General features: G+C 72.0%; 49 protein-coding genes, 1 tRNA gene, 1 other RNA gene and 3 pseudogenes (1 of these 54 running past the window's edge). 22 read left to right on the top strand and 32 right to left on the bottom strand.

What is annotated here, in order from left to right; translation table 11 throughout:
* The 10 genes and pseudogenes from ABTY62_RS25975 to ffs form a co-directional block, all read right to left on the bottom strand.
* Positions 1-447 (bottom strand): annotated as a pseudogene (locus ABTY62_RS25975) (SURF1 family protein); its annotated part reaches 180 nt to the left of the window's first position; the annotation flags it as partial.
* 125 nt (positions 448-572) lie between these two features.
* The gene (locus tag ABTY62_RS25970) at positions 573-1,793 is read right to left on the bottom strand and encodes a hypothetical protein (protein WP_352131837.1); all 1,221 of its coding nucleotides are present in this window, start codon (positions 1,791-1,793) and stop codon (positions 573-575) included.
* The gene (locus ABTY62_RS25965; RefSeq protein ID WP_352131836.1) at positions 1,790-2,365 is read right to left on the bottom strand and encodes a SigE family RNA polymerase sigma factor; all 576 of its coding nucleotides are present in this window, start codon (positions 2,363-2,365) and stop codon (positions 1,790-1,792) included. Before ABTY62_RS25965 ends, ABTY62_RS25970 begins: the two co-directional genes overlap by 4 nt.
* 426 nt (positions 2,366-2,791) lie before the next feature.
* Entirely contained in the window at positions 2,792-3,865 is a 1,074-nt protein-coding gene (locus ABTY62_RS25960; RefSeq protein ID WP_352131835.1) for an aspartate-semialdehyde dehydrogenase, read from the bottom strand.
* Entirely contained in the window at positions 3,862-5,133 is a 1,272-nt protein-coding gene (locus ABTY62_RS25955) for an aspartate kinase (protein ID WP_352131834.1), read from the bottom strand. The genes ABTY62_RS25960 and ABTY62_RS25955 overlap by 4 nt, the downstream gene beginning before the upstream one ends.
* A 203-nt stretch (positions 5,134-5,336) precedes the next feature.
* Entirely contained in the window at positions 5,337-6,002 is a 666-nt protein-coding gene (locus ABTY62_RS25950) for a DUF5063 domain-containing protein (protein ID WP_352131833.1), read from the bottom strand.
* A complete protein-coding gene (gene recR, locus ABTY62_RS25945; protein ID WP_352131832.1) occupies positions 5,995-6,594 on the bottom strand; it encodes a recombination mediator RecR in 600 nt (199 codons plus the stop codon). The genes ABTY62_RS25950 and recR overlap by 8 nt, the downstream gene beginning before the upstream one ends.
* Positions 6,595-6,712: 118 nt before the next feature.
* Positions 6,713-7,048: a YbaB/EbfC family nucleoid-associated protein gene (locus ABTY62_RS25940; protein WP_014177713.1), complete on the bottom strand. Its 336-nt coding sequence runs from the start codon at positions 7,046-7,048 to the stop codon at positions 6,713-6,715.
* 246 nt (positions 7,049-7,294) lie between these two features.
* Entirely contained in the window at positions 7,295-9,751 is a 2,457-nt protein-coding gene (locus ABTY62_RS25935; protein ID WP_352131831.1) for a DNA polymerase III subunit gamma and tau, read from the bottom strand.
* A 48-nt stretch (positions 9,752-9,799) separates the two neighbouring features.
* Positions 9,800-9,894: signal recognition particle sRNA small type (gene ffs / locus ABTY62_RS25930), an RNA gene on the bottom strand.
* A 74-nt stretch (positions 9,895-9,968) separates the two neighbouring features.
* On the opposite strand from ffs, the gene ABTY62_RS25925 reads away from it, so the two are divergent.
* Positions 9,969-10,053: transfer RNA gene (locus ABTY62_RS25925), tRNA-Ser, on the top strand.
* Between the two features lie 105 nt (positions 10,054-10,158).
* Here the strand turns inward: ABTY62_RS25925 and ABTY62_RS25920 are convergent.
* Positions 10,159-11,175, bottom strand: coding sequence for a DNA-directed RNA polymerase subunit alpha (locus ABTY62_RS25920; RefSeq protein WP_311727028.1), 1,017 nt, complete (start codon positions 11,173-11,175; stop codon positions 10,159-10,161).
* Between the two features lie 163 nt (positions 11,176-11,338).
* Here ABTY62_RS25920 and ABTY62_RS25915 point away from each other — a divergent pair, with 163 nt between their 5' ends.
* Positions 11,339-11,560, top strand: a complete 222-nt coding sequence (locus ABTY62_RS25915; protein WP_311727027.1) for a hypothetical protein — start codon at positions 11,339-11,341, stop codon at positions 11,558-11,560.
* Between the two features lie 384 nt (positions 11,561-11,944).
* On the opposite strand, the gene ABTY62_RS25910 is transcribed toward ABTY62_RS25915, so the two are convergent.
* Together ABTY62_RS25910 and ABTY62_RS25905 are read right to left on the bottom strand one after the other, a co-directional pair.
* On the bottom strand, positions 11,945-12,376 hold the full coding sequence (locus tag ABTY62_RS25910) for a VOC family protein (RefSeq protein ID WP_352131830.1): 432 nt from the start codon (positions 12,374-12,376) through the stop codon (positions 11,945-11,947).
* Between the two features lie 110 nt (positions 12,377-12,486).
* On the bottom strand, positions 12,487-13,146 hold the full coding sequence (locus ABTY62_RS25905) for a DNA-binding response regulator (RefSeq protein WP_352131829.1): 660 nt from the start codon (positions 13,144-13,146) through the stop codon (positions 12,487-12,489).
* A gap of 74 nt (positions 13,147-13,220) precedes the next feature.
* Here ABTY62_RS25905 and ABTY62_RS25900 point away from each other — a divergent pair, with 74 nt between their 5' ends.
* The gene (locus ABTY62_RS25900) at positions 13,221-14,078 is read left to right on the top strand and encodes an oxidoreductase (protein ID WP_352131828.1); all 858 of its coding nucleotides are present in this window, start codon (positions 13,221-13,223) and stop codon (positions 14,076-14,078) included.
* 75 nt (positions 14,079-14,153) lie between these two features.
* On the opposite strand, the pseudogene ABTY62_RS25895 reads toward ABTY62_RS25900, so the two are convergent.
* The 5 genes and pseudogenes from ABTY62_RS25895 to ABTY62_RS25875 form a co-directional block, all read right to left on the bottom strand.
* A pseudogene (locus ABTY62_RS25895) lies at positions 14,154-14,400 on the bottom strand (GNAT family N-acetyltransferase); the annotation flags it as partial.
* Between the two features lie 39 nt (positions 14,401-14,439).
* Positions 14,440-15,468, bottom strand: a complete 1,029-nt coding sequence (locus tag ABTY62_RS25890) for a DMT family transporter (RefSeq protein WP_352131827.1) — start codon at positions 15,466-15,468, stop codon at positions 14,440-14,442.
* 8 nt (positions 15,469-15,476) lie between these two features.
* Positions 15,477-16,085 (bottom strand): TetR/AcrR family transcriptional regulator, encoded by a 609-nt coding sequence (locus tag ABTY62_RS25885; protein ID WP_352131826.1) that lies wholly within the window; start codon positions 16,083-16,085, stop codon positions 15,477-15,479.
* A 182-nt stretch (positions 16,086-16,267) separates the two neighbouring features.
* Positions 16,268-16,708, bottom strand: a complete 441-nt coding sequence (locus ABTY62_RS25880; RefSeq protein ID WP_352131825.1) for a PaaI family thioesterase — start codon at positions 16,706-16,708, stop codon at positions 16,268-16,270.
* A gap of 61 nt (positions 16,709-16,769) precedes the next feature.
* Complete coding sequence (locus ABTY62_RS25875; RefSeq protein WP_352131824.1) at positions 16,770-17,726, bottom strand: SMP-30/gluconolactonase/LRE family protein; 957 nt, start codon at positions 17,724-17,726, stop codon at positions 16,770-16,772.
* Between the two features lie 458 nt (positions 17,727-18,184).
* Here ABTY62_RS25875 and ABTY62_RS25870 point away from each other — a divergent pair, with 458 nt between their 5' ends.
* Positions 18,185-19,708: an FAD-binding oxidoreductase gene (locus ABTY62_RS25870; protein WP_352131823.1), complete on the top strand. Its 1,524-nt coding sequence runs from the start codon at positions 18,185-18,187 to the stop codon at positions 19,706-19,708.
* A 63-nt stretch (positions 19,709-19,771) separates the two neighbouring features.
* Here ABTY62_RS25870 and ABTY62_RS25865 read toward each other — a convergent pair whose 3' ends face one another.
* Complete coding sequence (locus ABTY62_RS25865) at positions 19,772-20,554, bottom strand: GntR family transcriptional regulator (RefSeq protein WP_352131822.1); 783 nt, start codon at positions 20,552-20,554, stop codon at positions 19,772-19,774.
* 278 nt (positions 20,555-20,832) lie between these two features.
* Between ABTY62_RS25865 and ABTY62_RS25860 the strand changes: the two genes are divergently transcribed.
* The 10 genes and pseudogenes from ABTY62_RS25860 to ABTY62_RS25815 all read left to right on the top strand — a co-directional run bounded on the left by ABTY62_RS25860 (position 20,833) and on the right by ABTY62_RS25815 (position 28,774).
* Positions 20,833-22,017: a helix-turn-helix domain-containing protein gene (locus ABTY62_RS25860; RefSeq protein WP_352131821.1), complete on the top strand. Its 1,185-nt coding sequence runs from the start codon at positions 20,833-20,835 to the stop codon at positions 22,015-22,017.
* Positions 22,018-22,163: 146 nt separating this feature from the next.
* Positions 22,164-22,541, top strand: a complete 378-nt coding sequence (locus ABTY62_RS25855) for a hypothetical protein (RefSeq protein ID WP_352131820.1) — start codon at positions 22,164-22,166, stop codon at positions 22,539-22,541.
* Between the two features lie 167 nt (positions 22,542-22,708).
* Entirely contained in the window at positions 22,709-22,960 is a 252-nt protein-coding gene (locus ABTY62_RS25850) for a hypothetical protein (RefSeq protein ID WP_352131819.1), read from the top strand.
* A 128-nt stretch (positions 22,961-23,088) separates the two neighbouring features.
* Positions 23,089-23,379: a hypothetical protein gene (locus ABTY62_RS25845; protein ID WP_352131818.1), complete on the top strand. Its 291-nt coding sequence runs from the start codon at positions 23,089-23,091 to the stop codon at positions 23,377-23,379.
* Positions 23,380-23,867: 488 nt separating this feature from the next.
* The gene (locus tag ABTY62_RS25840; RefSeq protein ID WP_352131817.1) at positions 23,868-24,254 is read left to right on the top strand and encodes an SPASM domain-containing protein; all 387 of its coding nucleotides are present in this window, start codon (positions 23,868-23,870) and stop codon (positions 24,252-24,254) included.
* Positions 24,255-24,268: 14 nt separating this feature from the next.
* Entirely contained in the window at positions 24,269-25,444 is a 1,176-nt protein-coding gene (locus tag ABTY62_RS25835) for a methyltransferase domain-containing protein (protein ID WP_352131816.1), read from the top strand.
* A 25-nt stretch (positions 25,445-25,469) separates the two neighbouring features.
* Positions 25,470-25,817: pseudogene (locus ABTY62_RS25830) on the top strand (Tn3 family transposase); the annotation flags it as partial.
* 135 nt (positions 25,818-25,952) lie between these two features.
* On the top strand, positions 25,953-26,831 hold the full coding sequence (locus tag ABTY62_RS25825) for a CPBP family intramembrane glutamic endopeptidase (protein ID WP_352131815.1): 879 nt from the start codon (positions 25,953-25,955) through the stop codon (positions 26,829-26,831).
* Positions 26,832-26,859: 28 nt separating this feature from the next.
* Positions 26,860-28,077, top strand: coding sequence for a sensor histidine kinase (locus ABTY62_RS25820; protein ID WP_352131814.1), 1,218 nt, complete (start codon positions 26,860-26,862; stop codon positions 28,075-28,077).
* A gap of 4 nt (positions 28,078-28,081) precedes the next feature.
* Positions 28,082-28,774, top strand: a complete 693-nt coding sequence (locus ABTY62_RS25815; RefSeq protein ID WP_352131813.1) for a response regulator — start codon at positions 28,082-28,084, stop codon at positions 28,772-28,774.
* A 532-nt stretch (positions 28,775-29,306) separates the two neighbouring features.
* Here the strand turns inward: ABTY62_RS25815 and ABTY62_RS25810 are convergent.
* The 4 genes from ABTY62_RS25810 to ABTY62_RS25795 are packed head-to-tail and all read right to left on the bottom strand — an operon-like array spanning position 29,307 to position 33,740.
* Positions 29,307-30,719, bottom strand: a complete 1,413-nt coding sequence (locus tag ABTY62_RS25810) for a cysteine hydrolase family protein (protein ID WP_352131812.1) — start codon at positions 30,717-30,719, stop codon at positions 29,307-29,309.
* 15 nt (positions 30,720-30,734) lie between these two features.
* Positions 30,735-32,282 (bottom strand): hypothetical protein, encoded by a 1,548-nt coding sequence (locus tag ABTY62_RS25805; RefSeq protein ID WP_352131811.1) that lies wholly within the window; start codon positions 32,280-32,282, stop codon positions 30,735-30,737.
* On the bottom strand, positions 32,260-33,057 hold the full coding sequence (locus ABTY62_RS25800) for a hypothetical protein (protein WP_352131810.1): 798 nt from the start codon (positions 33,055-33,057) through the stop codon (positions 32,260-32,262). Before ABTY62_RS25800 ends, ABTY62_RS25805 begins: the two co-directional genes overlap by 23 nt.
* Positions 33,054-33,740: a hypothetical protein gene (locus tag ABTY62_RS25795; RefSeq protein WP_352131809.1), complete on the bottom strand. Its 687-nt coding sequence runs from the start codon at positions 33,738-33,740 to the stop codon at positions 33,054-33,056. The genes ABTY62_RS25800 and ABTY62_RS25795 overlap by 4 nt, the downstream gene beginning before the upstream one ends.
* A gap of 342 nt (positions 33,741-34,082) precedes the next feature.
* Between ABTY62_RS25795 and ABTY62_RS25790 the strand changes: the two genes are divergently transcribed.
* On the top strand, positions 34,083-34,799 hold the full coding sequence (locus ABTY62_RS25790) for a 4Fe-4S single cluster domain-containing protein (protein WP_352131808.1): 717 nt from the start codon (positions 34,083-34,085) through the stop codon (positions 34,797-34,799).
* Positions 34,800-34,824: 25 nt separating this feature from the next.
* On the opposite strand, the gene ABTY62_RS25785 is transcribed toward ABTY62_RS25790, so the two are convergent.
* Positions 34,825-35,991 carry a macro domain-containing protein gene (locus tag ABTY62_RS25785; RefSeq protein WP_352131807.1) on the bottom strand — a complete coding sequence of 389 codons (1,167 nt, stop codon included), beginning with the start codon at positions 35,989-35,991 and terminating at the stop codon, positions 34,825-34,827.
* A gap of 237 nt (positions 35,992-36,228) precedes the next feature.
* Between ABTY62_RS25785 and ABTY62_RS25780 the strand changes: the two genes are divergently transcribed.
* The 4 genes from ABTY62_RS25780 to ABTY62_RS25765 are packed head-to-tail and all read left to right on the top strand — an operon-like array spanning position 36,229 to position 43,080.
* Entirely contained in the window at positions 36,229-38,721 is a 2,493-nt protein-coding gene (locus tag ABTY62_RS25780; RefSeq protein ID WP_352131806.1) for a protein kinase domain-containing protein, read from the top strand.
* Entirely contained in the window at positions 38,718-40,355 is a 1,638-nt protein-coding gene (locus tag ABTY62_RS25775) for a hypothetical protein (protein WP_352131805.1), read from the top strand. The genes ABTY62_RS25780 and ABTY62_RS25775 overlap by 4 nt, the downstream gene beginning before the upstream one ends.
* Positions 40,355-42,484 (top strand): AAA family ATPase, encoded by a 2,130-nt coding sequence (locus ABTY62_RS25770; protein ID WP_352131804.1) that lies wholly within the window; start codon positions 40,355-40,357, stop codon positions 42,482-42,484. The genes ABTY62_RS25775 and ABTY62_RS25770 overlap by 1 nt, the downstream gene beginning before the upstream one ends.
* Positions 42,481-43,080 carry an FHA domain-containing protein gene (locus ABTY62_RS25765; protein ID WP_352131803.1) on the top strand — a complete coding sequence of 200 codons (600 nt, stop codon included), beginning with the start codon at positions 42,481-42,483 and terminating at the stop codon, positions 43,078-43,080. The genes ABTY62_RS25770 and ABTY62_RS25765 overlap by 4 nt, the downstream gene beginning before the upstream one ends.
* Positions 43,081-43,126: 46 nt before the next feature.
* Here ABTY62_RS25765 and ABTY62_RS25760 read toward each other — a convergent pair whose 3' ends face one another.
* The 4 genes from ABTY62_RS25760 to ABTY62_RS25745 form a co-directional block, all read right to left on the bottom strand.
* A complete protein-coding gene (locus ABTY62_RS25760; protein WP_352131802.1) occupies positions 43,127-43,759 on the bottom strand; it encodes an RES family NAD+ phosphorylase in 633 nt (210 codons plus the stop codon).
* Between the two features lie 26 nt (positions 43,760-43,785).
* The gene (locus ABTY62_RS25755; RefSeq protein ID WP_352131801.1) at positions 43,786-44,472 is read right to left on the bottom strand and encodes a hypothetical protein; all 687 of its coding nucleotides are present in this window, start codon (positions 44,470-44,472) and stop codon (positions 43,786-43,788) included.
* On the bottom strand, positions 44,469-48,068 hold the full coding sequence (locus tag ABTY62_RS25750; RefSeq protein WP_352131800.1) for a CHAT domain-containing protein: 3,600 nt from the start codon (positions 48,066-48,068) through the stop codon (positions 44,469-44,471). The genes ABTY62_RS25755 and ABTY62_RS25750 overlap by 4 nt, the downstream gene beginning before the upstream one ends.
* A gap of 111 nt (positions 48,069-48,179) precedes the next feature.
* Complete coding sequence (locus ABTY62_RS25745; protein ID WP_352131799.1) at positions 48,180-48,347, bottom strand: hypothetical protein; 168 nt, start codon at positions 48,345-48,347, stop codon at positions 48,180-48,182.
* A 172-nt stretch (positions 48,348-48,519) separates the two neighbouring features.
* Between ABTY62_RS25745 and ABTY62_RS25740 the strand changes: the two genes are divergently transcribed.
* Genes ABTY62_RS25740 through ABTY62_RS25730 form a run of 3 tightly spaced genes read left to right on the top strand, consistent with a single transcriptional unit; the run spans position 48,520 to position 50,777 of the window.
* Positions 48,520-49,716, top strand: a complete 1,197-nt coding sequence (locus ABTY62_RS25740; protein ID WP_352131798.1) for a sensor histidine kinase — start codon at positions 48,520-48,522, stop codon at positions 49,714-49,716.
* On the top strand, positions 49,704-50,348 hold the full coding sequence (locus ABTY62_RS25735; RefSeq protein WP_352131797.1) for a response regulator: 645 nt from the start codon (positions 49,704-49,706) through the stop codon (positions 50,346-50,348). The genes ABTY62_RS25740 and ABTY62_RS25735 overlap by 13 nt, the downstream gene beginning before the upstream one ends.
* Before the next feature lie 27 nt (positions 50,349-50,375).
* Complete coding sequence (locus tag ABTY62_RS25730; protein ID WP_352131796.1) at positions 50,376-50,777, top strand: hypothetical protein; 402 nt, start codon at positions 50,376-50,378, stop codon at positions 50,775-50,777.
* A gap of 73 nt (positions 50,778-50,850) precedes the next feature.
* On the opposite strand, the gene ABTY62_RS25725 is transcribed toward ABTY62_RS25730, so the two are convergent.
* The 4 genes from ABTY62_RS25725 to ABTY62_RS25710 form a co-directional block, all read right to left on the bottom strand.
* Positions 50,851-53,418 (bottom strand): FtsX-like permease family protein, encoded by a 2,568-nt coding sequence (locus ABTY62_RS25725; protein ID WP_352131795.1) that lies wholly within the window; start codon positions 53,416-53,418, stop codon positions 50,851-50,853.
* Positions 53,415-54,239 (bottom strand): ABC transporter ATP-binding protein, encoded by an 825-nt coding sequence (locus ABTY62_RS25720; RefSeq protein WP_352131794.1) that lies wholly within the window; start codon positions 54,237-54,239, stop codon positions 53,415-53,417. The genes ABTY62_RS25725 and ABTY62_RS25720 overlap by 4 nt, the downstream gene beginning before the upstream one ends.
* Before the next feature lie 145 nt (positions 54,240-54,384).
* Entirely contained in the window at positions 54,385-54,756 is a 372-nt protein-coding gene (locus ABTY62_RS25715) for a hypothetical protein (RefSeq protein ID WP_352131793.1), read from the bottom strand.
* On the bottom strand, positions 54,753-57,056 hold a 2,304-nt coding region (locus ABTY62_RS25710; RefSeq protein WP_352131792.1), incomplete at its 5' end, for an RHS repeat-associated core domain-containing protein. The genes ABTY62_RS25710 and ABTY62_RS25715, both read right to left, overlap by 4 nt.

Here is a 57,056-nt window from a genome sequence, read left to right as displayed (position 1 = left end):
GCGCGGCAGCCCGCCGCTCGCCACCACCCCGTCGCTGCCCGAGTGCTCGGACGCCTGGAGCGCCCCGGTCACGGTCACCTCGCCCGCCGGGGGCGCGGGCACCTTGGCGACGTCCGCCTTGTCGTCGGCGTCGCCGGGCAGCCAGCCCCGCACGACCGGGACCGCCTTGCCCCCGTCGGTGCGCAGCAGCGTGAGCACGTAAAAGCCGTCGTGGTCGCCCAGCCGCCGGTCCGGGACGAGCAGTTGATGCTCGGTGTCATAGCGCCCGGTCGCGGTGGCCGACCGCCCCGAGGTCCGGTCGGTGACCGGCAGCAGCGCCGTCAGCGGCTCGGCGCCCTCCTTGGCCTCGGAGGACTTGTCCTGCTGCTTGTTGTGGTTCTCGACGCGTGCCTCGAAGCGGCTCAGCTGCCAGCTGCCCATGAACAGACAGACCGGAATGGCCAGCACGGTGAAGACGTTGATCACCCACCAGCGGGGTGTCAGCAGAAACCGATACACACCACCACCGTACGGGCCCGCGACCGCCGGCCCGCCCTTGGGGTGGGCTCTCTTCGGGCTCGGCTCGCCCCGGCCTACGCGCCCGCCAGCACCCCGGTGCGGTAGATCGTCCCCGCGCACGCGCCGCCGAGCGTCACGCTCGCCGCGGGCGGGTCACCGGCCTCGGGCGTGTAGCTGAGCGAGACGCTCCCCGCCGGCTGCTCGCCGCCGCCACCGCCGCCACCGCTTCCGCTGCCGGAGCCGTCGCCCGGAGTGTCCGAGGGCTCGCCGTCCGCGGCGGCCGCGTCCGGCGAGGGGTCGGGGCTCGGCGTGGAGCTGGTGTTGGAGCAGCCTGAGGTACCGCCGCCGGACTGCGGGATCCAGGCGAACCTCACCTCGTACGCCTGGCCGGGCTTCAGGATGAGCTGGCCCGGCGCGGTGGCCGGGTCGGGCAGGCCGCTCGCCGCGTCGCCGGAGGTGTGGTCCACGACGAAGACCCGGGAGGCGTCCGCGCCGCCCAGCGCGCTCGGGCTGATGCTGCCGCCGCCCACGACCGTGCACGGCGTGCCGGAGATGTTCAGCACCTGGAACGAGCCGTAGACCCGGCCCTCGGCGTCCGCCGTCCCGGCCGTCCCGGTGGCGTTGCCGAGCTGGGAGCGGGCGCAGGTGGGCGAGGTGGCGTTCAGCGTGCTGGAGGGGTCGGGGGCCACGCCGCCCGAGTCGCCCTCCGGCTTCTTGGACGGGTCCTTCTCCTTGTCGTCCTTGCCCTTGTCCTCTTTGTCCTCGCTGCCCTGGTCGGCGGGCCGGCCGGTCTCCTTCCCGCCGCTGTCCTCGCCGCGCTTCTCCTCGTCGGTGCCGGGCGTGTTGTGGCTGCTGCCGGCGATGGCCGGGCGGTCGTCCGAGCCGCCGGTGGTGGCGACGTGGACCAGCGCGGGCAGCGCGGCCCCGCCGAGCACCACCGCCGCGGCGGCGCCGACCAGGGCCTGGCGGCGGCGCGTACGGCGGGCGGGCACGGCGCGGCGCAGGTGCTCCAGGGAGTCGGGTGACGGCTCCAGCTCGCCGACGGCGCCGTGCAGGAGACGGCGCAGCGAGTCCTCGTCCATGCCGTCGTCCATGCCGTCCGGGCTGGTCCTGTCGTCCCCGCCGTCCGGGCCGTTCATGTCGCCGCTGCCGTTCCTGCTGCTGTTCCTGCTGTCCGTACGATCCCCGCCGTCCGTGCCCGCGGCCTTGCCGAGCCGCGCCGTGCCGTCCGGCTCGTGAACGTCCCGCCGGTCGGGATCGTCCCCCGGCGCCGGCTTGAGTGTGTCGTCGTTCATGCCGGAGCCTCCATTGCGACGCGAAGCGCCGCGATGCCACGCGATCCGTACGCCTTGACCGAGCCGAGCGATATGCCGAGCGTCTCGGCGACCTGGGCCTCGGTCATGTCCGCGAAGTAGCGCAGCACGAGAACCTCGCGCTGGCGGCGCTGGAGCCCTCTCATTGCCTTGATCAACTGGTCCCGCTCGAGTTGCTCGTACGCGCCCTCCTCCGCGCTCGCCATGTCGGGCATCGGCTTGGAGAGCAGCTTCAGCCCGAGGATGCGGCGGCGCAGCGCCGAGCGCGAGAGGTTGACGACCGTCTGCCGCAGGTAGGCGAGCGTCTTCTCCGGGTCACGGACCCGGCGCCGCGCGGAGTGCACGCGGATGAACGCCTCCTGCACGACGTCCTCGCAGGAGGCGGTGTCGTCCAGGAGCAGCGCGGCAAGACCGAGCAGCGACCGGTAGTGGGCGCGGTAGGTCTCGGTGAGGTGATCGACTGTGGTGCCGACTGCCATCGCTTCGTCAGTGTCCTCGCGCCCCGCCGAGATCTGCGCGGGACGAGCGGTGGACCACGGCGCGATCACCGGCATGCCGCCAGGAGCGCGGGGACGCGGGGGCCGCACTGCCGTGCCGCCGCGCCCTGGGATCGTTGCGATGCCGAATACCTCTGCTGCCACGCCAGTTGGACACGCTGCCCCCTGTCAGGGTTGTACGCGTGAGGCATCGCGTTTGACGATGCGACGAATGCCCCCATGCAGACCAACCCATCCCCAATGCCCCGGTTTGCTCAACGCCCACTACAGGGCGGCTGGAAAGACGCTCCCCGCCTGCTGCCGGTTGCAGCGGGCGGGGAGGGAATCTTCTTCACAGATCTTTGCCCTGGTTTGCTCCCAGTTCAAGTGGTCCAGGCCATTGTCCAGGTCACAGAAACTTCACAGTCGGCTCTGGGCCCACGCCGGCGAGCCATCACCTTACGCGAGGACAACAGGCCTTCAGGCGGTCAGGGCTTCAGGCCTTCAGGCCGTGAACTCCGCCGCGACGAGTTCCGCGATCTGCGCGGTGTTGAGCGCCGCGCCCTTGCGGAGGTTGTCGCCGCACACGAACAGCTCGAGCGCCTTGGGGTCGTCCAGCGAGCGCCGCACCCGGCCCACCCAGGTCGGGTCGGTGCCCACGGCATCGGCCGGGGTGGGGAACTCGCCCTCCGCCGGGTTGTCGCAGAGCACCACCCCGGGCGCGGCCGCCAGGATCTCGTGCACCTGGGCCACCGTCACCTCGTTCTCGAACCGCGCGTGCACGGCCAGCGAGTGGGTGGTGATCACGGGCACGCGGACACAGGTCGCGGTGACCCGCAGCTCCGGCAGCCCCAGGATCTTGCGGGACTCGTTGCGCACCTTGAGCTCCTCCGAGGACCAGCCGTCCTCCTTGAGCGAGCCCGCGAACGGCACCACGTTGAGCGCCATCGGCCCGGGGAACGGCCCGGTGTCGCCGACCGCCCGCCGTACGTCGCCGGGCTGCGTGCCCAGCTCCGTGCCGGCGACGAGGGCGAGCTGTGCGCGGAGGGTGTCGATGCCCTCCTTGCCCGCCCCGGAGACCGCCTGGTACGAGGAGACGATCAGCTCCTGGAGCCCGAACTCGGCATGCAGCGCGCCGATCGCGACGATCATCGAGAGCGTGGTGCAGTTGGGGTTGGCGATGATGCCGCGCGGGCGGACCCGGGCCGCGTGCGCGTTCACCTCGGGGACGACCAGCGGCACATACGGGTCCATCCGGAAGGCTCCGGAGTTGTCGACCACGACCGCGCCCTTGCTCACCGCGATCGGCGCCCACTGCGCGGAGACCTCGTCCGGCACGTCGAACATCGCGATGTCGACGCCGTCGAAGGCCTCCTCGGCCAGCGCCACCACCTCGACCTGCTCGCCCCGGACGGTCAGCTTCCGCCCCGCCGAGCGCGGCGAGGCGATCAGCCGGATCTCGCCCCAGACGTCGGCGCGCTCGGAGAGGAGGGAGAGCATGACGGTGCCGACGGCTCCGGTCGCGCCGACGACGGCGAGCGTCGGCTTCCGGCCACCGGCACCGCCACGGCCGGTCATCGGCCGGTCCCTCCGTAGACGACGGCTTCCACGTTGTCGCTGTCCAGCCCGAAGGCGGTGTGCACGGCCCGGACCGCTTCCTTGACGTCGTCGGCGCGGGTGACGACCGAGATACGGATCTCGGAGGTCGAGATCAGCTCAATGTTGACCCCGGCGTTGGACAGCGCCTCGAAGAAGGACGCGGTGACGCCCGGGTTCGTCCGCATACCGGCGCCGACCAGCGAGATCTTGGCGATCTGGTCGTCGTAGCGCAGCGAGTCGAAGCCGATCGTCGGCTGCGCCTTGGTCAGCGCCTCCATGGCCTTGTGGCCGTCGGTCTTCGGGAGGGTGAAGGAGATGTCGGTCAGGCCGGTCGACGCGGCGGAGACGTTCTGCACCACCATGTCGATGTTGAGCTCGGCGTCCGAGATCGTGCGGAAGATGGCCGCGGCCTCACCCGGCTTGTCCGGCACGCCGACGACCGTGATCTTGGCCTCGGAGGTGTCGTGGGCAACACCCGAGATGATCGCCTGCTCCATCGGCTGGTCCCCTTGCGGCTCGTTGCTGACCCACGTGCCCTTGAGCCCGGAGAAGGACGAGCGGACGTGGATCGGGATGTTGTAACGGCGTGCGTACTCCACACAGCGGTGGAGCAGCACCTTGGAGCCGGAACTGGCCAGTTCCAGCATGTCCTCGAACGAGATCCAGTCGATCTTCTGGGCCTTCTTCACGACCCGCGGGTCGGCGGTGAACACACCGTCGACATCCGTGTAGATCTCACAGACCTCGCCATCGAGGGCGGCCGCGAGAGCGACGGCGGTGGTGTCGGAGCCGCCGCGGCCCAGGGTGGTGATGTCCTTCTTGTCCTGGGACACGCCCTGGAAGCCCGCGACGATCGCGATGTTGCCCGCGTCGATGGACTCCCGGATACGGCCGGGCGTGACGTCGATGATCCGCGCTTTGTTGTGGACCGAGTCGGTGATCACCCCGGCCTGGCTGCCGGTGAACGACTGCGCTTCGTGCCCGAGGTTTTTGATCGCCATCGCCAGCAGGGCCATGGAGATCCGCTCTCCGGCGGTCAGCAGCATGTCGAACTCACGCCCCGACGGAATCGGGGACACCTGCTCGGCGAGGTCGATCAGCTCGTCCGTCGTGTCGCCCATCGCCGAAACCACGACGACCACCTGGTGGCCGTTCTTCTTGGCTTCGACGATTCGCTTGGCGACCCGCTTGATGCCCTCGGCATCGGCAACGGAAGAGCCTCCGTACTTCTGCACGACAAGGCCCACGTGCGCTCCCTACGGCTCTCAGTATTGCGGTCGGCTCAGTCTAACGAGTGGCCGGAAATTACCCCGCCTATATCACATTGCGAGACACATGACTCACTTTGTGATCAGACGTCCACTTTCCCGTGCCACCCGCTCAGCGACCAACCCTGCCCGCTCGCGCCCGAAGCATACGAAAACGTAACCCAGGTCACATCCCGGAACTCTCAGGTCTGGACGGACCGGATCCCGAGCGGGGCCGCGATCTCCGCCGCCATGACGCGTCCCGCCTCTTCCGCGAGCTGGTCGTCCCCACCCGCGTTGCTGTCCGTGTCCAGGCCGTCCAGCTCGTCCAGGGGGCTGTCCAGGCGCACGTGGGCGACCAGCGACTGGAGCGCGCGCAGGGCGGCGGAGGCGGTCGTACCCCAGTTGGACAGGTACGAGAACTGCCACCACCACAGCGCCTCGCTGATCCGGCCGTCGCGGTAGTGGGCCATGCCGTGCCGCAGGTCGGTGATGATGTCGGCCAGGTCGTCGGAGATCCGGCAGGCCACGGGCCGGCTGCGCGGCACATACGGGTCGAAGACCTCGGAGTAGACGTCCACCGGGTCGAGCAGCCGGGCGAAGCGCTCACGCAGCTCGTCCACGTCCGGCTCGGGGCCGACGTCCGGCTCGTACCGCTCGTCGGGCACGAAGTCCTCATGGGCGCCCAGCCGGCCGCCCGCGAGGAGCAGCTGGGAGAGCTCGAGCAGCAGAAACGGCACGGCGCTGTCCGGCTCGTCGCCCTTCGCCACTTCTGTGACGGCGACGATGAAACTCTCGATCTGATCGGAGATCTGGACCGCGAAGTCGTCCGGATCCGGATGGGCGGCGTGCAGCGTTGCGTCAGACATCGAGAAGTCTTCTCCCTTCGAAGGCACGCCCCAGCGTGACCTCGTCGGCGTACTCCAGGTCTCCCCCGACCGGGAGACCGCTAGCCAGCCGGGTCACCTTCAAACCCATGGGCTTGACCATGCGCGCCAGGTAGGTGGCGGTGGCCTCGCCCTCCAGGTTCGGATCAGTGGCCAGGATCAGCTCCGTGACCGTACCGTCCGCGAGCCGTGTCAGCAGCTCCCTGATTCGAAGATCGTCCGGGCCCACACCCTCGATCGGGCTGATCGCGCCGCCGAGCACGTGGTAGCGGCCACGGAACTCGCGGGTGCGCTCGATCGCCACGACGTCCTTGGGCTCCTCGACCACACAGAGGATGGCCGGGTCGCGGCGCGGGTCCTGGCACACCCGGCACTGCTCGGCCTCGGCGACATTGCCGCACACCGCGCAGAACCGCACCTTCTCCTTGACCTCGGTCAGCGCGTGCGCGAGGCGGCGGACGTCGGTGGGCTCGGCCTGGAGGATGTGGAAGGCGATGCGCTGCGCGCTCTTGGGACCGACGCCGGGCAGCCTGCCCAATTCGTCGATGAGGTCCTGGACCACGCCCTCGTACACGCCCGCATCCAATCTCGCGCTGACACGCGGTGGCTTCTCTTCTTACAGACTTCGGTATAAGGCCCGGGTCAGGGCTTGGGCCAGACCGCGGAGAGCCGTTTCCGAACGGAAAGCCCGTTCAGAACGGAAGGCCCGGCATGCCGCCGAGACCCTGGGCGAGCGGACCGAGCTTCTGCTGCTGAAGCTGCTGAGCGGCGTTGTTCGCGTCGCGGACGGCGGCGACGACGAGGTCCGCGAGGGTCTCGGTGTCCTCCGGGTCCACCGCCTTCGGGTCGATCACCAGGCCCTGAAGCTCACCGGCGCCGGTCACGGTGGCCTTCACCAGGCCGCCGCCCGCCGAGCCTTCGACAGGGGTCCTGGCCAGTTCCTCCTGCGCCGCGGCGAGGTCCTGCTGCATCTTCTGGGCCTGCTGAAGCAGCTGCTGCATGTTGGGCTGGCCACCACCGGGGATCACGAGCTCACTCCTGCGCTGTCGACAGAGTTCTTCTTACCGATAGCCCGAGCCTACGTGCTCACGGGGCGCCTCGCTCTACGCCGTAGGGAGGAGCGAGGAGTGGCGCTGGAGGTCACAACTCAGGGGCCGCGCAGGGCGGTACTGGTCCGGACCGCGCGCCCCCTCTTCGCCCACACCCCTGTCTGTTCACGGCCCCTTCCCGTTCACGACCTCTGCTCGTTCGCGACCTCTACTCGTTCGCGATCTCTACTCGTTCGCGATCTCTTCGACGACCGTGGCGCCGAGCTCGCGCACGATCAGGTCATGACCGCTGAGCGCGGTGTCGTCGAGATCCGGGTCGTCCTCGGCCGGCATGTCGTCCTCGGGCGCGACGGGCGGGGGCTCCGGCTCCCGGTACGCCGACGGCTGCGCGGGCGGGCCCGCGGACGCGGCGGGAGGGCCGGCGGGGGACGCGCCGGGGGCAGCGGGCCCGGCGGCGGCCGCCTGGGCCTGGGGCCGGGGGGCGGGCGGGCGCGGCGGAGCCGCCGGGGCCGCACCGCCCCCGAAGCCGCCGGAGCCGCCGGAACCGCTGAAGCCGCCGGAACCGCCGGAACCACCGGCACCGCCGAAGCCACCGCCGCCCGCACCGCCGGGCCCGCCCTGCTGGGCGGCGCCGCCCGAGGGGTCGACGACCGCCTCGATCCGCCACTGCACACCGATCGCGTCGCTGAGCGCCTGGCGCAGCACGTCCTCGCTGCCGCCGCTGACGAAGCTGTCACGCGCGCCGGGGTTGGAGAAGCCGACCTGAAGGGTGGTGCCGTCGAAGCCGGTGACCCCCGCGTTCTGGCTCAGCAGGATCCAGGTGAAGCGGCGGCGGTTCTTGACCGCCTCCAGGATGTCCGGCCACATCTGCCGCACCTGCATGGCGCCCTGCGCCATGCCCGGCGCGGACGCGGCGGGGGCGGCGGGCGCTCCGGCGGGACCGGAGGGGCTGGAAGGGCCAGAAGGGCCGGAGCCGGTGGAAGTACTCGAAGCACCGGAGGAGCCGGCAGGCCCTGTGGAACCGCCCGCCGCCCCGCCGCCCTGCCCAGGCGCGGCGGCAGACGGCCAGCTGCCGGGCTGCCGCCCCGAGCCCTGGGCGGAACCGGGAGCCGTGGCGGTCGGCCAGGCCCCGGGCCGCGACGCGGACGCGGCAGGCGCCCCGCCACCTTCCGCACCGCCGGTCGAGTCGGCACCGCCCGCACCGGGGCGCTGGCCGCCGCCACCGCCGTGCCCCGCAGGCTGGGCGCCCCCGGGCCACGCTCCGGGCTGCGGTCCCCCGGCCCCGGCCTCGGCCTCGGCCGGGCCCGAGGGCGCACCGCCGACGGCCGGTGCCGCGCCCTGGCCGGCCCCGCCGCGGCCCGTCACGGCCGCGCGCGCGGCCGCCGGGCCGGACGGGCCCGCGGCCGGGGCATGCGCGTCGGGCCCCGGTACGTACCCCATGGCGGGCCCATGGCCCTCCAACCCCCCGACGATGCCTCCGGGGCCTCCAGGCCCTCCTGGGCCTCCGCCCAGACCGCCCGCCAGAGCCCCCCGCTCCAGCTTCTCCAGCCGCGCCTGCACCGACCGCTCGTCCCCGAACGCCGCGGGCAGCAGCACCCGCGCGCAGATCAGCTCCAGCTGGAGCCGCGGCGACGTGGCGCCGCGCATCTCGGTCAGGCCCTCGTTGACCAGGTCGGCGGCGCGGCTCAGCTCGGCGGCGCCGAAGACGGACGCCTGGGCCTGCATCCGCTCGATGACATCGACCGGGGCGTCGATGAGCCCCTTCTCCGCCGCATCCGGCACAGCCGCGAGAATCACCAGGTCACGCAGCCGCTCCAGCAGGTCGGCGACAAAGCGCCGGGGGTCGTTGCCCCCCTCGATCACACGGTTGACCACCTCGAACGCGGCAGCGCCGTCGCTCGCCGCGAAGGCGTCCACGATCGCGTCGAGCAGCGAGCCGTCCGTATAGCCGAGCAGCGACGTCGCCATGGCGTACGTCACACCGTCCGCGCCCGCGCCCGCGAGCAGCTGGTCCATGACCGACATCGAGTCCCGCACCGACCCGGCCCCGGCCCGCACCACCAGCGGCAGCACCCCGTCCTCGACGGGGATCGCCTCGCGCTCGCAGACCTCCGCCAGATAGTCGCGCAGCGTCCCCGGGGGCACCAGCCGGAACGGGTAGTGGTGCGTACGCGACCGGATGGTGCCGATGACCTTCTCGGGCTCCGTGGTCGCGAAGATGAACTTCAGATGCTCCGGAGGCTCCTCGACCACCTTCAGCAGGGCGTTGAACCCCGCCGAGGTGACCATGTGCGCCTCGTCGATGATGTAGATCTTGTACCGGCTCGACGCGGGCCCGAAGAACGCCTTCTCCCGCAGCTCACGGGCGTCGTCCACGCCTCCGTGAGAAGCGGCGTCGATCTCGATGACATCGATCGAACCCGGTCCGTTCCGCGCGAGGTCCAGACAGGACTGGCACTCCCCGCACGGCTCCGGGGTCGGCCCCTTCTCGCAGTTCAGACAGCGGGCCAGGATGCGCGCGCTCGTCGTCTTGCCGCAGCCGCGCGGACCGCTGAAGAGGTACGCGTGGTTGACCCGGTTGTTGCGCAGCGCCTGCTGCAACGGGCCGGTGACATGCTCCTGGCCGATGACCTCGGCGTAGGTCTCGGGGCGGTAGCGGCGGTACAGCGCGAGGGACGACACGCTTACGACGATATCGGTGCCCACGGACATCCGGAGCCGCCCCACAACGCAAGGGCCCCCCACGTACCCGCCAGAGCCCACTTACCCTTGCTGCCTTCCGGCCCTGGGGGAGTTCGGTGAGATAGCGCCACGTGAGGGGCTGGCCCCCACCCTAGCGGATGGACGGGGGTGGGAACGAGTTCGCATCTACTGCTTCCGGTCTTGTATTGTTCCTCGCGGAGGATTCGCCTAGAGGCCTAGGGCGCACGCTTGGAAAGCGTGTTGGGGGCAACCCCTCACGAGTTCGAATCTCGTATCCTCCGCACCCGCCCAGCAGGGCAGACGAGGGCCCCGACCGGTTCACCGGTCGGGGCCCTCGTCGTGTACCGGCCCGGAACGGCTTCGCCGTCCGCGACCCGGCACAGGGTTCAGTACTGGTCGGTCTCCATGAAACCCGTGCTCCCGTTGTCGTCCGCGTCGAAGGCGGCGGCGGTCGGGTCGAATCCGGGCGGGCTGTCCTTGAGGGCCAGACCCAGGCCGGCCAGCTTCGCCTTGACCTCGTCGATCGACTTGGCGCCGAAGTTACGGATGTCGAGCAGGTCCGCCTCGGACCGCGCCAGGAGCTCACCCACCGAGTGGACGCCCTCGCGCTTGAGGCAGTTGTACGAGCGGACGGTGAGTTCCAGCTCCTCGATCGGCAGCGCCAGGTCGGCGGCCAGGGCGGCGTCCGTCGGGGACGGACCCATGTCGATGCCCTCGGCGTCCACGTTCAGCTCACGCGCCAGGCCGAACAGCTCGACCAGGGTCTTGCCGGCCGACGCCATGGCGTCACGCGGACGCATGGCCTGCTTGGTCTCGACGTCGACGATCAGCTTGTCGAAGTCGGTGCGCTGCTCGACACGGGTCGCCTCGACCTTGTACGTGACCTTGAGCACCGGCGAGTAGATCGAGTCGACCGGGATCCGGCCGATCTCCTGGCCGACCTGCTTGTTCTGGACGGCGGAGACATAGCCGCGACCGCGCTCGACGGTCAGCTCCATCTCCAGCTTGCCCTTGCCGTTGAGCGCGGCCAGGACCAGGTCGGGGTTGTGCACCTCGACACCGGCCGGCGGCGCGATGTCGGCGGCGGTGACCAGACCCGGGCCCTGCTTGCGCAGGTACATCACGACCGGCTCGTCGTGCTCCGAGGAGACGACCAGCTGCTTGATGTTGAGGATGAGGTCGGTGATGTCCTCCTTGACGCCCGGCACGGTGGTGAACTCGTGCAGGACCCCGTCGATCCGGATGCTGGTGACAGCAGCGCCGGGGATCGACGACAGGAGGGTGCGACGGAGGGAGTTGCCGAGGGTGTAGCCGAAGCCCGGCTCCAGCGGCTCGATCAGGAATCGGGAACGGAACTCGTCGACGACCTCTTCGGTCAGTGACGGACGCTGAGCAATCAGCACGAGGTATTGCCTCCAGTGTTTTGCGCCCGCTATGTGACGCCGTAGACACCACGAACTGTACGGGCGTCTGCCGGCCGGTCGGCAGGCTCAGCTCTTGCTGGAGCGGAGTCCAACGATCGACGAGGCAGCCACCAGCTCAGTTCGTAGGCGCATACTAGGGGCAATGACAAAGCCTGCTGCACCGAAGCGTCATTTGCCCACCAGCCCCTTCAAGGCCCCGGTCACGCCGGCTCCCAAGCACTTCGCCGTGGGCGACCAGGTCACACACGACATGTACGGCCTCGGCCGAGTGATCGGCATCGAGGATGGAATCGCCGCGCTCGTGGATTTTGGCTCGGAGCGAATGCGGATCCTGAGCCCGTACGCCAAGATGACCAAGTTGTAGAAGCACTGTGCCCGGTCACGGCACGCCAGGCCCCTTCAGGGACCTGTAACGAAAGCGAGACCTCTCATCGATCTGACGTCGCTGTTCTCCGCCCTGGAAGGGCAACCCCGCCGTACCACTCCGGCATCGCCGCCTCCGGCGACAAACCCCTTCCAGGCCCCGGACTTCGGGGAAGACGAGACCTTCCTGCCTGAGGAGGTACAGGAACCCGCCCCGGGCGTGCGCGCGGCGCGGTCGAGGGCTGCCTAGCTCCCACGCGTGCGGTGGGCTCGGCAACTGGCCGCGGGCCGTCCCCGGTGCTGCGGTGAGGATCATTTACGAGATGAGGCCCGACCGCTCTCTGATCGAACACGGCAGCCTCTCATGCGCTCAAGTCCTCGGATTTCAGCGGGTCCAGGAGCGGGAACAGAGGACGAGGCGGTAGCCGTCGGGGTCCGCGACGGTCACGCCGTGCTCGTCCCAGTACGGGTTGTGGGCGGTCACGCGGGTGCCGCCGGTGGCGAGCAGGCGGTTCACGAGATCCTCGTCGACGGGCTCTCCCAGGTAGACGACGAAGAGATCGTCGACGGTCGGGCTGGGTTCGAGAGGCTGCTCGGGGTCGTGAGTGAGTTCGAAGTGCCAGACTCCGTCGCGCGGGCCGAGCATGAGCAGGTCGTGTTTGCCCGGCGCGTGCTCGGTGGTGCGCCAGAGGACGTCGAGGCCGAGACCTTCGACGTAGAAGCGCATGGCCGCGGCGAGATCCCGGGACGGGCGTGCGATGCGGACCCGTGTGTCCGTACCCAGCGGAGGTTTCGGGAGGCCCGGTTCCGGTGTCATGTTCACTCTCCGCTGCCGAAGATCGTGGTGGGGTCGCCGAGATGTTATCGATGCGCGGGCGCGGCGCCCGCCCGCGGGCAGGCGCCGCTGACGTGGGTGACAGCGGCCGGTCAGCCGCTCAGGCCGAGTTCGCCCGCGCGCACCCCGGCCTGGAACCGTGAACCCGCGTCGAGGGCGGCGAGCAGCTCGGCGACCCGGCGTCGGTAGGTCCGCAGGGACATGCCGAGCTCTCGCGCGGCCGTCTCATCGGTGGCGCCGGACCCCAGCGCGCGCAGTACCGTCCGGCTCTCGGCATCGAGCTGGGGTCGCTCGCCGCGCAGGAAGACCTTGAAGTCGGTGGCGGTCTCCCAGGCGGCCTCGAACAGCGCGTAGACCCCGCCGACCAGAGTGGGCGCGGTGGTCACGGTGTACTCCCGGCCGCCGGGAGCGTCCGCGCCGGCGAGAATCGCGAACCGGCGATCGATGATGATCGTCTCGTGGGGGAGAGCGGTGACGGCCACCCGTACGTCGGCGCCCCTGTCGGCCATCTCGTTCAGGTGCGCGCGGCCGCGCTCGTCGGCCAGGGCGGCCGGGCTGTACAGCTTGCGGAACCGCCGCGTGCTGCCGCTGTTCCGGATGATCCGGTCGCGGGCGGCGTGGCGGGCGGCGAGGTGCGCCCAGGTGTCGGGATCACGGGCGGCGCAGACGAACTCCTCGCGGACCCCGGCGAACAGATGCTCCGTGCGCGCGAGAAGTTCCAGGTCACCGCGGATCGTCATGATCTCAGCCACGCCTCCATTGTGCCCACTGGCAGCAAGCTGCCATGGGTTCGCGGCCCTGACACCCCGCCGCCCAGGCTGAGCCCATGAGCGATGACTTCCGCCTCGGTGGCGACCTTGTGATCAACCGCATCGGCTTCGGGGCCATGCGCCTGCCCACCAACAGCTTTCGGGGCCCGGCCCGTGATCCCGACACCGGTCGCGCCGTGCTGCGCCGAGCGGTCGAGCTCGGCGTCAACCACATCGACACCGCCGCCTTCTACACCAGCGGCGACGGCACCGTCCGGGCCAACGACCTGATCCGCGAGGCCCTCCACCCCTACCCGGCCGATCTGGTCATCGCCACCAAGGTCGGCCCGGCCCGCACCCCCGACGGCGGCCTGGTCGAGACCACCGACCCCGCGGACCTGCGGTCGCTGGTCGAGGAGAACCTCGAAACCCTCGGCCTGGACCGCCTCCACCTGGTCTATCTGCGCATCGGCGGCATTGAGGGTCCGCCGCACGACGAGTCCGCCGCCGAGCGCTTCGAGGCGCTCGGCGCGTTGCGTGAGGAGGGTTTGATCCGCCACCTCGGCCTGAGCAACGTCAACGCCGACCACCTCGCCCAGGCCCGTGAGATCGCCCCCGTCGCGGCCGTACAGAACCACTTCCACGCCGCCCAGCGCGACGACGCGCGGCTGATGGCCGTCTGCGAGGAGGCGGGCATCGCCTACGTGCCGTTCTTCCCCCTCGGCGGCGGCGTGAGCGACCTCACCGGTGACCGCATGGCCAAGGTCGCGGCCCGGCACGGCGCGACGGTCCCGCAGATCGCCCTGGCCTGGCTGCTCGCCTCCTCGCCCGTCACCCTGGCCATCCCCGGCACCGGCTCCCTGGCCCACCTGGAGGAGAACATCGCCGCCGGGTCGATCGCCCTCACCCGTGAGGATCTCTCCGAACTCGCCTGACGCCGGGCCGGGGCACGCCTTTCGGGTGACAGCGCGTCCCCGGCCGGCGACCGCCCCGCCCGGCGTCCGGCGCGGCTACAGATCGAGCTGGTACCGGAGCGTCGTGTGCGTGGGTGAGTAGCCGAACTCGTCGTTGATGGCGCGCATTGGGCCGGTTGCTCGCGGCGGTGTCCGTCAGCAGGCCCTCGAGACGCGGGTGGTACTCGACGGCCTGCCGGATCGCCTCGGCCTTCATCCATCGGCCGAGGCCGAGCCCGCGATGTTCGGGCAGGACGCCGGTGCCGTAGTGCCGGCCGTCACCCGTACGCGGCACGACGAGCTCGAGAAGCTGTCCGCCGCGGCGCGCCGGCCGCAACGGATTTCACGGGTGCGCGTCGGCGGGCTCTCCCGGGGCCTGTCCCGGGGCCTGTCCGGGCGCGACGACCGCCGGCGCCGTCTCCGCCCGTGGCCGCCGACGGGCCGTCCCGGTCGGCAGGGTGAGTACGGCGAGGCAGCCGACGACCAGGGCGACGCCGACCCACCCGAGCGCGGGCAGGCGCTCGCCGACGACCAGTACGGCCAGGACCGCCGCGACAGCGGGTTCCAGCAGCGAGAGTGTGGTGGCCGTGCTCGCCGGGACGTGCGCCAGGCCCCAGCCGAACAGGACGTAGCCGATGAACATGGGCACCAGGGCCATGTAGACGCCGACCGCCGCGTTGGACCAGGAGTCCAGGAGCGGGCCGCCCGTGGCCAGCAGCACCGGCAGGAGCAGCAGGCCGCCGATCCCGAAGACGGTCCCCATGGCCGCGCGGGAGGTGACGCCGCGGCTGATCAGGCGGTGGGCCGCCCAGGAGTACAGGGCGTAGGTGAAACCGGCCACCAGGCCCAGCGCCACTCCGAGCACGGTCGACCCCGCGGAGCGGGCCCCGGCGGCGGAGTGCGCCCCGGCCGCCCCGGCCGCCTCGGCCGCGCACAGCAGCGCCGTCCCGGCGAGGCCCAGCGCGGCGCCGGTCATCCAGCGGCGCGTGAGGCGGCGTCCGTCCACGGCTCGCTCGATCACGGCCGAGGCGAGCGGGGCCGAGCCGATCGACACCACGGTGCCGGCGGCGACCCCGGCCAGGTGCATGGAGGTGTAGAACGCCAGCGGGTAGGTCCCCACCGCCAGCGCGCCGAGCAGCACCACGCCGCGCTGCGCGCGCAGCCCCGGCGCTTCCCGGGCGATAGGGGGGCCTGCGATCAGGGCCTGGAGCAGTCCGCCGAGCCCCATGGCGACGGCCCCGATGGCGAGCGGCCCCACGGCTGGGGCGAAGGTCGCGGCGGTGCCCGTGGTGCCCCACAGCACCGACGCCACGAGCACGCACAGCGACCCCGCGCCGGCCGAGCCGACCGTATGCCCTGCGGGACGCGTCACAGCCCGCGTCACAGCCGGTCCAGCATGTCGGCCGCCATCGTCCGCGCACGCTCCAGACGCGTGCCCGCGCCCTCAAGACCGGCCCGCGCCATCGCTCCTTCCAGCAGGAACGCCAGATGCTCCGCCACCGCGCGAGCCTCCTCGGGACGGTCGGGCAGCAGTTCCCCGACGTGCCCGGCGAGCAGGGACTCGACTTCCTCCTTGTGCCGGCGCACCACGGCCCGCCCCTCGTCCTCGGCGGGCAGCTCGGCAGCCGCGTTCAGCAGGCCGCACCCGCGAAAGCCGTGCTCGTAGGCGAAGGCGGCGTGATCGGCGTACGCGTCGAAGACGGCCAGCACGCCGCCGCGCCCGTCCCGGACCCCTTCCAGGCGCCGCCGGTACAGGCCCAGCCACTCCTCGTGCCGCGCGTCGAGGTAGGCCATCACCAGGTCGGCCTTGGAGGAGAAGTTGTTGTACAGGCTCATCTTCGCCACGCCCGCCTCGGCGGTGATCGTGTCGATCCCCGTCGCCGAGACGCCGTCCGCGTAGAAGCGGCGCGCCGCGGCGGCCAGCAGCCGCTCCCGCGCGGTCCCCCGCCGCTTGCCGGAGCGTGCTGCCGCGGTATCGGTGTCGCCCATCACGTTCCCTTCCACTCACTAGGTAGGCCAGTCTACCTAGTGAGTGAGTGGGAAGGGGGCTCGCCCGAGGGCCGGACGGCTCAGGAGTCCTGGAGCGCGGCGCGGCCAGGACGATCGGCAGTTTGCGGGGGGGGGTGCCGGTGGGCGACTGACGGGGGCGGGCCCGCCGGGGCCCGCCCCCGTCAGGTCGCGTTCGGCGGCTCGGTCGTCGGCGTCACCGCGATCGTGCCCTGCGCCACGGCGCACAGGGTCTCGGCCCCCGCGCCGTCCACCGTGGACAGGTCGCAGCGGCACACGACGCGGGTGCGGCCGGCCCGGACGACGTGCGCCTCGGCCCGCAGCAGCACTCCTTCGGCGGGCCGCAGATAGTCGATGGTGAACCCGGCGGTGATCAGCCGGGCCCCGGCCACCGTGCCCGCGGCGAAGGTCAGCGCGTTGTCGGCGGCGTAGCCGAGTACCCCGCCGTGCAGAAATCCGTGCTGCTGGCGCAGTTCGTCGCGGATGTCCAGCTCAAGCGTCGCCGCGCCGTCGCCGAAGGCCACCAGACGGGTGCCGAGCAGATTGCTGAAGGGCTGGGCCGCCAGCACCTTCCGCGCGAGCGCCAAGTCCAGAACCTCGCTCATCTCCACACCCCTTGCGCCGCTTCACTGGCCGGGCGACCATCGCGCGCGCCCGTCACGTCTGTCAACCGATGGGGATGGCGACGCCGTTGAACGTCGTCTCCGGGGTCTGGGGCGAGGTGAAGCGGGCGTTGACGAGGTAGAGGCGGTCGCCCCAGCGGGCGACGGTGGTGGGGACGTCGAAGCGGGGGTCGGTGACCGTACGGCGCAGAGTGGCGGTGCGGGCCCTGAGGTCGAGGTCGAAGACGCTGATGAGGTTGAGCCGGTTCTGGACGACGTACAGGGAGCGGCCGATGCGCAGAAGACCGTCCCCGTTGGCCACATCGGCCGCGCCGACCAGGGCGATCTCGGTGGCGTGCCCGTCGGCCAGGTCGACGTGATAGAGCCGGCCGGGCGAGCTGCTGACGACGATCAGCCCATGGGCGTCAGGGGTGCCGACGACTCCGTTGGCGTTGTTGACGTTGGGCGTCTGCACCCAGTCGCCGCCGAGCGGCAGGCGGCGGACCGCCCCCTTGCGGCCGCGCGGTACGCCGTAGAGGACGGCGTCGCGCGAGTCGGTGAACCAGGCGCGGTCGCCGAGCAGGATGACGTCGTTGATGAAGTGCCCGGTGGCGTCTGTCAGCTGGTATGTGGTGACGAGCCGGCCGGTGTGGGAGTCCACGACCCGGGCCGTCCCGCCACCGCCTCCGGAGACGTAGAGCAGACCGTCCTCGTCCAGCTTCAGCCCGACGGTCGCCGTGCCCGTGGCGCCCTCGTGGATGACGCGGCCCTCGCCGGTGCGCAGATCGGTGCGGTAGACGGCGCCGTTGGCGCGCGAGCCCATATAGGCATACGGCCTGCGGCCGATGGTGATCCCCTCGGGCATGAAGCCGTCGGGGAGCGGGAACTCGGCCGGCCACGCGGCGGCCGGGGCCGCGGTGGCGGCCTGTGCCGCCCCGGCGCCGGCCGCCACCGCGAACGCGGCGACGGCGGCACCGCCGAGAACGGCGCGCCGGGACGGCTGGGGGTGGTTCCGGGTCATGGTTCCGGACCTCCGTGAAGGGTGGGGTGGGGGCGGGAGCCTGGGGAGCCTGGCGAGATCAGCGACTCCCCGGCATCGGCAAGGGCGACGGCATCGGCAACGGCAACGGCAACGGCAACTCACTGAACTCTGTGCACATGGCGCTTCTGCTTCCACGCGGTTTCAGGTCACCCTCATGCGTAACGGGCCGCCGCCCGCCGGGGTTCCTCGGGGCGCGGGTCCGGCGGGCTGCCGGGGCACTCCGGCTCCGCTATCAGGCGGTGCGTCAGGCACGCTTTCGGGTGGCCGGCTCGCGGGCGGTCCATGACAAACGGCCAGGTCGGTGAACGATCGGTGGACCAGTCGATCCCGAGGCAATCGAGCCTCCGACCGTTTCGCGAAGGCAGGCCACAGTGATCAGCAGGCGGAACGCATTGCGGACAGGCACCCTGGGCGCCCTCGGCGCCGGGGCGTTGGCCATGAAAGCGCCGCCCGACGCGGCCGCGGCGACCGAGCCGGCGGAGCGGGTCAGCCGCCAGGACTGGAAGCGACTGGCCGCGTCGCTCTCCCCCGGCGCCACCCTCTACCGGCCCGCGAACCCCGGCTACCCGCCACTGGCGCTCCCGTTCAACCACCGGTACGCCGGGATCCACCCCGCCGGCATCGTCGCCTGCGCCACGGTCGGGGACGTACGCGAGTCGATCCGCTGGGCCCGTTCGGTGGGGCTGCCCGCGGTACCCCGCTCCGGTCTTGGCCACAACTACGCGGGCTACTCCGCCACCACGGGCCTGCTGCTCAACATGAGCCGGATGAAGAACATCGTCTCCACACCCCGGCACGCCGCCCGCTCCCGGGCATACGGGCCGATCAAGGTCGTCCACGGCGCGGGCACCGTCACCGTCGGGGCCGGGGTCACCAACGGCGACCTTCACCCGCTGCTCGAGGACCAGGGCATCTTCGTGCCGACGGGCCGCTGCCCCACGGTCGGGGTCGCCGGTCTCGTACTGGGCGGCGGGATCGGCTTCAGCGACAAGATGTTCGGCCTGACCTGCGACCGGCTGGTCGCCACGACCGTCGTACTCGCCGACGGCCGCGTCGTCGAGGTTAGTGAGGACTCGCAGCCCGGTCTGTTCTGGGCCTGCCGGGGCGGCGCGGGCAACAACTTCGGCGTGCACACCTCGTTCACGTTCCAGTACGAGCGGTTCCAGGGCGATGTGGGGTTCTACCGGCTCAGCTGGAGCCTGGACTCCGTACTGCCGGTGATGGCGACCGCACAGCGCATCGCCCAGGCGACCGAGGACGACAAGCGATTCCACCTCCGCCTCGGCATCGGCACCCGCGGGCGCACCCGGAAGCAGATCCGCACGAACGCCAACGTCAACGCGATCGGCCAGTACTACGGAACCCTCGATGAGCTGCGGGCCATCCTCGCCCCGCTCCTCGCCATCGGCACCCCCGAGGAACGAGCCCGGAACTGCGCCGCCGTCCGCGAGGTCACCCCGGCAGAGGCGAGCACGCTGCTGAGCGCCACCACCCCGGTGGAGAAGTTCGCCGCCAAGTCGGCGGTCCTGAACTCCCGAACCCTCCTCACCGACCAGCAGGTCGGCGCCGCGGCCGAGCGGCTGCTCGACTGGCCGGGCAGCAGCAACCCTGACGGGGCCGGGTACGCGATGTTCGCACTCGGCGGGGAGATCAACCGCGTACCGCGCCGGGCGACGGCCTTCGTGCACCGCAACGGCCTGTTCATCCTCGCCGCCGAGACCTCCTGGGCGGACTCCGACTCCCCCGATGTCGCCGCCGCGAATCTGCACTGGCTCCAGGAGTTCTACGCCGCCATCTTCGACGGGGCGCCTCCCGCGCACTCCTACCAGAACTTTCCCGACCCGAAGCTGAAGGACTGGCGGGAGGCCTACTACGGCGTCAACTACCCGCGGCTGGTCCGCGTGAAGCGGAGGTACGACCCGACCGACTTCTTCCGCTATCCCCAGGCAATCGGCTCCTGAGCACCCTCACTCTCACGCAGAGCGGCTGTGGTGTCGGCGCGCCCGCGGACGCCACAGCACCGCTCAGGACGGCGAAAACTCGTAGTGCAGCTCATAAAGGTGACCGGCCTTGACCATCACCGTGGCCTCAATAGGGCGTTCGTCATCGCTGTACACGACCCGCAACGTCCGCAGGACGGGCAGATTCCCCGGCAGGCCGAGCACGGTGTACTGCTCCTGTGTCGGCACACGGGCGGAAACCTTGTCCACGCTGAGCCGTGGCGGGTACCCCAGCTCCGCCAGCAACGCCGGAGTACCACCCTTGATCTTGCGGCGATCCATCATCGCCGTCCCACGAGCGAGCTCCAGCGGATAGTAGGACTTCACCAATTCCACCGGCTCGTCGTCCAGCGACAACACCTGCGCCCGCAGCAGCACCATCGCGCCCTCCGGAAGCCGCAGCGCCTCGGCCACATCCGCAGGCGGCCTCACCTCGCCGACCTCCAGAAGGCGACTGCTCCCGCGCGCTTGGTGCCCGGTGGCCGCCTCGCTGATCCACCGATACGGCTCTCCCGGCGCGGCCGGCGCCATGTACGCGGCAGGCCGCATGGTGCGCTGCCGGTGTTCCCGTACGGTGACGGCCGCCCCGGCCCGGCCGACGGCGAGACCTTCGTCCTTCAGCAGTTGCAGTGCCTTCTGCACGGTCGCGTTCGACGCGCTGAACCGCTCCTTGAGCTGTGCGGTCGAGGGGAGCCTCGCGCCCGGTAGAAGCTCGCCCGACATGATCTCGTCCCGCAGGTCCGCGGCGATTCGCTCATGCAGCGACCGCCGGTCGATCGCGTCCTGATCAGCCTTGAGCACGGTCATGCCAACCCAACTCCAGTCCAGTAGCCTGCGGCAGCCGCCCTCCGATTCGCCCGTCGTTCACGGGGCCGCTGTCTGTGCGATGTTGCTTGTTCCGATCCCCAGCCGCCCCGACAGCACCAATGGCACTGGGCCGTGCGGGACCTTGGAATCACGCATCGCGCCGTAAGTGGACATCGACAGGTCGGCAACGGCTTCGCTGGGGTGACGGGAGCCGATCACCATTTCCCTGTGACAGACCAGGGGTACCGTTCTGGTGTCGATGCAGAACGGAGACCAGTATGCCCCCGAACATTGACGAACACGCGGGTGCACGCGTCGCACACGCGCGCAAGGTCCGCCGACTGACACAAAGCGAGTTGGCCGACCTCTCGCACGTCTCCTACAGCACCCTCACCAAAGTGGAACAGGGCGTCTTGCCTGCGAGTCCGTCTGTGATCGGCGCGCTCGCCCGTGCCCTTTCCGTACCGGTTACCGAACTGACCGGACAGCCTTACCTCGAAGAGCTGCGACAGGACCAGCTGGACGGCCTGATCAACCCCATCCGTGAGGCCCTGAACATCTACGACTTCGGCCCCGACCCGGACGTGACCCCGCGCCCGGTCGAGGAATTGGAGGCGCACGCGGAGAAGCTGTGCGCCATGGTCCGTGCGACGAACATCAAGCAGGTCGCCGCCGACCTTCCCGGCCTGATCCATGAAGCAACGACGACGGCACACACGAACCCAGCCGACTCCAACTGGCGTCTGCTGGCCAGCACATACCGCACTGCGTACGACGTGACGACGAAGCTCGGATTTCCCGACCTGTGCACGGTGGCGCTGGACCGAATGGACTGGGCAGCGCAGCGAGCTTCTGACCCGGTGCTGAGCGGGATGCGTCAGTACCTGCGAGCGCTCGTCTATCTCCGTGCAAGCGACTACCGCACAGGCAAGCGGCTTGTCGTTTTGGGCATGGGCACCTTGGAACAGGCGGAACCGGGGCGCGTGACCGATGTCGTCATCGGACAGCTCCACCTCGGCGCCGCCGTGCTGGCGGGGCGCAACAAGGACAAAGACGCCGCAGAAGGACACCTCAGCGAGGCGGAGCGCATTGCGGAGCGGACGGGCCCCGCTGAGAAGGTCCATTGGCTGTCATTCGGCCCGACCAACGTGGGCGTGCACCGAGTCAGCGTCCTGGCAGAACTCGACCTGTACACGCAGGCTGTTCACTGCGGGCAAGAGGTCACGATCCCGGACGGGTGGCCCCCGTCCCGGCGCGCGCACTACCACGCCGAGGTCGCTCGAGCGCAGATGTGGACAGGCCGTACGGACGCTGCATTCAAGAGCTTGTTGAAGGCGCGCAAGCTCGCACCACAGCAGACGCGGTACCACCCCACAGTGCGCGAGACGTACGCCGGGCTGGAGTCGGCGAAGCGCAGGATGCCGGACACCTTCAGCAACTACGGCTCATGGCTGGGTCTGTGATGTGACGCAGTGTCATCCAATGGCCGGGGCTATCAGCGACATCTGATAGTTCCGGCCTCTGCATGTCGGCACGATTCCAGGGTCAGAGGACCCCCGCGACCGTGCGACCGGCCCGGGGGCAGTGGCCCACAACCCCTGGGAGGTTGATGAGCGTGGTCTACGCTATCGTCTGGATCTTCAAAGCGCTGCTACGGCTGGTGTTACCGCCGTCAGGCCGTCATCGCGCTGCCGACGGCCGTCACGCGCCGACGCTGCGCGTAGCACAGGTGCCCGCCACACCCGCACGCCCTATGGCGACGAAGCGCGCCGACACCTCCGCCGACCAGTTCCGCCCGGCCTTCGGGCCGCCGACCGGCTATGGGACGGCCATGATCCGACGCTACGTCGTAGCGCACGAACAGCAGCGGTTGCTGGAGCGCGCCGAGCGTCGGCTGAGGCGGCAGCGTCGCCGGGCGCTGTGGCTCGCTGTGCACGGGGTCGATGTCGGGCCACGCCTGATCCACGGTGTGAAGGTGGCGGCGTAGATGAGCACCCCGACGACGTCTCTGCCGCAGCGAGGACGGGACGACGGACAGGACGCGCCGCAACGGCAGCAGGACAGCCACGACCGCCCGACCCTTGAGGAACTGTGGCAGCAGTCCGCTGCCCTTAGCGAGCAGATCGCTCAGCACCTGAGTCGGGGGGTCGAACAGTGAACGGCGGGGACTGGACCAACGTCCTGCCCCGTCTCGCCATCGGCATGGTGGTCTACGACCGGCGTTACGAGATGCCCGGGACGATCGCCGACTTCGACGGTCCGATGGTGTGCCTCACCCGCCCCACCGGCCTCGAATGGCGGTCGCACTGTGCCTCGGTACGCCCCGCTACCGCGTACGAGCTGCGACAGCTACGAGCCATCGCCCAGCTTCACGCTCAGCGCCAACGAGGCATCGCCCCCGCATAGCCCGCGCCACACACGCACCAGAGTTTGCGGTGGATATAGGACGGCGACACGCCAACGCCACGGCGCGTCTGCGTCTCATATCCACCGCAAAGTCACCGAGAACACTTCGCCAGATCGGATGATCAACCATGGCAGATGGGCCCTGGCACGCCGAATGGACGTTCATCAACGCATCCGGCGTCACCACGGGAACAGTCGACGATGCGCGGTATTTCGATATTCGCACAGCCATATTCAAGGCGGCCGACAAGTCACTACGAGATCTGTCCCACGAGGGAACCGCTGAGAGAGACAAGCCCTGGAAACTCCTCGCCGGAGCCCTGTACTCCGAGGCGATGCTATCGGCCGACGAGATCGGCAAATGGCGTTACGTGAGTCCGGACGGCTGGGCGCATGTGACAGTTCACTTCACGCCGTAAATGTGGCTTCCCCCGGCCCGTCCCCCGGCGCGTCGGCCTCGAGGCAACGCGCTCTGGCGGGACCGTTGCGAGGCCGAGCGCCGGGCGGGTGCCCTACGCGCCGTGGAAGTCCGGGCCAGGTACCAGGACCCTGGGAAGACAACAGCTCAATCCATAGATCTAAGTAAATCCAAGGAGAGCACCAGCGCAATGACAGCAATCCTCGAAGGCCTGGCTCACACACCGACGGGTCTGCTCAGCGTTCTGGAAATGGAGATCTCGGGTAAGTGTCAGGAGCGGTGCATCCACTGCCTGAGCTCGTCCAGCCCGCAGGGCACGCACGGCACCATGACGCTCGCCGAGTGGCAAACGATCATCACAGACGCGGCAGCGCTGGAAATCCCCAAGATTCAGTTAATCGGCGGAGAGCCGACGCTGTACCCGCACTGGGTCGAACTTACGCGAACATCGCCGAAGCCGTGCGACGGGGCATCCCGCTACGCGTCGGCATGGTTGACGTGCTGCCTGGCCAGCGGGTTAGGGAAGGCCGCGCGGAACTCGTCGCGATGGGGGTCAAACAGATCAACATCGATCGTGTGCGCGCTGTGGGGCGAGGGGCGGAGCTTGGCACGACGCCCAGTGTCAACGAACTGCGTGGGCGTTGCGGGCGGGGACGCGCGGCGGTACTCCCTGACGGGGAACTCGCGTTGTGCGTACTGTCACGGTTCATGCCGTGCGGCAACGTCAAGGAGCAGCCGCTTGCGGCGATTCTCGACGGACCCGAGTGGCGTGCGGCCGTCGAGCGAATCCCGCTAAGCAACTCGGCCTGCACACCTGACGACTCCAGCGATTGCGACCCTTCCAACACCACGGCGCGCGACCCCGCATACGAGTAGGTAGGAAGGGACCCATGGACTGGGAACCACACGCCGCCAGGCTCGCGGACGAAGTCACCGACCCCGTATCACGCTGGCGGCAACCCGTCGCGAGCGTGCCCCGTCACGAGTTGGTACCCCGCTGGTGGGAGAGGGACGGAGCCGGCGGGTGGATGCTGCGGGACGGCACTGCGGATCCTTCAGCGTGGCTGACCACTGCCTACAGCGACAGGTCAGTGATCACCCGCGTGGGCACACTGCACGCCGACCATGCAAAGCCGGACGACCGCCCCCAGGGGCTGCCCACGTCGTCCGCCACGCTGCCGAGCCTGGTGGTACGGATGCTGCGCCATGGACGACTTGCCGACGGGCTCGTCCTGTTGGACCTGGGCACGGGGGCCGGGGGACTCACCGCCTACGCTGCCAGGCGGCTTGGAGACCACCACGTGACCAGCGTGGACGTGGACCCGTACGTGACGGGCGCTGCTGCGGAACGGCTCACTCGTATGGGGCTGCGTCCACGGTTCATCACGTTGGACGCGACGGCGACGATCTCCGGCACGTACGACCGGATCATCGCGACCGTCGCTCTCCAACCCGGCACGTCGTTCCGGACGATGCTCGGGGCACTCCGTGAGGGCGGGCGGCTGGTGACCACGCTGGCCAACACCTCGTTGATCCTCACAGCGTGGAAGGGAAGCGATGGAGAAGCACTCGGCCAGATCGAACGCGACACCGCCGGATTCATGCTGACCCGCAGTGGGGAGGACTACCCGCCCCCACCCTCCGCTGTGTTCGCCCTCGCACGGGAAGCAGACGGGGACGAGATCAGCACGGGCCGGTATCCCGTGCTGGATGTGGCGAACGCTTGGGAAATCCGATCCATGTTGGAGATCACCACACCGGGGGTGGAACTCGCATACCACCAGGAAGGCAGACACCGGACCGCCTACCTGGTCCATGAGGACGGTTCATGGGCCCGTGCGTCTGGGGAATGGCTGGACCCGCCCACGGTCCACCAAGGCGGCCCGCAACGGCTCTGGACGGCCCTGGAGCGCATCCGGAACCGGATCAATGCCGAGGGAGGGCTACCGCTGTACGGCGCGCGAGTCCGCATCACCCCTGATGGGGTCTGTCACCTTTCCCGTGGAACCTGGCGGGCTGCCATGAACGGCCCTGTTCTCCCGAAGCCACGGCGAAGTGACAAGTAGCTCTCTGTAGAACCGGAACTCCGCCAACCACGACCTCTTCTACGGCAAGGACGGCGACCTGGCCGGGCAGGACAAGGAGAGCCAGGAAGTCTCCATGCTGGCCCTGCGCCTGCTCCAGTCCGCGTTGGTGCACGTCAACACGCGCCTGCTCCAGGACATTCTGTCCGGGGAAAAGTGGCAGGCCCGCCTCTCCGGTGCGGACCGGCGGGCGCTGTCCCCACTGTTCTGGACGCATGTGAACCCCTACGGCCGGTTCGAGCCGGACATGAACTCCCACCTCGATCTCGCCTCCGCGGCGGCCATGGTTCCTGGGCCTCGCACGGCGCCCGGTCCTGTTCGTGCCTCGGCTGTGTCCCGTGGCGGAGCGGGCTGAGCGGGCGGGCGCGGGTGGCGCATCCCCCGTGAGAGCTACAGGAGCTGTCCATGCGCAGGTGATTCGCTGACGTCGGCGGATTCCTAGCGTGGTCATCAGGTCGCCGCAGGTGCGACCACTACAGGGGAGGCCACCATGGACACGACGTCCGCCACACAGCACGACACAGGCTCCGGCCTGGACAAGGACCGCGACGGACGCGGCGGCCGTTTCGGCCGGATCGCGCGCTCTCCGCTCGGCTGGATGCTGACGGGGATGGTCGGCGTCGGTCTGGTCTCGGCCCTGACGGCGACCGGACCCGGCCCGGTGCCGGTGCTGGGCGCGGCCGCCGCGGTGGCCGTGTACTGGTGGGTCATGCGCCGTGTCGCACGACGCTCCACGCCGGAGATCGCCCGGCTCGGGGCCGGTCGGGATGCGCTGCTCGGCGGCGGGATCGGCCTGGGCTTCATCCTTGTGTCCGCTCTCCTGATCACGGCGTTCGGAGGCTACTCGTTCTCCTGGGCGGGCAACGGCTTCATGTCGGTCGTCTGGACCACAGTCGTGGTGCAGATCGGCGCCGCGGTCACCGAGGAGTTGATGTTCCGTGGTCTTGCCCTGCAGGCCCTGGAGCAGCTGTGGGGCAGCCGTGCCGCCCTCGTGATCACCTCGCTGTTCTTCGGTGTCGCCCACCTTGGCGCCCCGGGAGCGAGCCCGTGGAGCGGACTGGCGATCGCTCTGGAGGCGGGCGTCCTGCTCGGAGCCGCGTTCTTGTGGCGGCGTAACATCTGGTTCGTCGCGGGTCTGCACTTCGCCTGGAACACCACGGAGCAGCTGCTCGGCATCCCGGTCTCCGGACACACCCCCGAGGGTCTGTTCACCGCCGACATCCACGGCTCCGCCCTCCTGAGCGGCGGCAGCTTCGGCCTGGAGACATCGATTGTGTCCGTCCTCATCGGCGTGGCTCTCGCCGTCCCGATGCTCGTCCTCACCCACCGGAACGGTGGGATCAAGACCCGTCGACGCGCGGGCCACTGAGACAGGCCGGCTGGAGGAAACGGAAGTGATGTCCCGTCAGGCGTTCTGGAGCCTCCCGCTGCTCCAGGCGCCGCTCGACTGGTGGCAGGAGCGGGATGCTTTCCTCAAGGACGGCATCCTCGCCCTGACGCTCACCCTGCTGGCCTTCGTGCCGACCCTGTCCAACATCGGTGCGCAGATCGGCGATCTGCCCGAGCGGCCGGCGAACGTGCTGAGCGTCGGGCTGGTCCTGGCCCAGACCCTGCCGCTGGCGGTCCGCCGCAGGTGGCCCGCAGCCTGTCTGGCCGGCGTCGCGGGCGCGTTCGCCGTGCACCAGTCGCTGGGCTTCGCGACGACGTTCGCGAGTATGGGGCTGTATCTGGCCCTGTACTCTGCCGGGGCCCATCAGGTCCGCTTCCGCCACGGTCTGGCCGTCGTGGCGAGTGTGGGCTACGCCATGCTGGCCGTCGTCCTGGACCGCCTCGGCTCACCGCAGTCAATACCGGACTATCTCGCGTTCTATCTGGTTCTGGTCGCGGTCTGGCTGGTGGGGAGTACGGTGCGCACGCGGCGGACGGAAGAGGCGAAGCGGCGGCGACTGGCTGCCGAGGTGGCCACGGCAGCCGAGCGGGCGCGGATCGCCCGCGAACTGCACGACGTGGTCACCCACCACGTGACGGCCATGGTGGTCCAAGCCGACGCGGCGCAGTTCCTGCTCACGTCCGCGCCGGAACGCGCCGGCGAGGGACTGACGGCCGTCAGCGACACCGGCCGTCGGGCGCTGACGGAACTGCGGTACCTGCTCGGCGTCCTGGAGGCGACCGGCGAGTCGGCGTCTGCGGACCAGGCGGGTGCGGGCCGGGCGCCCACCCTGGGACGGGTGGGGGACCTGGCCGAGCAGGCCCGCAGGTCGGGTCAGCCGGTCGAGTTCAGCGAGCAGGGCGAGCGGCGGCCGCAGAGCGTGGACGTGGAGCTGGCCGCGTACCGGGTGGTGCAGGAGGCGCTCACCAACGCCATGAAGTACGCGGCCGGGAAGCCGACACGGGTCCTGCTCCGGCACAGCGACGAGCACATCGAGATCGAGGTGACCACCGACGGACCCGTCGCCGCACCGGTCACGCGGAAACCGGGCCCTGCGGGCGGACGAGGGCTCGCCGGGCTGCGTGCACGGGTGCGGATGCTCGATGGTGAACTGGAGGCCGGTCCCCGCCCCGAGGGCGGGTTCGAGGTCTGCGCCACGATTCCGTCCAAGCCCCTTCAGGAGTGACCCCGTGAGCGATGCGCCGCCACCGATCCGTGTGCTCGTCTGCGACGACCAGGCGCTGGTGCGGACCGGCTACGTCACCATCTTCTCTGCGCAGCCCGACATGGAGGTCGTCGGGGAGGCCGAGAACGGCCACGAGGCGGTTCAGGCCGCGCGGCGGCTGCGCCCCGACGTGGTCGTGATGGACATCCGGATGCCCCTGCTCGACGGCATCCAGGCGACGCGGCAACTGGCCGGTCCCGATACCGAAGGCGCGCCGAAGGTACTGGTCGTCACCACGTTCAACGTCGACGCCTACGTCTACGACGCGTTGCGCGCCGGAGCGAGCGGCTTCCTCCTCAAAGACGCGCCTCCGGCGGAGCTGGTCAACGGCATCCGGACCGTCGCCCAGGGCGAGGCCCTGCTGGCACCCGCCGTCACCCGCCACCTCATCGGCCACTTCGCCCAGCATCTGCGACCGGCCGACACCTCCCGGCCGGCCAGGCAGGACATCGTGCGTGCGCTGACCCCCCGCGAGCTGGAAGCGCTCCAGCTGATCGCCGAGGGGCTGTCGAACGCGGAGATCGCTGCGGCGATGTTCATCACGCCCGAGACCGTCAAGACCTATGTGTCGCGAATCCTGGCGAAACTCGGCCTGCGCGACCGCGTCCAGGCCGTTGTCCTCACCTACCGGGTCGGACTGGTGTCCGGCACGCCGTGAACCGGCATGGCCGTGTGCCCGAGGTACAGCGCCGCCCACCCGGCAGACCCGGCGGAGCCCCCGCCTCTCCCTTGGTGATCTCCCCGACAGGGAAGCATGGACTGGAGCCCGACCCGCGACTGCTCGCACAAACGGTCCTTTGCTGGAGCAAGATCGACAATGGTCCGCCAAACCTTCGTTGATCTCACATCGGTTCGCAGAACCCGTTCTCACCCAAAAGCAGGGGACAGACCCCGTTCTGAGACTTGCATGGTGCGAAAACCCGGGGCCATGACGGAGCCTCAGCACCCTTCCCCAACCGACCGGTCGGACGCCGACGACGTCGAACAGCACGCCTGCCCGAAGTGTGACGCACAGCCCGGCTCGCCCTGACCGAGCGTCAATCGGATGACAAAGAGCTACTTGTCACTTCGCTGCAGCTTCGGGAGCACAGGGCCTGAACGGCCGGTAACCCCCAGTCGGCCCCGTCCGTCCGTGCCCCTTCTCCGGGGCGGCCCGCCGGACACCCGACGGGCCCGGCCCGGTGACAGCCTCACGCCGAGCGCGTACGGCCGCGACGGGCGCCCCGGCCGCGGGTTCCCGGGCCGGGCTGATCGCCGCGCGGGGTGACGCCTAGGCCCTTGAGGCGTTCGAAGTCCGCTGTGTCGATCTTCTCCAGGACCTCCAGCTGCCGCTCCAGCGCATCGGACTGCGAGCCGAAGTCGTCATGCCTGCGCAGCGCGTTGGCCGTGGTGACGTGGTAGCGGGCGAGGGCGACCTTCAGGCTGCGGCTCTCCAGGACCATCCGGTAGATCGTCTCCTCCGCCAGGGCGTCCTGGACCGATCTGACGGGGCGGGTGAAGAAGAGCGTGACGATCTGGCCGGCGCCGAGCGCGCCGAGGACGGCGGGGCTCTCCCAGCCGACCCGGCCCGGGAGGAAGACGCCGAGGAGGGAGAGCAGGAGGGCGGTCAGCAGCAGACAGGTGCCCAGGCCCAGCAGGAACTTGCTGGCGAAGCCGACGGTGCGCTGGGCCTGTCTGAGGCGCTCGGAGGTCTGGATGCGGTAGTCGCGCAGCCGGGCGTCCTCGTAGGAGAGGATGCCCTGCTTGTCCTGGATGTACGAGGAGTAGCCGGCGAACTCCGCGTCCTCGCCGCGGGCGAGCCGCCGGTCGTCGTCCGGGCGGGAGCCGAGGAAGCGGGCCAGTTCGGCGAGGCCGTTCATCACCTCGGTGCGCAGCACGCGCTGACAGAAGTCCAGGGCGGTGAGATGGCGTTCCAGGGTGCGGCTGGCGGTGAGGGCGTCGGAGACGACGAGTTGCCGCACGTCGTAGCGGGAGCGGATGCCGGTCAGCAGGAGCTGGATCTTTATGTCGGTGAGGACGCCGATCACCACGACGTGGGTCGTCTCGTGTCGGCCGTCGGCCAGGAGCCCGTCCAGCAGCGTGGCCAGCGGGGAGGCCTCGCGGGTGGCGGGGGTGTCCTGGAAGTCGTAGAGGGTGTTGGACCGCACATGGTGGACGCGCAGCCTGCCGCCCCAGCCGTCCTCGGGGCCGCAGGCGGGCGGCGGCTCGGGGGCCAGCAGGTCGGTCAGGCCGTCGACGTAGGCCGCGCCCCAGGTGTCGGCCTCGCAGTGCGCGCCGTACTGCCTGCGTTCGAGGTCGTACGCCTCCCCCGGGACATGCCAGTCGCGGACGTTGATCAGGTGGAGCGTCCCCTCGCCATGGCCGCGGACACGGGAGCCGACGGTGGCGTCGAGGAAGCGGGCGAGGGGCGAGCGGCTCAGCTCCGCCTCGGGCAGAACCCGGCGGTGGCCCTCCGTGCGGAGGGCGTCACCGCCTTCGCAGTCCAGCAGCAGCTTGGAGACCGCGCTCTCAGGCAGTGACAGCTGACAGTCCAGATTCAGGAAGAAGTCGTTCTGTAGACACTGCGTGATGAGGATGTACTGCTCCTCGCCCGCCGGTTCCATCGGTCATCCACCCCCTCAGTGCGGCAGCAGCGGCCACTGCCGCGACAGCCGCATGGCGGCCTCGGTCACGGCGGGGTCCGCGGACTGGACCGCGAGGCCGTCCAGATAGGCGTGGGCCGCGGCCTCGTACAGGTCGTCGACGGCGTAGAGGCGCGCCTCGTGGGCCGCGCGGCGGGCTCCGGCGCGGTTGTCCAGGGTGGCCTCGGCCTCCTTGGCGCGCTCGGCACCGGCGACGTCCGCCTCGGTCTCCCGCTCCAGCTCCCGCAGTTGCTCGGCGGTGGTGCGGTACGCCGCGAGATACGGGTGCTCCGCGCCGAGACCGATCAGGAGGGCGATGCCTCCGGAGAGCAGCAGCAGCGCCACGAACATCAGAGAGACGCTGTGCGGGTCCAGGTGCAGGGACTCGATGAGGCTCGGCTGGTTGCTGATGCTGTCCCTGACGTCCTTGGGCACATCGGACGGCAGCTCCAGCGGGGGCTCCTCCTGGAACGCCACCTTGGCCCGCAGATCGCCCAGCGCCCACGCCCCGTACGCCCAGACGCCGATCAGCGCGAGGGCGGGCACGGCCGACAGCCGGACCGCGCCGGTGACGGAGCGGTGCCGCAGGATCCGGCCGCCGATGTGCGGGGCGAGGATCATCGCCACGGCGACGGCCACGGTGAGGCTGACGGAGAGCAGATTGGCGAAGGCCCCGACGCCGTGCAGATTCTCGAACACGGTGTAGTAGACGGGGAACTCGACCGCGATCAGCAGCACCAGCACCCCGATCTTGATCCACCGCGGCATGCCGGGGCGGGCCGCCGCGCCCTCCCAGGCCGCCCTGGTGGACAGGGCCCGGTCGGCCGCGTCGGGCTCCTGCGCCGCCGGGTCGCGCTCGGACACGGCCTGCCAGCGGTCGTGGTCCCGGGTGGTCTCCGGCTCGTCGTCGCGATGCTGAGCCGCTGGGGGGTCCGTGGTGGGGTTGTTGGCGGCGTCGGTGCCGTCGGACCAGTCGGGAGGCATCCGGTTGCGCAGCCAGCGCCGCTCGAAGCTGCCCCGCACGGTGTCGCGGAAGGTCTGCCACCGGTCGGCCCGCCGCGCCAGCCGGTCCAGCTGCGCGGTGGTGACCATCTGCTGCTGCTCCAGGACGGTGCGCCGCCGGTTCCCCCGCGCCAGCCGTTCGCCCGCGGCGGTGGCCGCCGCCCGCACCCGGGCGGCCTCCAGCGCGCCGTCCTCCTCGGCCCGTGCCGCCTCCTCGGTGAGCCGGTGCCTGACGCGGTCGCGCAGGCTGGACAGCTCGGCGAAGTACGGGATCCGGTCGGGGCTGCCCAGCACCCAGGGGTCGAAGACATCCCGGGCACCGGCCGCCGCGCCGCGCTTGCGGGCCCGGTCGAGCAGCCAGGCGCTGTCGTTGGCGCGGACGACATCCGACTCGACGGGGTCCGGCTGCGGCAGGGCACCGTCGGGGAAGTGACGTGCGGCCGCGCGGCCCCGGCGGCGCCCGCGGTCGGCGTCGGGCCTGCGGCGGCGCAGTCTCAGCCGCCGCGGCTCCTCGTCGTCGCTAACGGTATGTGGTGTGGACACGTGCCTTCACCCTCCCCTCCAGGAGCTCCGTCCAGAAGGAGTTGAACTGGTCGTACCGGGCGGTGTCGGCGCCGTACTTCATGCCGTAACCCACCGGGTAGATGTCGGCGCCGGACAGCTCCGGCTTGTGGTGGGACTTCAGGAAGGCGTCGATGGTCTTCCCTCGGCTCGCGGCGGTGGACAGGTCCTGCCGCCCCAGCCGGAAGTCCGGGTCGCCCTGGTCGAAGTCGCTCACCACCAGCACATCGAACGAGTCGTCGTCGCCGGACGGTTTGGTCAGCGCGACGCGCGACAGGCCGCCCAGCACATCGGAGCCGGGCTCCTGCTCCTGTGCGCAGCGCAGCAGCTTCAGCGCGCTGGAGAGGGCGACCGCCCGCATGGCCTTGCGGGTCCGGTCGCGGTCGGCCGTCTTCGAGGTGTCCGGGTCCAGGTCGAGCGGGCTGACCTGGCACTTGGACGCCTGGGACACCTTGGTGATCGGAGCGAACGACGTCTTGCGGCACTTGTTGTCCGACAGGAAGGTGTTCAGCGTCGCCTCGAGCTTGGCCTTTGCGTCGAAGCCGGTCTTGGTGGCGGCGGCCGAGCCCGAGCCGTCGACCACCACGCCGCACGCCTGGGAGTAACGCTTCGGTTCGTTGGACACCGCGTCGCAGGCCGTGGCGGCGGTCGCCGCCAGGGCGAGCACCAGCGCGGCGGGCAGCGCGCGGCGCGTCTTCGGCGCCCTTGGTGTCCCTGGTGCCCTTGGTGCCTTCGGCGCCGGGCTGTTGACGGTCATGGCGCGCTCCTCGCGTCGGCACGGTCGGCGTTCTGCCGCTCGAGTATCTGGAGCGCCCGGGACGTGGCCGTCCTGGCGCCCTCGTCGTCGTCGGCCAGCAGCCAGACGTCGGGCCGGTGCCAGGACGGGTCCAGCTCCACCCGGCCGGGCAGCCAGTCCCCGGGCGGGCGCCGGACGAGGCGCACGAACTGGGGGTGGGAGGCGCGCACCGCGTCCCAGTAGCAGGCGAGTTGCTGGTTGGCCTGGTCGGCGACGGCCTGCGCATGCGACCGGCAGCGGTCGACGCTGGTGCGCCACTGGCCCACCCACTGGCCGTACCGTGCGAGCGCGGCGGGCCTGGGGTCCTCCCGGACGTCGTACTGGGTGACCACGCGCACCGACTCGGCGCGCAACTTGCTGATGAGGGCGTGTTCCTGCCCGATCATCGAGGAGCGCATCTGCTCCATGGCCCGGCGGGCGGTGGTCCGCACCTCCATGACATACGCGGGGAGCGGCAGTTCCTCCGGGTCCGGCGGATCGATGAGCACGGGCGGCTCGTCCCGCCGCCCCTCGAACTGCCGGACGGGGATGCGGGGCACGCCCCGCTCGCCGTCGCGCTTCCCGCGCCATCGGGCCCTGAAGCGCGCGGTACGGCCGAGGTGTCCCCGCCGCACCACGCGGTTGACGCTGTCGGTTCTGATCATGGATATCTGTCCCCCGATTTCCCTCGGCGTGGAATTCGGCTCCGGAAGGCCGCATCATGGGTGCGGAACTCCGCTTCCCTTCCCGAAGCGGCACGGCAATCGAACCGAATACCTGTTTCAGACCGTAACGGTCAGGTCATACCCGGGAATGCTCCCCGCCCGGCCCGCTCCCGAAAACGCCCGGAAGCCGCCCGGAGAACGCCCCCGTAGTCCGCTGACGCCAGGTCATACTGGAATGGTTCCGCAGGACTTCATCGACTCGATCATGGAATATCGATCATGGAATTGGGAAGGAACGCGCGGAACGCGACGCCAGGCGACGCCGGGAAAGGAGACAGGCCGGTGGAAAACGCCCCCATGGGTCCGGAGCTGGTACCGGTGCTGCTCCGGGTCAGCGAGACACACTTCCCGGTCGAGACCCTGGGGCCCGGGCGGCGGCTGGGCATCTGGCTTCAGGGGTGCGGGCTGGCCTGCGCCGGGTGCATGTCGCGGCACACCTGGGATCCGGAGGGCGGCGACTCCCGTACGGTCGCGTCCCTGCTCGGGCTATGGCGCGCGGCGCTGGCCCAGGGAGCCGACGGGCTGACGGTCAGCGGCGGCGAGCCGCTCGACCAACCGGCGGGTCTCGCGGCGCTGTTGGCCGGAGCTGCCGAGGCCCGCGCGGAGGCGGTGGCGCCGGGCGGCCCGGCGGCCGGTCGCGAGGTCGACATCCTTCTCTACACGGGATACGAGGAGGAGGAAGTGGAGCGCGACGCGGCGCGCTCCGCCGCCGTCCGCCACGCCGATGTCGTGGTGACCGGACGGTTCCGGGTGGCCGAGCCCACCGAGTTGGTGTGGCGCGGCTCGGCGAACCAGCGCATGCTGCCGCGTACGGCACTGGGGCGGGCGCGCTACCAGGCGCATCTGGCCCGGGCGGCGAGCGGGTCCCGTCTGCAAGTGGTCGAGGGGGAGGGCGATGTGCGGCTCTACGGGGTGCCTCGGCGCGGCGAACTTGCCGCGCTGGAGCGGCGGCTGCGGCAGGTGGGGGTGCGCCTCACGAGGCCCAGCTGGCGGCCTTGAGCGGCGGGCGGGGTTGCGGTGGCGGTTACAGCGCGCCCACGGCCTCGGCTATCTCCCGGCTCCTGACCACCAGATGCACCCGCCAGCGCGCGTCCCGGGCCAGCTCGTCGCGGATCGCCCAGCGCAGCCAGGTCGCGCTGACCGCCGGCGCCAGGCCGCCCCGGCCCGCGCCCAGCAGCGGAAAGCAGATGGACGACAGGGCGGGCTGGTAGCGGTCACGCTCGGCCCGGGCGAGCGCGAAGCACGCGCCGACCGCGCGGGCGATGGTCTCCGGGCGTACCTGGTACGTGTCCTCCTCCGGCGTGGCCACCGCCGCGTGGTAGATCCGCCGGACCCCGCGCGCGGCGAGCGCCCCCGACGACGTGGGCACCACCGTGCCGGGCCGGATCGGCAGTCCGGGGCGTCCATGGGCGCGCAGCCACGCGGCGAGTTCGCGCGCGAGCACATCGTCGACGATCTCCCCGGCGGGGTCGCGCACGGCGGCGGCGAGGCGCAGCGCGCCGGACACGGTGGGGCGGAAGGTCTTCGACATCTCCAGGTAGACGTTCTCCGAGGAGACCAGCACCTCGATGTCCCGCAGCAGTTCGATGGGCGACACATGGACGGTGAAGGTGCTACGCGCGTCCACCGGCACGCTGTCGACCCGCAGCGGAGGCTCCTGACCGGCCCGGCGGCCGCCCGGTCCGCCTTGCCTGGCCTGTCCGCCCTGTCCGCCCTGCCCGCCCTGTCCCCTCGGCCCGTCCTGCTCATGCTCGTACGGCCCTTCGGAGGCGGAGAATCCCAGCCGCTCCCGCAGGACGGTCAGCACGGCCTCGGCGAGCTGCTCCATCACATCCCGTTCCTGCCGCTTGCGGAACCCCTCCGTGCTCACCCCGTACACGGCGGCCGCCAGCTTGCGGCGGTCGGCGGCGGCATCGCCCCGGCGGTCGGGGAGCAGCCCGAAGGTGTGGGCCGCGGCGCGGCCGAGCACGCCGTTCTCCCCGAGCCGCCGGACGGCCTCCTTGAGCAGGGCCTCGATGCCGGCCGGGGCGTCGTCGGGGCCGTCGCAGAAGCCGCCCGCCACGGCCGCCGCGCGCAGCGCCGGCCGATCGGTTCTGCGCAGGTCGGCCAGTCCCGGCCTGCGGATGCTTTTCAGTTCGTTCAGGAGTTGATCGTATGTGGGCAGATCTGGCGGCAATGGCTCCTGACTCATGGTCACCAGGCTAGCGACGGCAGCCCGAAGAGGAAATCGCTCCCACAACCGCCGCGCCAGGCCGGATAGCGCTGTACCAGCGCACCGCGCTTTGCGGCCCTTTGTGGCTCTCGGCAATTCCCGGCCGAGCCGGCCGGGCAGGAACACATTTCCGATTTCTAGAGCCATGAGAGCCATGAGAGCCATGACTTTCTTGATCAACAAAGGCAACGCCCGCCCGCGTACGAGGTGACCGAGATGACCCAGCCCCCTGAGGACCCGCCCGCCACGGAATACGAAGACCCCGGGGAACCCGCCCCCGGCGAGGAACACCGCACGCCCGAGGAGCCCCGGGAACACGGCGCCGGACCGCCGCCCACCGAACAGGAGGACCCACCACCCCCACCCGCGGCCGCGGCGGCCGGGGCGCTCACCGAGGACGAGCTCCCCGGGACGGGACCCGCGCAGGCCGCGCACGGGGGACGCGACCTGCGCGGGGACACCGCCCTGCTGCCGCTCTCGCTGCGCGACCGGTTCCGGCTGCGGGCCGTGCTGCGCCGCCCCGAGCACCCGTACCAGGCCGCCGTCTACCGCGTCGAGGACGACCGCGGCACCCACATCCTCAAGTGGTACCACCGCGGCCACGGCCCGGACCGCACGGTGTGGGAGCTGCTCGGCGACCGTCAGCGCCGCCACCTCACCCGCTTCACCGAGCGCGACGACACCGGGGCGGACGGCCATCCGTACGACCTGGCCCCGGCCCACGGCGAGACCGACCTGGCGCGATACCTCATCGACAACCCGGGCCCCGTCGGCCCCGCCCTCATCCACCGCGTCGTACGGCAACTGCACGAGGCCCTCACCACCCTGCACGAGCTGCACATCGTGCACCGGGACCTCAGCCCGGCCAACGTCGTACTCGGCAGCCTCGACCCGGACGCCCCGAACGCCCCGGACCTCACCCTCGTCGACTTCACCCTGTCCGCCTACGAGCCCGGCGAGCGCTACACCCGGAACGAGCGCTGGGTCGGCACCGCGCGCTACATGTCCCCGCAGGCGTCGCTGCGCAACCAGCTCATCCACCCGCCCGCCGACTGGTGGTCGCTCGGGATGATCGTCGCCGAGATGGCCGGCGGACGGCACCCCGTCCCGTTCACCGACAACGACCTCGTCCGGGAGGAGATCAGCTCCCGCGCCCCCGACCTGGTACTGGTCACCGACGACCGGCTGCTGCTGCTCTGCAAGGGGCTGCTCACCCGCGACCCCGAACACCGCTGGGGGACCGACGAGGTGGCGCAGTGGCTGGTGGGCGGCACGCCACCGATCGCCCCCTGGGAGGCGGGCGCCGCCCCCGGCGCCTCGGACCCGGCCGAGGACCCGGACATCGAGCCGTTCGCGTTCCTCGGCGAGCAGTACACCCGGCCCAAGCAGCTCGCCAGGGCGTTCAGCGAGAACTGGCGGCAGGCCCGGCACGTCCTGTCCCGACGGCGCGCCCGCGGGGAGTTCACCGGCTGGCTGCGCCAGTTCGAGGGCAGGGCGGGCTACGACGCCGACACCCTGGCCACGCTGCTCGGCCTCCTGGCGGACGAACCGGGGCCCGCCACGCTGGTCCGCCTGATCTCCTGGCTCGGCCCCACCCTCGACGCCTCCTACCGCGGGGCGCCGCTCGACCCCGCGGGGCTGCGGGAGTTGCTGCGGGCGGCCGGGCGCGGCGACGAGTTCGCCCTCTCCGTCGTCCAGGACCTGGCGGACCACACCATCCTGCCGCTGCTGGAGGAACGGCCCGGCGGCGAGGGGCTCCGCGAGGTGCACCAGCGGTGGCTGACGGCCCGGTCCCGCTGGCCGCACACCGTCGACCAGGTGGTCACGGAGTCGCCCCTGCTGCGCGCCGCACGCGCCGAGGTGCGCGCCGCCACCCGGCTCGACCGCACCCGGCTGGCCGCGCTGCTGTCGCTCGCCGCGGCCCCCGTGCCGCACCGGCGGCGGCTTCTGGACCGGGCCGCCCGCACCCAGGCCGAGCTGGAGCAGCCGGTGGCCTGGTACGGCCGGCTGGTGCGCGACCCCGACGACCTGGTGCGGATGCAACTGGCCGAGTGGCTGACCGGGTTCGCCGCGCAGGAGTCGGCCGAGGCGCAGGGCCGGATCGACCAGCAGCGCGCCGTCCTGCGCACCGAGCGCGACCTGGACGTGGCCACGCTGTGGGTGCGCAGACAGGACATGCTGCCCACGCTCGGCTGGGCCCTCGGCGGGGCCCTCGTCCTCGTCTGCCCATGGATCCTCATGATCGGCGCGAGCGACCTGGCGGGGTGGGCCGCGCAGAGCACCGTGCTGACGGCCTGGATGCTGGCCCTCCCGGCGGCCGCCTTCGTCCCGGCGCTGGAGATGTGGGCGGCGTACCGCATCGGCAGCCCCTTCTACCACCCGGACCGCTCCCTGGCCGGGCTGCTGATCCGCCGCGCGCTGCCCGCCGCCCGCTTCATACGGAGCCCCGGCGCCCGCTTCCCGGTCCGCGGCCTGCTGCTCCTGCTGCCGCTCGGCCTGATGTGGCTCACCGTGGTCTACGCGGCCTGGGTGTGGCCGCTGGCCACCGTGGCCGCCCTCGCCTGGTGGACCTGGCACCGGCTGCGCCGCTGGCGCCGCTACCTCGCGGAGCTGCGCGGCCGGGACGGCCGTCCCGGCCGCGGCCGGGCAGCCGGCCCCGGCCGCCGGCGGACGGCGGCCACCACGCCACGGACAGGAAACCTCACATGAGTTCAGCAGCAGCCCTCGCCAGCATCGACGACGTGGTCCCGTATCTCTTGGAGCCCCCTCCGGATTTCAGCCTCATTTCGGAACCCGGCGCCCTTCCGCAGGCCGTCCCGAACACGGTGCCGGACGCAGGGGTACCGCACGATGTCGCCCAGAACCCCGGGCTGTCGGGCCATATCGACACGGGAGTCGGCCAGCACTTCGTCGACGCCGCCCACAACGCCGCCGGGCACACGGTCGACGCGGCCATGCACCAGCTGCACGACATGGTGGTGCCCGCCCTGATCGGCCTGAGCGCGCTCGGCGGCGCCCTGCTCGTCGGCCGCGCCACCATGGCCGGTGCGCAGCTCCTCGCGGCCGCCGCCATCCGCGCCGCCAAGGACCAGGCCGAGCTGGAGCAGCGGCAGTTGGACGCCCGCCAGGCGGCCGAGTGCTGGAAGAACGCCGCCTTCGCCGCGGCCCGGTCCAACGCCCGCCTCGGCGCACTGCACGCCCGGGTCCGGCGGGCCGGCGGACCGCCCGGCCTGCCCGACCTGCCGCCTCCGCTGAACCTGACGGGCATGAGCCTGGAGCAGGTGTGGTGCCGGCTGGCCGACACCGACCGCCGGGTGCGCGGCGCCGAGGCCGCGTACGCACGGGCGACGATGGAGGCCGCCGGCGGCCCGGTGTCCGTGCCTCACCTCGATGGCGATGGCGCCGACGGGGGCTGGCACGCCAAACTGCGCGCCCGGCGCCACCAGGTGCTGGAGGAGTACGAGCAGGCCGCCACCGAGGCCGAGGCGCGGGCCGGGGCCCCGCAGCCGCCGCGGCCCTCCACGGTCACGCTGACCGAGGAGGAGGTGCTGCGGCGCGGCGCCGACCTGCTGGCCATGCTCCCGCACAACACGTCCGCGGCGGACTACCGGCTCGTGGAGGAGAAGATCGCCAGCGCGGCGGAGATCGTCGCCCGGCGGCCCAGCAGCGCCAAGCTCCATCTGCGGGAGGCCGCCCGCTTCGCCGAGCGGCTGACGCGCGAGGCCGAGCGGCGGCAGGAGACCGAGGAGTGGGCGGCCCAGCGGCTGGCCTTCCTCCGGGACGTACCCCCCGGCGTCCCCGGCCCGCTGCCCGACGCCACGGCGGAGATCGCGGTCCTGGAGAACTTCCTGGACAAGGGCGGCACTCTGGAGGAGACCGAGCGCCTCCGGGTCGAGGCCCGCGTCGCCGGGCGGGTCGACGCGTACCAGCGCGCGTACGCCGCGGACGTGATCCGCGCGGCGGTCGAGCACTCGGCGCCCGAGGCGGTCAAGCGCTCCACGTCCGGAACGGCCCAGGTGATCGACTGGACCCCGCCGGGCTGGGGCGACGAGCACTGGCTCCGCGTCAGGGTGGACGCGGACGGCTACGCCAGGGTGGCTACCATGCACCGCGACCGCGACCCGGCCGAGGAGACCGACGCCGACCGCGACCTCGACTGGCGGCGGTGCGTCGAGTCCTCCGAATACCTGAAGGAGTTGCAGCGGCTGACCGAACAGGCGGGCCTCAGCCTGCCGTTCGTCTTCGACAAGCCGCCCAGGCGGCCGGTCCCGCGCACCCGATCCTGTGCGAACTACCGGCCCCCGCCCAAAGCCCGCCGCCACGACGACGAGGACCCGCGCTGATGACCGAGACAGAAACGCCGACCGCGGCCTCTCCCACCTCCCCGGCCGGGCTGCGCCGGGGGGACCGCGGGCTCCCGGCCTTCGCCGAAGAACTGGTCGGCACCCTCAGCGTCCACTCCCAGTACGTGCTGCACGGCAGCATCCGGGACGTCCACCTCGTCCGGCACGACAAGAACCCCGACGACGGCGGCGCGGACCGCCAGTACGACGCCCACCACACCCTCACCGAGGTCCTGTGGAACGCCCTGTGGCAGGAGGGCTACGAGGCGCTGATCCGCTTCGACATCGCGGACGGCTTCACCGTCGTGACCGGCCCCGCGGCCCAGGAGGTGCGCGAGCTGCTGCACGGCCGCGACACCCCCAGGGCCGCCCGCGCCCAGCGCGCCGACACCCCCGTCCACCTGGCCGAGGCCGAACAGACCCTGCGCTCGATCGTCACCGGCTGGAAGCAGCCGGGGCAGCGGGCGAAGAAGACCCCGGACGGGCGCCCGCGCCCGGACACGCCGCAGCGGCAGCACCCGTACCGCGTAGTGCTGCTGATCGACTACGCCGCCCGTATCCCCACCGATGTCACCCGCCTCAGCGACCCGGAACGGGACTTCTTCCTCAACTGCCTCAAGCTCGCCGAGGACGCCCGGCCGATCCCGGACCAGGACAGCGGGCGGCGGCTGTTCAACCCCCTGATCTGGCTCGCCGACGGTGAACGCGACCTGCCCACCTGGCTGGTGGCCGGCAGCGAGCGGGTCCGCACCATCGGCATCCCCCTGCCCGACCTGGGCAGCAGGCGGCGCATGGCCCAGCTGCTCGCGGGGGAGCACGTGGCCAAGTCCGGTCGCGGGGGCGCGGACACGGGCACGGGCACGGGGGGTGTGAACGGGCAGATACGGATCGACAAGGAACAGCTGGGCACACAACAGCCGGGCGGCGCGGAGCGGGCGCCGGACGAACACGACATCGACACCTTCGCCAGGGCCACCGCCGGGCTGACCCTGCGCGCGATGCGCGAAAGCGCCCGTATGGCCCTCGACCGCGGGCTGTCGTTCGCCGAGATGCGGGACGCGGTGCGGGTCTACCAGCTCGGCGTCAAGGACAACCCCTGGCAGGCGGATTACGTCCGCGAGCAGATCAGGAACGGCGAGGCGTACATCCGCTCGCGGGTGAAGGGCCAGGAGAAGGCGGTCGGCAAGACGCTCGACATCCTCAAGCGCGCCGCCCTCGGCCTCTCCGGCGCCCAGGCCTCCCACCCCGGCAGCCGCCCGCGCGGTGTGCTCTTCTTCGCGGGCCCGACGGGCACCGGAAAGACGGAGCTGGCCAAGTCGGTGGCCCATGTGCTGTTCGGCACCGAGGACGCGTGTCTGCGCTTCGACATGAGCGAGTTCTCCTCGAAGCACTCGGTGGACCGGCTGCTCGGCGCGCCCCCCGGATACGTGGGCTACGAGGCGGGCGGCGAGCTGACCACGGCGGTGCGCAACGACCCCTTCCGGGTCGTGCTGTTCGACGAGATCGACAAGGCCGACAAGGGCGTGCTCGACAAGTTCCTCCAGGTGCTGGAGGACGGCAGGCTCACGGACGGGCAGGGGGTCACCACGTACTTCAGCGAGTGCGTGCTGATCTTCACCTCCAACCTCGGGGTCAGAAAGCGGACCGGCGGAGGGAGCGGGCGCGGAGGGCGGGTGGCCGAGCCGGGCATGCCGTACCACCAGCTGGAAGAGATCATCCTGACCAACGTCAAGGAGCACTTCGTCGAGGAGATCGGCCGCCCGGAGCTGATGAACCGGCTCGGCGGCAACGTGGTGGTCTTCGACTACATCGACGCCAAGGTGGCCGCCGAGATCTTCGACTCGCAGGTCGGCAACATCCAGCGGGTGCTGCGGGAGGAACAGGGCGTGCATCTGCGCCTCTCCGATGAGGCGCACCAGGCGCTGTCCGCCCACTGCACGGCCGACGTCGACAACGGCGGCCGGGGCATCGGCATGCTGCTGGAGACCCATCTGATCAACCCGCTGGCCCGCGCGCTCTTCGACCAGGAGGCGCTGGCGGGCACGGCGGTCACCGTCACCGGCGTACGTCCGGCCGCGGACGGGACGGTGGCCCTGGACCTGCGGGTGGTGCGGGGGGACGGCCGGTGAGCGACGGAAATGGCTGGTGGCAGGAGCCCGACAGCGAGGACGAGGAAGGGGAACAGCCGCAGCATCGGAACCAGGAACGGGGACCGGAACGGGGACCGGAACGGGAGCCGGAGCAGAAGCCGGACCCGAAACCGGAACCGACGTCCGGAATCGCCACGTCCACACCCTGCTGGAACTGCCGTGAGCCGGTCGCCCCCCGGGACCCCGGCTGCGCAGCCTGTGGCCGCACGCGCACCCATGCGCTGCTGGTCTGCACCGATCCCTGTCTGGAGCTCAGACACGGCTCCGGGCCGGAGCCGCTCGCCCTGGGCCGCCACCCGGACTGGGCGCCGGACACCGCCGCCCTCTTCGCCGACCGGCCGAAGGTCTCCCGTCGCCATGTGTCGATCACGGTGGAGCCCGACGGGAGCGCCTGGGCCGAGGAGCCGCCCGAGGGCAGCCACAACGGCACCTTCATCAACGGCGCCAAGCTCATGCCGGGCATCCGCACCCCCCTGCGCGACGGCGACCAGCTCCGGCTCGGCCTGCGGATCAGCATCACCGTACGGCTTTACGGCACCGGCACCGGCCCCGGCCCCGGCCCCGGCGTCGGCTGAGCCGGGCCGGGGCGCGGGGCGGCCACCCCCGTGCCGCCCCGCGCGCTCACATCCGCATGCCGGGCGGCACGATGACCGCCCTCAGCGGAGCCAGGAGTTCGTTGGCCACGCTCGTCCCCTCGAAGGTGCCCAGGTTGTGGGCGTGGCCCGGCACCGCTTTCAGCGGCTCCGCCCCGCAGCGGTCGCCGAACAGCACCAGCGCCTGCTCGGGACGGTTGCGCCGCGACTGCCACAGCAGCCCCTGGGCGCGCGGCACCTGCCGCCGTATCTCCCGGGCCCAGGCGCGGGTCTGCGCGTAGCCCGGCCCGTCGGTCTCCAGCAGCCACGAGGTCTGGAACACCGCGGCCAGTTCCCGCTCCGAGAACAGCCGCACCAGGACCAGGTCCTCGGTCACCCGCAGCTTGGCCAGCGAGCGGATCGCGGCCTGCGCCCACGGCACCTGGCGCACCCCTTCAGGGCCGCTGAACTCCACGTCCCGCAGAAGCACTTCGGCCAGCGCGGTGGTCGGGTCCAGGCCCGCGTACAGATACGGGTACGGGTCCTCCGAGGTGCCATCGAAGCGGCTGCCGCCGAAGTGGGCGTGCGCGGCGACCGGGTTGAACTCGGTGCAGGGGAAGGTGGTCTGGTGACACCGCCACAGCTCGGTGCCGGCGTCCAGACCGACCAGGGTCGGACTCATGCGCGCGCCCTCGGGGGGCGCCTGCTCTACCATGCGCCGTCTCCCACCAACGCGGCGGCGGCCTCGGTCAGCAGCGCGTCCGGCACCCGGCCCACCAGGGCCGCGGGCGCGTCGCGCAGCCACGTGTTGCCGCCCAGCCACCAGTCCGCCGCCCCCCAGGGGTCCTGGTCGGACAGCAGCATTCTGTTGATCCGCTGCACGACCGGGCGGGGCTCGCCGGTATCCGGGTCGAACTGGAACTCCGGGTAGCGATGGCCGAGTTCCGGGTGGGTCAGCCGGATCAGCCCGGCCCTGCCCGGGTCCTCGGCGGCGGCGCCCGTGAGCTGTTCCGGGCCGCGCGCGGGGGCGGTCAGCAGCCGCTGCCTGACCCCCCGGGCGATCTCGGCGCTCGCGGGGTCCAGCGTCGGCCAGTCCACCGACTCCAGGAGCCGTATCACCTCGTCCAGCCGGTCCCCGTCCGGCAGCACCGCCGCGGGGGCGGCACCGGCCGAGCGGAACTGGTCCAGCCGCCTGCGCAGCTCGTTCTCGCGCGGCAGGGCCAGCAGACACAGCCGCACCTCGCGCAGCGCGAAGCGCATGGCCCGTGTGTCGTCCCCGACCTCCCGGAGCCGTCGCACGCTGTCCTGGAAGCGGGCGTACTCCGCGGCGGTGAGGGACGCGCGGATCTCCGGCAGGTGCCGGCGCAGCAGTTCCAGGAGATCGTTGGTGGTCACGACCGTCCTCCTTCCACGGTGGCGCGGGGCGCGGGGTTGCCCTGGTGGATGAACCCGGCCCAGGACACAACCCGGGCCAGCCCTCTCACATTGCCCTCGGTCTCGGCCAGCAACTCATCCCTCAGCCCCGGCACCGGGCGCCGGTCGGGGTCGAGCATCCACAGCTGCGCGGCACGCAACGCGTCCGGCGGCGCCAGCCCCGTCACGGTCAGATGGTGGTGGAACACCACCATCAGCGCCGCCGACGCGCTGTCCGACACCTTCCACCTCGAACCCACCACGTCCGTCGCACCCCGCGCCAACAACGCCGTCGTCGGCGTCAGCGCCTCGTCGTGATCACGGCTGCTGAGGTCCGTCTCACAGGCACTGAGCACGACCAGCGGCCCGGCACCCGACCCATCCTCAGCGGACACGACCGGTACGTCGAGGATGCGGGTGACCGTCAGCCGACCGTGGCCCTGGGCACCCTCGGCGAGGTGCAGGGCCGAGTCGGTGGGCCGCAGCCCGGCCAGACCGTGCACCACAAGGTGCAGCAGCGAGGCGGGCGATGGGCTGCCGGGAAGGTGGGAGAGCACATCCTCGGGCGTGCCCTCAGCCCCTTCGGGCGCGTCCTCGTGCCACCCGTACAGCTGCGCGCCGGGATAGTACGCGGCCAGCAGAGCCGCCACCTCGTCCCGCGCCCACATCAGATCGCCACTCGGATCGGCCACCAGCACCGCACGCTCACCAGCCGCCGTCCGCCCACGCCGCGCCGCCCGCAGAAACTCCCCACCCGACGCCGCGTACGACACGACCGCGCTCTCGCACACATACCTGCACGACGACGACGGCGACGCCGGAAGCCGGGCGGCGTGCCAGGGAACCGCACCGAGATTGCCGCACGGCACCAGGACGAGCCGCGCAGGGCGCTCCCGATCACCATCCGCCGTACGGACCCCCAAGCGGGCCAGCACCAGATCGAGTACGGCCTCGCCCGCCCAGTCGCACAACGACTCCAGCGCGGCCTCCCACCGCCGATGAGCCTCGTCGTACGCGTCCAAGTCGCTCTCGGACACGGCCGAACGCCGCGCACCGGCGTCCAGATAGCGCTCCAGCGGCTCCCGGCCGAGCGGACCGAGCCCCGTAAGCCCCAGCGCCGCCGGCTCGCCGGTGCGCGGCACCAGCACCGCGACGCCGTCCGCGCTGCCCTGCCCGGGCACCAGGTAGACCAGGGCGTCGGCGCCGGCGGCCCGCAGCCCCTCCCGTAGCTCCGCGACCCCGGGGGCGCCGAGCAGTCCGCGCAGCCCCTCCGCCCCGCCGTCGGGCCGCCGCAGCGCGTCCAGGGCGCGGCGGCGCAGGGTGCTGGGGATGGCGAGGCCGGGGGCGGGCTCGGTCGGCATGATGCGGGCGAGCGCGGTCCGGACATCTTCCCGGGTGTCGGTGCCGACACCGGCGGTGCCGACACCGCCGGCCGCCGGCGCGGCCTGAGGCGGGAGGTTCCGTACGGCGCTCCGCCACTGCTCGGCCAGCTCCGCCTCGCCCCGGGCGGCGAGCTGCTCGGGGACCCCGGACGCCGCGGCCGCCGCGCGCAGCACCAGCCCGCGCCCGTTCTCCAGCGACTCCACGGCCTCGTCGACCCGCCCGTCCACGGCCGCCCAGTGGGCGGCACGCAGCCCCCGGCTGGCGCCGGCCCTGGCCACTTCGAGGCCGTGTTCGGCGCCGAGTTGCAGCAGCACGTCCTCCGCGAGCACCCGCAGCGACTCCTGCACGACGGCGACGGCGGCGCCGAGGTCGTCACGCTCCCGGTCGCCGCGCCGCTGATACGCCTCGGCCAGCTCCCACAGCACGCCCTGCACGGTGCCGGGGCTGTTGCGCTCGGTGAGGTCCCGCCGGGCCTGCTCCAGCTCCCCGACCGCCTCCTCCAGAAGGGAACCATCCCCGGTCGCCGCGTGGACGGCCGTCAGCGCGTACACGATGGCCTGCCTGGTACGCACATGCTGGTCGACGCTCGAGGCGGCGCCGTCGAGCGTCCGCCGGGCCCGGGCCACGCCCTCCAGGACACGCGCGGGTTCGGGGTCGGTCAGGGAGGACAGGGCCAGGATGGGTACGCAGGCGGCGTCCATCAGGGGCCGCGCGAAGGCCGGGACCTTCGGATGTGCGACCGCCTCCTCGAGGTACGCGACGGCGGTACGCAGCCCGGTGGTGCCGCCTTCCAGGGCGGCCAGGCTGAGCTGGACGTGGCCCAGCTGGTAGAGGACCAGGAACCGCCACTCGCCGCTCTCGCCGGTCTCCTCCAGCAGGTCCAGCAGCTCGTCCAGCAGGTCCTCCAGCCTTTCGGCATCGCCCTCCTCGGATGCCTCGGCGGCGCACAGCTGAAGGTGCAGGCAGCGGTTGACGATCCGCAGCGCCTCCCCGCCGGACCGGGTGGCATGGGGGGAGCCGAACACCGCGGAACCGGCGCCGAACAGCGCGTCGAGCCGGGAACGCGCCTGGTCGCGGTCGGAGAGGTTGCCGCCCGTCATGGTGGCCGTGGCCAGCAGACCGGGCGAGATGACGGCGGCCATCCAGTCCAGCCGCCCAGCCCCAGCGCCGGAGCCGGGTCCGGCGCCGGACGCCGCGCCGCTGATCAGGTCGGCCGCCTCGGCCAGCCGGTCGGCGTCGCCGGTGCGGGTACCGTGCGCCATGCGGCCCAGCGCGGCCATCATCGCGGTCTGTGCCTCTTCGCCCGCGGGTCCCTCGCTCACCGCCTCGACCAGGGCCGCCAGGTCCTCCGGGCGGATGGTGCCGGGAACGCTGAGCTCCAGCAGAAGGGCGACCTGGGCGAACGCCAGGGCGGCCTCCTCGTCGGTGATCTCCGACGCCGCCTCGCCCTCCCCGTCCTCCCCGCCCTGGTCGGCCGTGTCCCTGGTGAAATCGGCGACCATGTCGGTCAGGGCCGGGATCAGTTCGGAGCCGGGTCCCGGCAGCCGCGTCGCCATCTTCTCCACCAGATCGGCGATCTGCTGGACGTCCCCCGAGTTCACGACGTCGGGTATGAGCCCCAGGGTCTCGGCCATCCACGACAGGGGTTCGGCCAGGTGCTCGGGCGTGGTCGCGGCCAGTTCGGTCAGCAGCCCGCCCAGCTCCGCGAGGTCGCCGGTGAGTTCCGGGTCGCCCCCCGCTATCCGGCGGCCCACTTGGAAGGATTCCAGGAGGCGGGGCAGCGTGCCGTCCCACCCGGCCGTCATGGCGGGCGTCAGCAACAGCGTGACCTGGTCCAGGGTGGCGGACCGCCCGTCCGGTGCGCCGAGCGCCCCGGTGGCGCGGGCCGCGCGCAGCAGCCGCAGTCCCCGGGCCCGGTCCTCGTCCGTGGGGGCCCGCTGGTAGCGGGCGGCGTACAGGCCGCCGAGCCGGGCCCGTACGGTGCACAGCAGCGGGTCGGCGTCCGGGACGGCGGCGGCCAGCTCCGCTTCGAGTGCGTCCAGTTCGGACCGTACGCGGTCGGCTCGCGCGGGGTCGGGTGGTGCGGAGGGAGGCGGTTCGCCGTCGGCGAGGCGGTTCGACGTGGTGCACGCGAGGGCCTCGGCCGCGGCCCGTTCGGCTCTGCCGCGTAACGCCGCGATGTCCTTCTCGTCCATGAGCCCGTCCCCCTTCGCCGCGCGAGGCTCCGTCCATCATCGGCCCATCGGCCCGGACTCAGGAGGGGTTTGATCGGCTCTGCCGGAAACCGACCGGAAGTCGGCCGCGAATCACCCGGCGTGCTTGTCGCGCAGCGCGTACAGGCCCGCGGCCGAGCTGATCACCACGATGCCGGTGCCGATGCTGACCAGCATCTGGGTCACACCGCTGAGGGTGATGCTGGTGAAGACGTTGGCGAGGAGGGCGATGGCCAGGACGGCCCAGAGCAGAGACTTCATCGTGGATTCCTTCGGTGAGCGGTTCCGGTGAGCTTGTGAGATCCACAATGCCGTTCAGGACATGGGGTGTTCGAGGGAGTGCTCTCCCGAACTGGAGGTGTAGCGGGCTACACCACGGGCTGGGGAGCCCAACCAGTCCCGCCCCCGCCGGCCGTCGCCTAGCCTCTTGGCCATGCGGGAGACAGTGGAGCAGGCCGGGCGGGCCACGGCCCAGTTGATGCGGGCGGCCGGGCTGGCCCTGGTCTCGTATCTCTACGTCGCGCTGCTGCTGTTCACCGCCGTCGCGACGGCCATCGTGGTCGGCGCGGGGGTGCTGCCGGAGACGGTGCTGCTGCTGCGCAGGATGGCCGGGTTCAAGCGGCGGCAGGTGGGGGCCTGGTCGGGGAAGCCGGTGCCCGAGGCGTATGCGCCGCTCACCGGCGAGCTGTCCGAGCGGGTGCGCGCGGCGGTCCGGGACCCGTCCACCTACCGGGATCTGCGCTGGCTCTTCGCGCACTTCGGCTACGGCCTCATCACGGCGTACGTCTCGCTGATCGTGTGGTCCGTGGGGCTGTTCGTCGACGGGGTGTGGTGCGGTCTGCTGAGGCGCCCGGCCGTGGTGCTGCCGCTGATCTCGCGCCTCGCCGACCTGGACGCCGCCTGGTCGAGCGCGCTGCTGACGCCGTCGCCCGAGGCCCAGCGCAGCGCCCGGCTCGCCGAGCGCGTCGAGGAGCTGACCGCCACCCGGGCCGGCGCCGTGGCCGCGCACGGCGCGGAGCTGCGGCGTATCGAGCGCGATCTGCACGACGGCGCCCAGGCGCGGCTGGTGTCGCTGTCGATGCGGGTCGGGCTGGCCAAGCGGGCGTACGACAAGGACCCCGACGCGGCGCGCCGGCTCCTCGACGACGCGCAGAACCAGGCCGAGGAGGCGCTGACCGAGCTGCGCCACGTCGTCCGCGGCATCCACCCGCCGATCCTCACCGACCGCGGTCTCGCCGGCGCGGTCCGCGCGCTCGCGGCCAGCAGCGGGCTCGACGTGGCCGTGGACGCGGACGGCATCGAGGGCGAGGACGTGCCGCGTGCCCCCGCCGCGGTCGAGGCCGCCGCGTATTTCGTGATCGCGGAGGCGCTGACCAACGCCGCGAAGCACAGCGGGTCGCGGCGCGCCTGGGTGGAGCTGATCCGTACCCCCGGTCGGCTGCGGATCGTGGTGCGCGACGAGGGCCGGGGCGGCGCCGAGACCCCGGCCGCGACCCCTGCCGGGGGAATGGGAGGCAGCGGATTGCTCGGGATGCGCCGCCGGGTGGCGGCGCTTGACGGGACCATGGAAGTGTCCAGCCCCGTCGGGGGGCCGACCGTGATCGAAGTGGAGCTGCCGTGCGCGTGGTGATCGCCGAGGACAACGCCTTGCTGCGGGAGGGCCTGGTCCTGCTGCTGAGCTCCGCCGGGCATGAGGTGGTGGCCGTCGCGGGCAGCGGGCCCGAGGTGCTGCCCGCCCTCCTCGAACACCGCCCTGACGTGGCGGTCCTCGATGTCCGTATGCCCCCCGGCTTCCGCGACGAGGGCCTGCGCGCGGCGCTCGCGGCGCGCAAGGAGATCCCCGGCCTGCCGGTGCTGGTGCTGTCGCAGTATGTCGAGGAGACCTACGCCGCGGAGCTGCTGGGCGGCGGCGCGAGCGGGGTCGGCTATCTGCTGAAGGACCGGGTCGGCCGGGTCGACGAGTTCCTGGACGCCCTGGAGCGGGTCGCGTCGGGCGGCACGGCGCTGGACCCGGAGGTGGTCACCGAGCTGATGACCCGCCGCCGCGACGACCCCCTGGACACCCTGACCCCGCGCGAGCGCGAGGTGCTGCACCTGATGGCGGAGGGCCGCGACAACGCCACCATCGCGAAGACGCTGGTGGTCTCCGACCGCGCGGTCAGCAAGCACATCGGCAACGTCTTCGCGAAGCTGAGCCTGCCGCCGAGCGACAGCGGGCACCGCCGGGTGCTGGCGGTGCTGGCCTATCTGAACAAGGGGTGAGGCGCGCGGGCCCGCATAATGCGGGGCATGGACCTGCGCCCGGAGTTGCTTCCGCCGCCCGTGGACCAACAGCACCTCGATGAGCTCGGCCGCGAGATCGAGCGCATCGCGGACCTGATCGCTCAGGGCGGACCGGCGGAGGACGCCATCGCCGCCTTCAGGGAGAGAACCGGGCACGCGTACACGCCCCTCGACTTCACCGAGTACCACGGATGGCGCGACCTGGGCGGCTTCGCGCGCGAAGCCGCCCGGCCGGCCTGGCCGAAGGTGCGCGACATCACGCGCGGCGAACTCGTCGAAATCGTCCGCAGAATCCTGGCCGACGATCCCGAGGCGGAGTGGCCCATCCCCAGGCGGCCGGCCTGTTCTTCCACCCCCCGGCCGAACTGCGGGACGCCCCCGCCGAGGCGATCGTCGACGCGGCGCTGAGCCACCGTGCGATCGCCCTGTGACACCCGGCCGCCCCGCACCCCGCTCGGCCCGTCGGGCGGGCCCGTACCACTCAGCCGGTGGCCGGGCTCGCCCCCGGGTAGCGGCCGCGCAGCGCGGCCCAGGACGGGGGGAGGGTGCCCGCGGCCGTGGTCACGGCGACGACGCCGACGATCACGAGCGCCTGGGCCGGGGGCAGATAGGGGACCGTGCGGGCCATCGCCACGCTGAAGGCGAGGAGTGGCACCGAGGCCACGGCCGCGCCCACGGCCAGGCCCGTCAGGGCCGTGGCGCCCGCTTCGAGCCGCAGCATCCGGCGCAGTTGGCGGCGGCCGGCTCCGGCGAGGCGCAGCAGGCGCAGTTCGGGGCGGCGGCCGATGGTGATGAGCGAGAGGGTGCTGAGGACGGCGATCGCCGTGAAGGCGCCGATCGCGGAGACCGCGGCCACGGTGACCACCTCGCCGAGCGCCTGGTCCGCCGCCTCGACCTGGATCGGCGCGGGGTCCCGCTCCACCCGGGTGCCGGGGACCGCCGCGGCCAGGGACTTCGCGAGCGCCGCGCGGTCGGCGCCGGGCGCGGCCGCGACGAGGACCCGGCCCTCGCGGGGCGTGGAGGTGTGGGCCAGCAGCTCGTCCCGGGAGAGGAGGAAGTCGCCGAGGGCGAGGGAGCGTTCGTAGACCGCGACGACGCGCAGCTTCGCCTCTGTGCCGTCCCCGAAGCGGAGGGTGACCGTGGAGCCGGGCCGGGCGTCGAGGGAGCGGGCCCGGTCGGCGCCGACGGCGACGGTGCCGGGGCGCAGCGACCGCCAGGTGCCGTCGCGCAGGTCCGGGTCGAGGGTCCGGGGGAGCCGCTCGGGGGTGACGCCGAGCACCGGGAGCCGCTCGAGCCGGGGGTCGCCGGCCTCGCGGTGGGCCAGCACCACCGTGCCGGGGACGACGTCGGTCGCCGCCCGCACCCCGGGCACCTGGCGGATCCGCTGTACGGCGCCGTCCGGCAGCCCGCCGTCCGCGCGCACCGCGAGGTCGGCCCGCATGGCGTCGCGGGCCTGGCCCTGGCCGGCGTGGGTGAGTGTCGCGCCGCCGGAGAGCTGTACCGCGGCGAAGGCGGTGACCAGGATGATCGGGGTGAGGGCGGCGCCGAGGCGGGTGGCGGAGGCCGCGCAGTTGGCGGCGGCGAGGTGGCCGCCGGGCCCGCCGAAGCGGCGCAGCGGGGCGCCGAGGACGCGCATCGCGCCCCGGGCGATCCACGGTCCGAGCAGCGCGCAGCCGATGACCATGACCACCGCGGCCGACCCGGCCGCCATGGCCGCGGTCCGGCCGGACTGGAGGACGGCCGTGCCCGCCGAGCTCACCCCCAGGAACAGCAGCACCAGCCCGGTGACCCGGCGCGGCGTGCCGGGGGCCGCCTCGCGCAGCGCCTCCGCGGGGCGGAGCCTGGCGGCCCGGGCGCAGGCGATCCAGGCCGCGACGCGCGCGATCAGGATCGTGAGCCCCGCGGTGACCAGGGGCGCGGGCCACAGCCACGGCGGGAGGGGGAGTTCGAGACCGTCGGGCAGCGCGCCGCGCGCGTCCAGCAGCAGGCGCAGCGCCTCGTACGCGGGGAGCGCCGCCACGGCGCCCAGCAGCGCCGCGGGGACCGCGACCCGCCCCACTTCGCGCCCGACCGCGCCGCGCAGCTGCCGCGGCGTGGCGCCGACCGCGCGCAGCAGGCCCAGCTCGTGGGAGCGCTGCCGCAGCGCCTGCACGACCGTGGAGGACACGACGAGCAGCGCGACGAGGACGACGATGACGGTCACGGACGCGAGCATCTCCAGCATGCCCTGGCGGGCCGGGGCGACGTCCAGGAACTCGGGGTTGCCGCGCCCGTTCCCCGCGAGGACCCGGACCTTGGCCGAGTCGCCGTCCGCGCGCCGCCCCACGCTGGGGATGTCCGCCGCGTCCAGCGCGTGCCGGACCCGGCCGTACAACGCGTCGGTGCCCACGCCGGGTTCGGCGATCACCCCGATGGCGTCCAGGGTGTCCGGGTGTCCGGCCAGGCGCCGGGCCTCGGCCGCCTCGAAGTAGACCGCGGTGTCCGGGCCGTCGGCCAGGCCCACGACGGTGTACGCCGCGTCGGCGCCGGCCACGCGCAGCGTGACCCGCTCGCCGAGGCGGGCCCCGCCGCCGCCCGTCACGACCTCGCCGGCGCGGCGCGGGGCGCGCCCGTCCCGCAGTTCGTACGGCGCGAGGCGGGCCGCGTCCCAGGGGCGGCCGGTGAGGGCCTGCCCCGCGCGCCCGGCCCGGAACACGTCGTCGGCGACGGCCGCCCGTACGCCGGGCACCTTCCGCACCACGCCCAGCGCGCCCTCCGGCACCCGCACCCGCTCGGTGAGCCCGGCCCGCACGGTCTGGGGGTCGCTGCCCCACGGCTTGGCGGTGAAGCGGGTCTCCTGGTCGCCCGTGACGACGAGGTCGGCCGCCGCGTACCGCTCCACGCGGGCGTGGCCGAGCCCGGCCGAGGCGAGGGCGAGCCCGAAGGAGCCGAGCAGCAGGGAGGTGAGGGCCAGCGCGGCGAAGACGGCGGCCCACGCCTTGCGGTGCGTACGGGCGGCGCGGGAGGCCAGCAGCTTGGTCACCCGCGCAGCGCGCGAAGACGGGCTCACGCTCCCCACCCCTCACGCGCCGCGCCCTGTCCCGCGTCCCGTCCGAGGTCCCGCATCATGCGGCTCACCTCGTCGGCGCCCGGCCGCTCCAGCCGCTCCACGACCCGCCCCCGCGCCAGGAAGAGGGCCTCGTCCGCCCAGGCGGCCGCGGCCGGGTCGTGGGTGACCATCACCACGGTGTGGCCGTCGCGGTCGACGGCCTGCCGCAGCAGCGCGAGCACGCCCTGTGCGGTGGCCGGGTCGAGCGCGCCGGTGGGCTCGTCGGCGAAGACGATGTCGGGCTCGGTGACCAGCGCGCGGGCGATCGCCACGCGCTGGCGCTGCCCGCCGGACAGCTCCGTCGGCCGGTCCTCGCCCCGCTCCCCGAGCCCCACCGCCGCCAGCGCCCGCGCGGCCCGCCCGTCGGACTGCTCGCCGCCGAGCAGCAGCGGCAGGGCGACGTTCTCCGCGACGCTGAGCGACGGCACGAGGTTGTGGGCCTGGAACACGAACCCGATCCGCTCCCGCCGCAGCCGCGTCAGCGCGGTCTCCTTGAGCGAGGCCAGCTCGGTGCCCCCGATGCGCACCGTGCCCGCCGTCGGCCGGTCGAGCCCGGCGGCGCACTGGAGCAGGGTCGACTTCCCGGATCCGGACGGTCCCATCACGGCGAGGAACCGGCCGCGGGGCACCGTGAGATCGACGGGGTGCAGCGCGACCACGCCCCGCCGGTACTCCCTGCTCACCCCCCGCAGCGTGAGCGCGTCGGCCACCGGCCCCGGCCTCGCCCCCGCCCCCGCCCCCACCGCGTCCAACGTCCCCGAACCGCCCCGCTGCCTGCGCATTCGTACGTCCTCCCCCTTGCTCGGATGCCTCGTCTCGTCCACTCACGAGGCTAGGAACGGGCGGGGGCGCGGGGCAGAGAGCACGGTCCCGTTCCGGGGGTGTAGCGGGCTACACCACGCGCGGTATCAGCGGGGTGAGCCTGGCTCAGGGGCGGCCGCTGCTCGGCTCGTTGCCCCCGGCGTCGCGTACCGCGCGCAGGGCGCTTTCGATCGCGTTCCGAAGGTGGGATCGCGCGTCTCCCGCGTCGGCCTTGCGCAGCAAGGCCGACAGGAAGTCCGGGTCCGGGTATCCGCCTTCCCGGGGTTCCTTCGTCGCCCATAGGTGCGACCAAATGGCGATCATCATCTCGTTGCAGGCTTGAGCCTCCCGCAATTCGCGTTCGCCATCGCCGTCACCGTCACCGTCACCGGTGAAGACATCGCGCGCGGAGATCCCCAGCCGATGCCCCAGGGCCACCAGGAACATTTCCCTGGACCCCGAATTCAGCGTCGCCAGAACCTGATCCCGTGCACTCATTGATCCATATCCCAGAAATCTTGATCCGACATCGGCTTGCGTCCACCATAGGACTCGCGCGGCAGCGAATCGACGTCGTATCCACGCGACCGCAGAACCGAGACCCTCGTGTTTCCATTCATGACCGTCCCATCCGGCTTGACGATCAGCGGTTCATGCGCGCCAGGCCTCAGGGACCAGACGATGTCCTCCGTGTCCTGTTTGCGCCAGAACTCCAGGGAACTCTTGTCGAGCGAGCTGCCCGGATGCAGCGGATTCAACGGGGGTTGTTTGTCTCCGCACCCTTCCAGGCCGAGCGGGTCCTGCCAGGTGTGGGGGTTTCGCACATAGGCCTGGGGGCTCGGTGCGGGGGCCAGGCCGAGGGGGTCGGGGGTGAGGTAGCGGGCGGTCTCGGGGTCGTAGTAGCGGTGGAAGTTGTAGTGGAGGCCGGTTTCCGGGTCGGCGTACTGGCCGGGGAAGCGGAGGGGGCAGTCCGTCGCGTCGGGTGGGGTGGGGAGGGCGGTGCCCCAGAGGGTGGTGCGGTGTTGCCAGGCCAGGTGGCCGTCGGGGGCGATGAGTTCGGTGGGGGTGCCGGTCGGGTCGGTGACCACGGCGTGGAAGCGGGTGGAGCCCGGCTCGCGGTCGGTCTGGGTCAGCGGGCGGTGGGTGCCCGGGGTGTAGTCCCAGGTGGTGATCGCGCCGTCGTGGGTGGCCTGTTCGGCGAGGCGGGTGCCGTCCCAGGTGAAGGTGAGGGAGGTTCCGGCCGGGCCGGTTTTGGCGATGCGGCGGCCGAGCGGGTCGTAGGTGTACGTCCACTCCTCGCCGCCTGGGGTGGTGGCGTGGGTGAGGCGGTCCTCGGCGTTCCAGGTGTAGGTCCAGGTGCGGGTCCGGCCGTTGAGGAGTTTGCGGGTCTTGCGGATCAGGCGGCCGGCCGCGTCGTGTTCGTAGGTGGTGCGGCCCGCCCGGCGGATCAGGGTGCCCCGGTAGGCGCGGTCTCCGGTGGTGGGGTGGTCGGGGGCGGTGGCGTGGGTCTGGTTGCCTGCCGCGTCATAGGCGTACTTCTCGCTCCACCCGTGCGCCTGGACGCCCGTCACCCGCCCCATGCGGTCCAGCGTGAAATCGCGGGTGCCGGTGGTGAGTTCGCGGATCTCGGTGACGTAGCCGTCGGGGCGGTAGGTGTAGGTGCGGTGCTGGAGCAACAGGTCCTGAGACGCGGTGGACAGGCTCTGGGTCGCCAGGCGTCCGGCGCCGTCCCAGCCCTGGGTCAGGGTGACATCCCCCGTGGCGCGCCGTGTCTCGCGGCCCGCCGCGTCGTGGGTGAAGGCGAGGGTGTGGCCGGCCGTGGTGAGGGTGGCGGGCCGGCCCGTCGCCTCGTGGGTCCAGGCGGAGGTCAGGCCCGACGGTGTCGTGCGGTGGGTCCGGTTGCCCGCCGCGTCGTAGGCGTACGTGGTCGTGCGGCCGTTCAGCGCTTCCGAAACGACGCGGCCCACCGGGTCGCGTTCCCAGGTCAGCTCCGCGTCCGCGTTCGCCACGTGGCGGAGGGCGCCGCTGGGGTCGTACGCGTACCGGGTGACCTCGCCGGTGGCCTCGTCTCGCTGGGCGATCACGCGGCCTGTCGCGTCGAGGGTGTAGCGCAGTGTTTCGCCCAGTGCGTTGGTCCGGGCGGTGAGGCGGCCGGCCGCGTCGCGTTCGTAGGTGCGCGTGGCGCCGTTGAAGTCGGTTTCGGCGACGAGGCGGCCGGCGGTGTCGTACTCGTAACGCCACTGGTCGCCCTGGGGGTTGGTGACCTGGGTGAGGCGGAGTTCGGTGTCGTGGGTGAAGGTGTAGGTGGCGCCGTCGGGGTCGGTGCGGGTGGCGGGCACATCGAAGTGGGTGTGGGTGTGGGTGGTGGTGTGCCCGGCTTTGTCGGTGTGGTGGGCGAGGTTGCCCTCGGTGTCCCACTGCCACACCTCGCGGGCGCCGTCCGGCCCCTCGCGCCAGGCGGGCCTGCCTTCGATGGTCCAGCCGTGGCGGGTGGTGTGGCCGAGGGGGTCGGTGACGGCGGTGATCCGGCCGTGGGGGCCGCGGCGGATGCGGGTGGTGTGGCCCAGGGGGTCGGTCACGGTGACCGGCAGGCCCGCCGCGTCGGTGGTGACCTGGGTGGTGTGGCCCAGCGGGTCGGTGACCGACGACAGGTGGCCGGAGCCGTCGTAGGCGTAGTGCGTGGTGGCGCCACTCGGGTCGGATGTGGAGGTGCGCGCACCCCGGTGGTCGTAGGTGTGACGCCAGATTGCGCCGTTGGGCTCACGGACCTCGACTGGGAGGCCCCAGTCGTCGTAGAC

It is taken from the genome of Streptomyces sp. NPDC097640 (assembly GCF_040302705.1).
Classification (GTDB): Bacteria; Actinomycetota; Actinomycetes; order Streptomycetales; family Streptomycetaceae; genus Streptomyces.
The sequence above is the reverse complement of the archived record's forward strand: the minus strand, read 5'-3'. Positions and strand labels throughout refer to the sequence as shown.

Coding starts and splice junctions, on each gene's coding strand:
- ABTY62_RS25970 (WP_352131837.1), bottom strand. CDS start 1,793: ATGAACGACGACACACTCAAGCCGGCGCCGGGGGACGATCCCGACCGG.
- ABTY62_RS25965 (WP_352131836.1), bottom strand. CDS start 2,365: ATGCCGGTGATCGCGCCGTGGTCCACCGCTCGTCCCGCGCAGATCTCG.
- ABTY62_RS25960 (WP_352131835.1), bottom strand. CDS start 3,865: ATGACCGGCCGTGGCGGTGCCGGTGGCCGGAAGCCGACGCTCGCCGTC.
- ABTY62_RS25950 (WP_352131833.1), bottom strand. CDS start 6,002: ATGTCTGACGCAACGCTGCACGCCGCCCATCCGGATCCGGACGACTTC.
- ABTY62_RS25915 (WP_311727027.1), top strand. CDS start 11,339: ATGACAAAGCCTGCTGCACCGAAGCGTCATTTGCCCACCAGCCCCTTC.
- ABTY62_RS25910 (WP_352131830.1), bottom strand. CDS start 12,376: ATGACACCGGAACCGGGCCTCCCGAAACCTCCGCTGGGTACGGACACA.
- ABTY62_RS25900 (WP_352131828.1), top strand. CDS start 13,221: ATGAGCGATGACTTCCGCCTCGGTGGCGACCTTGTGATCAACCGCATC.
- ABTY62_RS25885 (WP_352131826.1), bottom strand. CDS start 16,085: ATGGGCGACACCGATACCGCGGCAGCACGCTCCGGCAAGCGGCGGGGG.
- ABTY62_RS25880 (WP_352131825.1), bottom strand. CDS start 16,708: ATGAGCGAGGTTCTGGACTTGGCGCTCGCGCGGAAGGTGCTGGCGGCC.
- ABTY62_RS25875 (WP_352131824.1), bottom strand. CDS start 17,726: ATGACCCGGAACCACCCCCAGCCGTCCCGGCGCGCCGTTCTCGGCGGT.
- ABTY62_RS25870 (WP_352131823.1), top strand. CDS start 18,185: ATGAAAGCGCCGCCCGACGCGGCCGCGGCGACCGAGCCGGCGGAGCGG.
- ABTY62_RS25865 (WP_352131822.1), bottom strand. CDS start 20,554: ATGACCGTGCTCAAGGCTGATCAGGACGCGATCGACCGGCGGTCGCTG.
- ABTY62_RS25860 (WP_352131821.1), top strand. CDS start 20,833: ATGCCCCCGAACATTGACGAACACGCGGGTGCACGCGTCGCACACGCG.
- ABTY62_RS25855 (WP_352131820.1), top strand. CDS start 22,164: ATGAGCGTGGTCTACGCTATCGTCTGGATCTTCAAAGCGCTGCTACGG.
- ABTY62_RS25845 (WP_352131818.1), top strand. CDS start 23,089: ATGGCAGATGGGCCCTGGCACGCCGAATGGACGTTCATCAACGCATCC.
- ABTY62_RS25840 (WP_352131817.1), top strand. CDS start 23,868: ATGGTTGACGTGCTGCCTGGCCAGCGGGTTAGGGAAGGCCGCGCGGAA.
- ABTY62_RS25835 (WP_352131816.1), top strand. CDS start 24,269: ATGGACTGGGAACCACACGCCGCCAGGCTCGCGGACGAAGTCACCGAC.
- ABTY62_RS25825 (WP_352131815.1), top strand. CDS start 25,953: ATGGACACGACGTCCGCCACACAGCACGACACAGGCTCCGGCCTGGAC.
- ABTY62_RS25820 (WP_352131814.1), top strand. CDS start 26,860: ATGTCCCGTCAGGCGTTCTGGAGCCTCCCGCTGCTCCAGGCGCCGCTC.
- ABTY62_RS25810 (WP_352131812.1), bottom strand. CDS start 30,719: ATGGAACCGGCGGGCGAGGAGCAGTACATCCTCATCACGCAGTGTCTA.
- ABTY62_RS25800 (WP_352131810.1), bottom strand. CDS start 33,057: ATGACCGTCAACAGCCCGGCGCCGAAGGCACCAAGGGCACCAGGGACA.
- ABTY62_RS25795 (WP_352131809.1), bottom strand. CDS start 33,740: ATGATCAGAACCGACAGCGTCAACCGCGTGGTGCGGCGGGGACACCTC.
- ABTY62_RS25785 (WP_352131807.1), bottom strand. CDS start 35,991: ATGAGTCAGGAGCCATTGCCGCCAGATCTGCCCACATACGATCAACTC.
- ABTY62_RS25780 (WP_352131806.1), top strand. CDS start 36,229: ATGACCCAGCCCCCTGAGGACCCGCCCGCCACGGAATACGAAGACCCC.
- ABTY62_RS25775 (WP_352131805.1), top strand. CDS start 38,718: ATGAGTTCAGCAGCAGCCCTCGCCAGCATCGACGACGTGGTCCCGTAT.
- ABTY62_RS25770 (WP_352131804.1), top strand. CDS start 40,355: ATGACCGAGACAGAAACGCCGACCGCGGCCTCTCCCACCTCCCCGGCC.
- ABTY62_RS25760 (WP_352131802.1), bottom strand. CDS start 43,759: ATGAGTCCGACCCTGGTCGGTCTGGACGCCGGCACCGAGCTGTGGCGG.
- ABTY62_RS25750 (WP_352131800.1), bottom strand. CDS start 48,068: ATGGACGAGAAGGACATCGCGGCGTTACGCGGCAGAGCCGAACGGGCC.
- ABTY62_RS25745 (WP_352131799.1), bottom strand. CDS start 48,347: ATGAAGTCTCTGCTCTGGGCCGTCCTGGCCATCGCCCTCCTCGCCAAC.
- ABTY62_RS25740 (WP_352131798.1), top strand. CDS start 48,520: ATGCGGGAGACAGTGGAGCAGGCCGGGCGGGCCACGGCCCAGTTGATG.
- ABTY62_RS25730 (WP_352131796.1), top strand. CDS start 50,376: ATGGACCTGCGCCCGGAGTTGCTTCCGCCGCCCGTGGACCAACAGCAC.
- ABTY62_RS25720 (WP_352131794.1), bottom strand. CDS start 54,239: ATGCGCAGGCAGCGGGGCGGTTCGGGGACGTTGGACGCGGTGGGGGCG.
- ABTY62_RS25715 (WP_352131793.1), bottom strand. CDS start 54,756: ATGAGTGCACGGGATCAGGTTCTGGCGACGCTGAATTCGGGGTCCAGG.